The organism is Flavobacterium sp. WC2421, assembly GCF_040822115.1.
In the GTDB taxonomy this organism is placed as follows: domain Bacteria; phylum Bacteroidota; class Bacteroidia; order Flavobacteriales; family Flavobacteriaceae; genus Flavobacterium.
On the sequence record NZ_CP162004.1, the window covers coordinates 1,787,815 to 1,845,485 of the forward strand.

Consider the following 57,671-nt stretch of genomic DNA (forward strand, 5'->3'; position numbering starts at 1 on the left):
AGATAGGATAAAATCTCCAAATGAACTTCCTATTTTATTTGCTCCCGACTTTATTTGATTACCGTATTTGTCATAATCAACATTTTTAATTTTGTCAGAAACGTTTTCAAATTCTTCACGAACTTTTTTTTCGATATTCGAAATGTTAACTGGTTCTCCAGTCATTTCTAGTTTTTCGGATGTTGTTATTGCTTCTGGCGTTACAATCCAAAGAATGATGTAGGCTAATACACCTGTTCCAAATCCCCAAACTGATATTATTAATAAAATTCGAATCCATACAGTATCAATTCCAAAATAATGACTAAGTCCAGCAGCTACACCGCCTATCATTCCTTTTTCTTTATCTCTATATAGTTTTTTTACTCTTCTATTAGAAGTTTCTGTAAAGGTTTGATTTGTTTTATTGTCTTCTTCAATGATATAGTCTTCAGGTTGTCCCATGACCGTAATCACTTCGTCAACATCTTTTAAACCCACAACATGTTTGTCGCTTTTTTGTTTCTCGTTCAGTAATTCCGAAACGCGCATTTCAATGTCTTTGATGATTTCTTCTTGACCAGATGAATTGGATAGAGAACGCTTTATAGCATCAAAATAACGAGTTAGTTTTTGGTATGCATCTTCATCTATATGAAAGAACATTCCGCCTAAGTTTATATTTACAGTTTTGTTCATGACTCTTATTTTTGGTTTGTGATTAGATTTACGGCATCAGACAATTCTGTCCAAGTACCATTTAATTCGTTTAAAAAGGTTTGTCCTATTTCAGTAAGACCATAATATTTTCTTGGTGGTCCTGATGTTGATTCTTCCCAACGGTAGCTTAATAATCCGTCGTTTTTTAGTCGTGTCAGTAGTGGGTAAATAGTACCCTCCACTACGAGTAATTTTGCGTTTTTTAAAGTGTCTAGTATTTCCGATGTGTATGCATCTTTTTCTTTCAATACGGATAGGATGCAAAATTCGAGAACACCTTTACGCATCTGTGCTTTTGTGTTTTCAATGTTCATAATTTCATTTTTGTTTTTGGATTAAACTGTTCATTTTTTGATTGATGATTGATGATTATTTTTAGAAGCTATTTCCTGCTGTCCGTTGTATTCCCGATAAATAAAATCGGGAGATGTCACTTCCATCAGGGATAGGCTCGTTATTTTATAAATGGAATTGTGATTGGATATTTAAAACGTTCTCCGTTTGATGTTTTTATTGCTGCATAGATAATTAAAAAGAACTCTGCTATTTTCAAACAGCCAAAAATAATAACTGCCATAATTCCAATTGTTAATAGACCAATACTGTTGTCAAAATTAAAATTATTGATAACAAAATTATCATCATGAATGATAGCATCAAAAGGAACATTGTTAAAAATAGTGATTAAGAAAATAGGTACTGCAATAGCAATAAGGACTAACGAATACAATAGTAAACTCAATTGAAAATTAAGTACTTGTTTTCCATTATAATCTACAAATTCGGACTGATCTTTTTTTGTCGACCAAATTAATATTGGAAAAATATAATTCCCAAAAGGAATAAAGTATTGTGTTAACGTACTTATGTGTGTAAAAGTAGCGGCATTTTTTTCGGTAATTGTTTCCATTTTTTTTGATTTTTGATTGATGATTGAAAGTACAGAACTAATTTCGATTAGCTTACCTAGTAATTTCTTATGCAAATATATGTCCAAAAGACAGTATCTTGTATCGCATAGTAGTAAATATTAACATATTTTTAACAAATTATTTTTATATGTACGCATAGTATTTTTTTGTATATTAGCAAAAAAACAAGTAATAATGAACCTTACAGCCTCTAAACTTAATAAATTTCTATTTTTCAAATTGCCTTCTGCTTTTCTTTGCGGAGTAAGGGTAAAAGAAATAGATGAGAATAAATGTGTGGTCTCTGTAAAACACCGCTGGATCAATCAAAATCCATTCAATTCGATGTATTTTGCAGTTCAGGCTATGGCTGCTGAGCTTTCAACAGGAGCATTAGTAATCTATCAAATTAAAAAAAGCGGAAAAAAAATATCCATGTTAGTGGCTAATAATAAAGGAAATTTTACAAAAAAAGCAACTGGAAGAATAACATTTGTATGTAAGGATGGGCACTTGATAGCGCAAGCAATCAAAGAAACAATTGCTACAGGAGAGGGACAAACTTTCTGGATGAAATCCATAGGGACGAATGAAGAGGGAGTTCAAGTGTCAGAAATGGATTTTGAATGGAGTGTTAGAATAAAATAAAAATAAGTTGTTTACTAGTTTGTAAAAAAAGAAGGCTCTAAATTAGTTAGAGCCTTCTTTTGTAAAAATTATTTTATACTTTTTTAAATTAGCATTTTTTACCTTCTTTTTTACTTGTTTTGGCACTGCATTTTTTTCCGTCGGCCTTGCATTTTACTTGACATTTTGCAACATCTTCTGCACTCATAGTCTTTGCGTCAGATTCTTTTGCCATGCAACAAGATTCTTTTTTTGTTTTTTCTTTTTTAGCCGGTTTTGCATCTTGAGCACTTGCGTTTATAGTAAATAAAGCTATTGCTAAAAGGGTGATTATTTTTTTCATACTCTATATTGTTTTTATATTCGAATTTTCGATTCAAATATAAAAACAATTCTCAGTTCAACTTTACAAAATTTAGTTAATATTTCGTCGATTAATGGACAATAATATTCTTACTAAAATTGCCTTTCGAAGTTTGAATTTTCACAATATACACTCCGGTTCTAACATTTTTAATTGGTAGTTTAATAGAAGCTTGCACACCATCATCAATAGTCCAATTTTCTATTTTTTGACCTAAAATATTGAAAAGGTATACTTTTTCTATTGTATTATCTACAAAATTATTTTTAATGTTTAGTATTTTATTGTCATTGGTAAAATATACTAGTATTCCATCATTCAATTTAGCTTTGTCAACACTAAGGGTTTTATTTGCAAAATGCAAAGAAAAGCGATTTGTATACGCTCCTGGTGTAAGTGATAGAGTTAGATCATTGTTTTTTATATCGTTATAAATCCCAGTTACATTGTCAAATAAATAAATTTCCAGTGAATTAGGAATATTTTCCATTGCATCTATTTTAATTGTTATTTCACCTTCATTAGCCACATTAATACCTACTGGTATAATTTGATCGTCATTAAAATTAGGAACTCCTTGTATAATGAATTGGGTATCATTCATTTCCCAATACATATCATCATCGCTTAAATCATACATGGGAGCATCATAACCAATATCAAATTGATTTGTAGTATTGGGATCAATACCTACAAGTAATTGTCGGTGTGCACCGATTGCAGAGTCAAAACCTAATCGTATTTTTGACCTATCATCTATTTCGGGACTGTTTATTTTAGTAGTGCTATTTGTTTTCATAAATAGGGAGCTTCCGGAACTCTCTCTAACAAATTGTCGCTGACTGTTTTTGAAAAGTAATGTACCTCCTTCAACAGATATTGGGATTTCTGAACCAGAAATGTCAGTATCTAAAAAGGCATCTACAAAAAATCCTTGTGCTACGGGTATGTATTGTTTTGGAATTTTTGATCCAGTTGAACCATCATTGACCGTTAACGAACTATCATTGATTCCAGCTACACCTCCCATTAGGGTATAGGTAGCATAACCTCCTTCATATTCAGCTAAATAATGGTTATTTGATAATCCAAAATGATCCCAATAATAGAGAGCTCCATTAAATACGTTTTTACTATTTGTACAACCAGTGCAATCTCTTAAATTATCTCTTATAAATTGTTTAGCGTCAAGGGCAGATGGATAGGGGTTACCTACCAAATAGGATTGCTCTGGATCTATTTTTAATTGAATTGTTCCAGTATTTGGAATACCAACAAATACATAGTTTTGTAAAGAAGAAATAGGAACAACTCCTCCATTTCCTTTCATCGTAAATCCTTCTCCAATGTTTATTGTCCCTGTACTACCAACATATTTCCATTGATAATAATTTAATAAAGGATCTGATAATGCAGGTGAATTAAAAGCCCATAACCAACGGTTGCTTACAGTTATTGGATTCGTTTGTGGCAAGTCGGCACTAAAGGCACCATCAAGGAACGTTATTACAGTTGGGTTAAATGGATTAGTGGTGACATCAGTCCCGTCTCTTAATACACTTGATATAGAATAATTTATGTTATTAAGGCTTACTGGTGAAGACCAATAATTGTAATTGAAACTATTTTTTTGACCTTGTTGATCTATTAACAGTACACCTTGTCCACCGGTTGGATTTGATGTAGCAATAGTTTGTACCAGTTGCGCTTCACCTGTTAAACGGACATCTCCTTTTAATAAGTTGAGTTGATTTTGTACAGTTAATTCAAATTGATTTACAACACTTAAGCCTTTAGCTGTTCCTGTTGTATTGGTTTTTAGGTTATAAAAAGTTTCGTTTGTTTTTATTCCTAGATTTATAGTTTGAATTTGATTAGCAGTTCCACCATTAAAAGTAACTGTTCCTGTCCCGGGGATAAAAGCACCACTATTTCTCCAATTACGGCTTATTTGTAATTCAGAATTATTAGTGTTAACCATAGTGACAGAAGCTCCAGGATTAACAATTAAATCTCTAGCAGTTGCAATACCACTATATAAAGGGGCAAATGGAGAAGTGTTGTCAATAACTGGCATGCCAAATCCACCAGATGGAGTAGTAGGTATTTGAGCATCAATTGTATAAGAAGGAAGGCCTTGTTCCCAGTTTTTACAATCAAACCAGTCTGTACTTACTAAACCAGTCCAGATACCCGCTGTTCCCGTTAGAACTGTTACTGCTGCTGATCCAGTTAAATCGGATGGTTTTGCAGGGTTACAATTTGCATCGCTTAACGCCGTAACGATATAGGTTGTATTCACAATAATATTTGGGACGGTAAATACATAGGGGTTGGCGCTTGTAGTTACTGTAGTAGGCGTTGTGCCATTTGTATACGTAAAAGTCCAAGGCGCTTTACCTGTTAAGGCAATACTAAAAGTACCAGTACCCCCATAACAAATCGTTTGGTTTGGTCCTATGTTTGCGGTTGGTCGTGGATTTACAGTTACGGTAATATTCTTTGCCGTACCTAAACATCCTTTGGATGTTGGGGTAATCGTATAGACGGCTGTTCCTGATGTAGCACCAGTTGTTGTCAATTTTTGTGCAATTGTATTCCCACTTCCCACAGTTGCTCCTGTCACTCCAGTTTGTACTACAGTCCAAGTAAATGTTGTTGATGTTTCGGTACCTACAACAGCACTTGACAACGGAATGTTTGATATGTCGTCAGAACAGATTGTTGCTGGAGAAGCAGTAACAAGTGGTCTTTTATTTACGGTAACCGTTACATATGTTGTCCCATCAATTCCATAGCTGGTACATCCATTAAGGAATGAGGTTACTGCATAAGTTGTAGTTATTGCAGGAGTTACAGTTACATTTGTAGCATTACTCACACTAATGATTGCCCCTGTACCTAAATTTTGCCACTGGGATGTTAAGGTAGGAACTGGTGCTTGGGGAATTTGGACATTATCAATTGCCCATGAACTACCTCCAAAAGCATTAACACTATTCACCGTTCCATGAAAATTAAATTTTATTCTCAAATTAGAATATCCTAAATAAGCATCCAAATTAATACTCATTGCACTAGTAAATTTATTGTACGGCGTTTTATTTCCAGTATAGGTAATTAAGGTTACTGGATATGTAGCTCCTCCATCAAAAGAAAGTTCTACTTTTCCAGTTGCTCCCGATGCTAATTGATAGGCATAGTCAAAAGTCAAATTAGCAGTTGTTAGTCCGACCAAATCAAAAATTGGCGTTTCTAACCTTGAGTCGATTGCACCTCTTACAATAGCAAACTTATCATTAGATGCTGTGTCGTACTCAGTCCCCGCATTTCCATTAGTTTCCAGCCAGGTATGGTTGTTTCCGTTGTCGCCGGAAGCATTGAAATTCCCTCCATCTACATACCAACCAACAGGTTGAGCAGTATTGAAAAGTCCACCATTTTGTAAATTTTGACTGGTAGAGTAACTAGCACTTGAGGTTAATGTTGTTGAATCACCTTCGCATATTGTGGAAGGTAATGCACTCACAGGGGATGGTTTGATATTTGGAATAATAAATAAAATCGCAACATCTGATTTAACTATTGTACAAGAGGCGTTTTGTATGGCCACTCTAAACATAGTATTTGTTGTTATAGTAGAATAGTTATAGGTTGTATTACCACCATTAGCAATATTGGTCCATGTGTTTCCGGCGTCTATTGAAGTTTCCCAATATAGAATTGTACCAGTATGTCCAGATAAAGTAAGTTGTCCAGATGCGGAGTGACAGTCGGTTTTCGTTTTTGTCCCATCCGAATAGCTAACTATACCACCCGTTGAGGAGGCATCAATTTTGATAGTGTATGTTTTTGGGGTTCCTGTACATCCATTAACAGTTGGAGTAACAGTTATTGTTGCGTTTATAGCTGATGTTCCTGAGTTTGTAGCATTAAATGAAGGTATGTTTCCAGCTCCAGAAGCTGCTAATCCTATGCTTGGATTACTATTAGTCCAAGTGAAAGTACCTCCAGCTGGCGATGAAGTGAAATTGGTTGCAGGAACCACCCCATTATTACAAACGGTTAGGTTTGAAGGTACAGTTACAGTAGGGGTAGGGTTGACTGTTATAGTAAATGTTTTAGATGGCCCCGTACAATTTATGCTACTGTTATTAAATGATGGAGTAACAGTAATAGTTGCGATTACGGGAGTCGTGCCATTATTTATTGCACTAAAAGAGAGGATGCTACCACTTCCAGATGTTATACCTATTGAAGGGGTGTTGTTTGTCCAATTATAGGTTGTGGTTCCACCAGTATTTGTAGTTCCAAAAGTAATAGCAGAAGTTGCATTTCCATTACAAAAAGTCAAATTACTTGGTTGATTAACCTCTGCTGTAGGGTTAATAGTAATTACAAATGTTTCAGCTTGACCATTACATTTAATTCCTCCGTTGTCAAATGTAGGAGTTACATTTATGGTAGCTGTAATTGGAGAACTACCATTGTTTATTGCTGTAAATGAAGGGATATCCCCAGTTCCAGAAGCTCCTAAACCAATTGAAGGATTATTATTTGTCCAAGCATACGTTTTAGTTCCTCCTGAATTTGAAGATCCAAATGTAATTGCTGCGACCGTATTCCCATTACAAACATCAATTGGTGATGGCTTGTTTACATTTGCTTTAGGATTGACAGTAATGGTAAAAGTTTTTGTAGCACCAATACAGCTGGCTCCACCATTTGTAAATGTTGGTGTAACTATTATTGTCGCAATCACAGGAGAATTTCCATTATTTATGGCAGAAAATGAAGTTATGTTTCCAGATCCGGATGCTGCTAAACCTATTGAAGTGGTATTGTTTGTCCAGCTGTAGGTAGTTGTTCCTCCGGTATTTGTAGTTCCAAAATTAACTGCAGTAATGAAACTGCTGTTACATAGTATTTGATCTAGTGGTTGATTAACTTGAGCAGTTGGATTTACCACTACGGTTGAAGTTATGGCAATACCAATGCAAGTTGCAGTTGATGGAATAATAGTAAAGGTTACTGTAACTGGGGCTGAAGTTGTATTAACTAAATTCCCACTGATATTCCCACTACCACTAGCCGCGATTCCTGTCACGGTTCCTGTATTATCTCTTGTCCAATTAAAAATAGTTGATGGAACATTTCCAGAAACGACCATAGGTGTAATTAATGTGCTGGAACAAATAGTTTGCGAGCCATTGGTTACGACTGCATTTGGAGTTGGATTAACAGTTACCGTTGCTGTAATTTTACATCCATTTGAATTAGTGTACGTAATGGTAGTTGAACCTGCGAGAATACCTGTTACTAATCCAGTGTTACTTACGGTCGCGACAGCAGTATTTGATGACAACCAAGGAGAACTCACATTTGGGGATGCAGAACCGCTCAATTGGGTATTAGCGCCTTCACAAACTGAAAGTGTGCCACTGATTGTAGGTATTGGATAAATACTTACTGTGGCAGTAGTTGATTGAACAGAGGAGCAGGTATAACCCGATGGCCCTGAAATCAAAACATCATAGGTAGCTGTTATAGTATTATTATTTAAAATTAATGAAGAGTTCGTTGTTGATGTCGTTGGCGCTCCAATGTTTATACCGTTTTTTCTCCATTGAAAGGAGAGCATATCACCATTTGCATCAGCACTAACTGTTAAAGTAATATTAGATCCACTACATATCGACTGTGTAATAGGTTGGGTAGATACAATTATCGCTTGGTCTACATTTAGTGTTCTTTGCGCTGAGATTACCGGAGAACAAGCTGAAGCACCGCTAACAATTACGTAGTAAATACCATCATCTGATAAACTAGCTTGGTTAAAGTGAAGGTTTGATGATTGTGCCCCAGAAATATTTCCCGAATTGGAAACTGCTACTCCTGGAAAAGCTCCTTTATACCATTGATAGGTTAATTCATCTCCAATTGCGACAACGTTTAAATCTGCAGGGAAACTGGCACAAATACTCGTGTTGGACGGCTGAGTGGTAATTATTACTTCTTTTTTTACTGTGAAAGTTTTTGTTGCACTTGCGGTAGTACATGAGGTTGCTGAATTTGTGGTTAGTTTAAGGATAACGGTTCCACTAAAATTTGAGGCAGGTGTATAAGTTACTGTTTGTGGTGATGCATTTTGAGCTGTATTGCTTAACGTTCCACCTCCAGACGTGATTGACCAAGCACCTGTTGTTGCTCCACCACCAATAGAAGCACCAGTTAAAATAATTGCTGAGGGAGTTGCAGATTGACAAATGGTTTGATCTAATCCTGCATCAACAGTTGATGCCGTATTTACCGTAATTGTTCTTGTGTCAGAAATAGGGGAACAGGAAGTTAAGGCATTTGTAGTTAATGTCAAAATTACATTTCCGCTATAGTTTATAGCCGGAGTATAAGTAACGGTCGCTGGAGTTGCGGTCTGCGCAGTACTACTTAATGTTCCTCCTCCAGACGTAATTGACCAAGCTCCAGTTGTTGCTCCGCCACCTATTGAAGCTCCCGCTAAGGTTATTGATGATGGTGATAAAGATTGGCATGCAATGTTGGGGCCACCAGCATTTACTGTAGGTGCAGTATTAACTGTGATTGTTCTTGTCGCATTGGTAGCAGTACATGAGGTCAAGGCACTTGTAGTTAAAGTCAAAATTACATTTCCGCTATAATTTGTTGCTGGAGTATAAGTAACAAGATCAGGAGTTGTAGTTTGTGCAGTATTACTTAATGATCCTCCTCCTGAAGTAATGGACCAAGCCGCAGTTGTAGCGCCTCCACCAAATGATGCTCCAGTTAATTGAATAGGGGATGGGGATGGGGATTGACAAATCGTTTGATTCAAACCAGGATTTACAGTAGAAGCAACATTAATAGTTATTGTTCTTGTGGCAGTTGTTGGATTACATGATGTAGCTGAATTTGTAGTTAAAGTCAAAATTACGTTTCCGCTATAGTTTATTGCTGGAGTATAGGTGACGCTAGACGGAGTTGCAGTTTGTGCGGTGCTACTTAATGTTCCTCCTCCAGAGGTGATTGACCAAGCTCCAGTTGTGGCTCCACCACCTATTGAAGCTCCTGTTAAGGTAATTGCTGAAGGGGATGAAGATTGACAAATGGTTTGATCCAAACCAGGATTCACAGTTGATAGCGCGTTAACCGTAATTGTTTTTGTAGCACTTACGGTTGAACAAGTGCTTAAAGCATTTGTAGTTAAGGTTAAAATTACGGCTCCACTATAATTTGCCGCTGGAGTGTATGTCACGGTTGCTGGTGATGCGGTTTGTGCAGTATTGCTTAATGTTCCTCCTCCAGAAGTAATTGACCAAGCTCCTGTAGTCGCTCCGCCACCAACTGATGCTCCAGCTAATGTAATGGGCGATTGAGTCGCAGATTGACAAATGGTTTGATTAGTTCCAGCATTTACAGAAGATGCGGCATTTATGGTAATAGTTCTTGTAGCACTTATTGGTGAACAAGAACTTAAAGCATTTGTAGTTAAAGTCAAAGTAATTACCCCACTAGAGTTTGCCGCTGGAGTATAGGTCACAGTTGCTGGTGATGCGGTTTGTGCAGTGCTACTTAATGTTCCTCCACCTGAAGTAATTGACCAAGCAGCAGTAGTTGCTCCACCACCAATAGTCGCCCCTGATAAAGTTAGGGCAGATGGTGTTGCAGATTGGCATACAATATCTGGTCCTCCAGCATTTACAGTAGGTGACGCATTAATAGTAATCGTTCTTGTTGCACTAGTTGGAGAGCAGGCTGTTGGTGCATCTGAAGTCAAAGTTAAAATTACATTTCCGCTATAATTTGCTACGGGGGTGTAAGTCACAGATGCTGGATTTGACGTAGGTGCTGATGATGATAATGATCCTCCTCCAGAAGTGATCGACCAAGCTGCTGTTGTTGCTCCCCCTGAACGAGTTGCTCCAGATAGTGTAATGGCTGATGGGGTATTAGATTGACAAACGGTATCAGGACCACCTGCAGTAACAATAGGAGTTTGGCTTACAGTTATAATTGCATTCCCTGTTGCGGATAAACTACAAGTTGGTGTAGCTGTATAAGCTACACTTGTTAAAGAATAAGTTTTACTAGCAGAAAGTGTAGGTGTTGTTAATACAGCTGTTCCACTTGCGCCAATATTTATTGTCGAACTTCCAGCAATTCCAGTAACTGTGTAAGTAACAGTAGTGTTTGGCGTCGCGTTGAATGTGATGTTAGTAGTTGAACCAGAGCAAATTGTTGTAGTACCACCTATAGATGCCGTAACTGGAGGTAAAACGGTAATTACCATTTGATCAGTTGAAACGGGGCAACTACCTTCTGCCCTTACAGTTGCGGTAAGGGTTACTGATCCGCCACTGGTTGCTATGGCATTATTTATGGTGTAGGTCGCATTGGCTTTACCAGTATTCGAAAAACTTCCAGAGGGTGCGGACCATGTTAAATCATTATTAATATTAGTAGATCCACCACCAGTAGCTAACAGTGAAACTGTACTTGTTCCTGCACAAACTATTTGATCAACACCAGCATCTACATATCCAAAAGTCCCTACAGTTGCACTATAATTAGGGCTTGTACTTGATCCACAAGCATTTGTAGCAGTCACAGAAATGTTTTTAGTTCCAGTTGATTGTACACCTGCATCAACAACTATAGCCGTTGTTCCTTGACCAGAAGTAATGGTCCATCCAGCAGGTACATTCCAGGTGTAACTGGTCGCATTTGCAACAGCTGAAATAGAGTACATTAAACCATAGGCAATTGGACATAGAGAACTAGATTGACCAACTGGAACAATTGGTATTCCAGGAGTGGCAGGAATACCTGAAAATACATTTATAGGTTGTGAGGCAGACACATTGCCACCGCAACCTCCTGTTATGGTATAGGTTATGTTGCAAGTTCCAGCTCCTGTAGCGGTAACAAGCCCTGTAGCATTAACAGTTGCAACCGAGTTGTTGCTACTGCTCCAAGTACCTGTACCACCACCTAAAATTACGGAATTGGCAGTAAAGCTTGTTGAGGTTGAAATACATAAATTACTGATTCCAGTAACGGAAGCAATACTTGCATTTGGATTTATAGTTATCGATTGTTGAGCTGTTTTAGTTCCTGAACATCCTCCTGAAATGGTGTAAATTATGTTTGAAGTTCCTGCGGAAACTCCAGTAACAACTCCAGTTGATGAATTAACTGTCGCTACAGCTGTATTGCTACTTGTCCAAGTTCCAGAACCACCACCTAGGACAACTGAGTTTGCCGCATAAGTTGTTGTTCCAGAAATACATATCGGACTGGCGCCACTAACGGAACTAATACTTGCATTTGGGGTTATGGTTATTGATTGTTGTGCAGTTTTAATTCCTGAACAACCTCCTGAAATAGTGTAAATTATGTTTGAAGTTCCTGCTGAAACTCCTGTGACAACTCCAGTTGATGAATTAATTGTCGCTACAGCTGTATTTGAACTGCTCCAAGCGCCAGTTCCACCACCTAAAACAACTGAGTTTGCGGCGTAGGTTGTTGTACCAGAAATGCAAATTGGACTTGTACCAGTAACGGAGCCAATACTTGTATTTGGTGTAATTGTTAGTGTTTGCTGGGCAGATTTAGTTCCTGAACAACCTCCAGTTATGCTATAAATGATGTTGGTTGTCCCAGCAGCAATTCCAGTAACTATACCTGTTGAAGAATCAACAGTAGCTACAGCGGTGTTACTACTACTCCAAGCCCCCGTTCCTCCACCGAGTACAATGGAATTTGCAGAATAAGTGGTTGTTCCTGCAATACATATCGGACTTGTACCAGTTACGGAACTAATACTTGCATTTGGGGTTATGGTTATTGATTGTTGGGCAGTTTTAGTTCCTGAACAACCGCCACTGATAGTATAAACGATATTGCAATTCCCTGCTCCAATTCCAGTTACAAGACCTGATGAATTTACGGTAGCAATTGCTGCATTACTGCTACTCCAAGTTCCTGTTCCACCCCCGAGTGTAACTGAATTTGCAGTAAAAGTTGTTGTTCCGGAAATACATATTGGACTTGTCCCAGTAACTGAGGCAATATTGGCATCGGGATTTATCGTTATTGATTGTTGGGCCGTTTTAGTACCTGAGCAACCACCAGTTATCGTGTAGATTATGTTTGAATTTCCTGCTGCTATTCCAGTTACTAGGCCTGTAGTTGAATCTACTGTTGCTACAGCGGTATTAGAACTACTCCAAGCGCCAGTTCCACCGCCTAATATAACAGAGTTTGCTGAGTATGTTGTAGTACTACCAATGCATATTGCATTTGTTCCAGAAACTGAAGCAATACTTGCATTAGGTATAATAGTTACAGCCAGATTGCTTGCCGAACTTGTTCCACAGCTATTGCCCGCTGTAACACTTATATTACCATTTTGACCACTATTTCCAGTTGTTATGTTTATTGAAGTAGTTCCTTGTCCTCCAGTTATTGTCCATCCAGAAGGCACAGTCCAATTGTAAATAGTAGCATTTGTTACCGCTGCAATTGTATACGCCTGATTATTTAGTGTTGGACATTGCGTACTAATTCCCGATACAGCTAAAGGGGTAGTTGGTATTGCGGGATTAACTGTTATTGGGATGCTATTACTTGTAATTTTTGTTGGAGAAACGCAAATTGCGTTTGAAGTTAATTCTACAGTAACAACATCTCCATCAATTAAGGTGGTAGAGGAAAAATTAGGACTATTAATTCCAACGTTACTGTTGTTTATTTTCCATTGATAGAAAGGTGTACTTCCTCCGTTTATTGCTACTGCAGAAAAGTTGATATTGTTTCCTGGGCAGATTGTTGTTGATGAAGAAGAAATACTTATAGAAGGAGTTAATAGATCATTAACAGTCATTGTAATTTGATTGCTAGTAGCGTTTACCGGAGCAGCACAGGTAGCATTAGAGGTTAAGACAACTGTTACTTTATCTGTATTAACTAATGACGATGAGGTGAAAGTTGCTGTCGAACTATTGGAACCGATGTTAGTTCCATTAATTTTCCATTGATATAAAGGAGATGTTCCTCCATTTGTAGGATTAGCTGTAAAAGTCACAGATGTTCCAGCACATATATTACTACCTGGACTTACACCAATTGATACAGTTGGAACTGGAACTGAATTAACGATTACCGCTGTAGAAGCGCAGCTAGTAACGTTGCAAGACCCATTATAACGGACGTAATAAGTGGTATTACTTATAGGAGAAACTGTAATACTATTTCCAGTTCCTACGGCAATGCCATTACAAGAACCCGAAAACCATTCAGCCATAGCTCCCGTACCTAGCGTACCTCCACTAACTGTTAGTGTAGTAGATTGCCCGTTGCAAATAGTAGTTATTCCAGAGATAGTTGTAGGAGCAACTGAAAGATTATTTACAGTTACGGTAGAAACATCTGCATATGTTATGTCGCAAACTGAAGCAGTATTTGAAGTAGCAAAAACGGAATAAATTGTAGTTATTGATGGCGATACTGTAAATGTGATATCTGAACCAGTTCCGGTTATAGGGCTTCCAATGTCAGAAGCTCCTATTCTTAATTGATAAGTCATAGTGATTTCACTATTTGACAAAATAATCGAAGCATTTTGACCAATACATATTACGTCATCTGAGAGGCTTCTTTCTAAACAATCTTGTCCGAAACTGTGAAATGAAATGAAATAGAATATTATTATAAATAAGTATTTTTTTTTCATGATATCAACATTTTGAATTAAACAATTTAGCAGTTTAATAAAATGTACATATAGTAGAGATATGGCTATTTTAGTAATTAAATAATTATAATGTAGTGGTGTTTTCCTTAAGAAATAAATCAATTATTTGCTATTTTTAACATTGATTTGTGTTTGTTTTGCTCTACTAGAATTGTGTTTTAAAATGCTAAAAAAAATGTATTTTAGGTGTTATATCTCTTAAAATTAAGCAATTATAAACTTGTATTTGCCATAAAAAGCATATTTTCGATTAAAGTATTTTATCTCCCGATGAACTGCTTATTTTATACTATTTATATTGCTTTTTCCTGCAGATTAAGATTTTATGAAGCAAAAAAAAACTGTCATAATAGACAGTTTTTTAATTTATTTTCAGGAATTATGGCACTATAATTTTTTTATTTATTTCTCCATCTGAAGTTTTAATTTTTACAATGTAAATACCGGAGCTTATTTTTTTAACTGGAAGTTGAATGTTTTGCCTATTTTGATTTTCTATATCCCAATTAATAATTGATTGACCAGATACATTGTATAAAGTTACTTTTTTAATAATTGTATGATCCGAATTGTTATAAATTTCGATACTATTCCTTTTTGGAAAATGAATGATATTAATACTATCTACTTCTAGGTCTATATTGTTGTTACTATTATTAGTACTCAAAGTTTTATCAGTGAATCTTAATGAAAATCTATCGTTATACTCTCCGATTGGGATCATCACTTCAAAGTTTTTATTTTTTATATCATGGTAGGTGTTATTAGAATTGTCATAGATAAATATATTTTGATTTTTTTCAAAATTCTCTAAGCTATCAATCATGAATACCACTTTTCCTTCAGTATCTGCTTTAACACCAATGGGGTAGGAACTATTTTTATCAAATGAACTTACACCTTGAATCACTAATTGATTTTCACCACACATAAAATACATATCATTTGGATACTCGTCAAAATTAAGTCCATCATAACCATAGTCCATTTCAATCGTTGCTTTTTCATCCATAAAGCCCAATAGTGTTTGGCGATGTGCAGTATTATTAGAATCAAATCCTAAACGAATTTTTTTATAATTCTTTTTTTCTGCTTTATCACTCTCATTATTGTTCCAATATTTGTCTTTGACAGGTTTTGTTTTGAACATTAAATTGGAAGTGCTTTCGTTTTCTTTAATAAAACCTCTTTGGCTGTTCTTGTAGGTTACAGTTGTTGCCGTTGATCCAATTTTTCCATTTACAAAAAAACTTTGTCCAACAGGGATATAACGATTTGGGATACTTCTAGTTGTAGTACCTAATCCACTTATGTAGTCCACACCAACAGACGTAGGAGGAACACCCCCCGTTAAATTCCTTTCTGCGTATCCTCCTTCATAGTCTCTAAGAATATGAGTATTGTTTGTTGTGTAGTGTTCCCAAAAATATAATGTTCCATCAATAGAAGCTGAATTATCATTTATAAAAGCATCTGCATCTAAGGCTGAAGGATAGGGATTTCCAGTTAGTAATAGTTGATCTGAACTAACAGTATTTGTCGCAATAGTTCCATTATTTGGTTTTCCTATAAAAGTATAGTTTTGAGTTGTTCCAGCAGCCCCACTTCCTTTGAGAGTAAAACCTTGTCCTACACGTAACGAACCTGTTTCGCCTATTTGAACCCAATTTGCGTAAGCATTTGCATAGTTATCAAATTTATATACCCAATAACGAGCTAAACTGATTGGAGAAGTTGGGGATCCATCATATCCACCTACCCAATTAATTGCTGTTGGTGTAGCTGCATTTGTCCCATCTTTTAAAACACCTCCAACAGTATAATCGGTATTGTTAGCGGTTGTATTTATAGGGCTCACAGGCGAACTCCAGTAATTATAATTGTATTTATTTGATTGTCCTTGTTGGTCTCTTTCAAGTGATCCACTACTGGCAACATCCAAAATACTTCCTTCGGTTTGTATTAATTGTGATTTTCCAACTAGGTCTATTTTTCCATTTAATTTCAAATATTTCGAAACCTGTATTTTTGAATCATTTTCTGCACTTATGGTATTGCTATTCACTAGTAATCCTAAAACAGTTTTGTTACCTTTAGAAGTAATATAATGTGATGTTTTAACAATATTCCAGTCTATTCTTGTAGTTCCATCTATTGCTAAACTATTTGGGACATCCCAAACATCATAATAAGTCCAAGTATCATCTTGTGACCAATCTTGATTGCTTATTCTTGAGGTATAAGGTAACGGAGCAGTATCTGGTTGTTGCGTACCAATATTTCTTAATTTCCCATTAATAGCTGATGTAGATTTACCTACTACAAATCCGTTAACTACATCATTTACAGGATTCATTGGATAATAGCCATCTAAATTAGTCCAAGTTAAACCAGGAATATCTAGTGGTACAATTGCGCCTTTTACATTTCCTCCATTATTTTGGATCTCTTGATTCATCATTTGCCGAATTTGATCAACGGTCAATTCCACTTTCCAAATACGAAGTTCATCCATCCATCCATTAAAATAGTTAAATGGAATACCACTACTTTGATCCATGGCTCCTAGAATACAATTAGCACTATTGTTTATTATAGGGTTAACACCTGCAACGGCTGTTTGCACAGGTATTCCGTCTATATATAATTTGTAATTTGAACCATTAAAAGTGACAGCAACATGATACCACCTATCTGTATTAATAGTAAAGTTTGAAGCTATTGTATTTCCATTATTCCAGTTAAAAGAGATAATGTTATTTACTAATTTTAAATCATAACCATCAGCTGTACTTGTACCAAGTCGTTTAGAAAAAATGGTTTGTTTATTTCCATTTGTTGCATTTGATTTGACCCAAGTCTCAATACTAAATGAACCTGTATTTAAGCCATAATTATTTTTAAAAGTTACATTATCGTCAATTCCATCGAAATTCAAAATGTCGCAAGCAACAAATGTTACTAAAACGTCGTCTTTTGTATTAGCACAACCAGTGGTCCATCTTAGCAAATAAGCTCCTACATTAGGACTATAAAAGGTTGAGCTGGTGCTAGTATTATTAGAAAAGATCTCACCGCCACCAGCAGGACCACTAACGATGGACCAAGAACCAGTTGTTCCTGAAGTAGCGTTCAAGTTTACTTGTTCTCCACCACAAGAAACAATTTGGTCAGGACCTGCTAATGCTGTAAAACAAGGGCTTCCTGAATTATCCAAAGTTACAGTGGTAGGAGCCGTAATAGGAACCTGGCACCCTGAGGTGTTATCAAATCCTTTAAAAATGGCTTTATTAACGGCTACACCGGATACTGCTCCGGTTCCATTTATTGTACCACTAACTGAAATTACTGAGTTACAACTATTATTAACTATTATAGCACAATCTTCTGTGGCTTTTACTTTAAAAGTGATTGTTGCCAATAAAGTATTTTGGTCTGCTGGAAGTGGTAACGTACCCATGTCCCAAATTATAGAATGGCTAGTAGTATCATAATAAGGAAGATTTGGAGTTGTTACACTCGCGTCTTTTGTACTAATAATACTTCCTACAATGAAATTGATTGTGTTTGAAATTGGAATTGTAACTAAATTATTGTTTATAGCTTCAGTACCCTTGTTTTTAATATTCAAAGTATAAGATATTTCTTGTCCTGGTAAAACAGAATAGGGTTGTGGCGGAGTGGTAACAGCGTTAATTGAATTGATTGCCATAAATCCTTCTGGTTCTGGAATGTAGGTGTCTACGGACATGGCGAATCCAAATATGGTATACACTTCATACGTGGAACCAAATCTAAAGGTGGTAGAAGTTTGATTGTTTCCAATAACTGTGTTTCCAGCATTAGGAACGGTAAACATACTGAAATCTACTCCCGTATTATTTTGTAAAATGGGGTTGCTTTTGCCTGCAGCAGGGACTGGAAAAATCGACGAATTAAAAAAGTTATTAGTGGTATTACCGGCATGATTTAAGGTCAAATAATTTGTCGCGTTGTAAACATTAGGGTCCGCATTAAGTTTTAGTACAGCTAAATAATCACTTCCAGAATTTGTAGCAACATCACCTTCAGCTGCCATTACACCAAGTTTCATATTAACTGGACCAGCACCTACAGTTGTAAATCCTGAAATAGGAATTGTTCCATATTCACCACCTCCAGAGCGTTGACCATTAACATATGCATAACCATCAAAAAGTGTGACTGCTCTACTTTTCATTGCCGAATTCTCGTAAATAACAATCATTACCCAACCACCTGAGTAACCAGGATTGTTGTTTGTCCCTTCTATTAAAGCAATATCGGCTACAGTATATGCACCTGGTCCGTATGTTTTTACATAGTCTGTTATTTCTTGATAACCTATAAAAATACCACTCTCTGCCGATCCTGGGAAACGAATATCATAATCTGGAGCTTTAGGTTTTGCTGTAATAGCGGTATATGCAGCTGCACCTGGTCCTTTTATAGAAATAACTTTTTTATCATAGTTTTTTGTTACTGAGCCTTTTGTTACTGAAAATGTTTCATTATTATCGTTAGATTTTCCTGTCCAGTAGAGTCCCGCGTAAACAATTTTTGAGCAATTTTGGCTAGAGCTATTTTCTCCTGAATTCGAGAGTTCGAGGGTAGCCATAGAAGAATTTAAAGTATTGGAATCACCATCAATATCGACGTATTTCATCGAATTCCCTTCATTATTTGTTGTATTGTTATAATTTGTAAGGGTCAAATTTGTGTTGCCCAACATGGTGAAATCACCTTTTAGATTATATACAGTAGTACCAGGCGTTGCGGATGAAGTTCTTTGTGTAAAATTGACTTGAGGTGATGTCAATGATTGTGCCTTCATATCAATAGATACCGTCAATAGTAATGAAATTATTACTATTGGTAAATTTAAAATTATGTTTTTAAAGTAAAGTTTTCTCATAGTAGTTTGGGTCTTAAACACAATGAATATTTATCTTAACTTCCTAAAAAAAAAAACTGAAAAAAGTAGGTAGTATTAAATAGTTTTATAGCAAGGTTAATTTAAAAAAATCTGAATCAAATATAATTTATTTGTTTTTGTTTTTACGTTTTTACGCACATTTTACCGACTAAATACATGAAAATTAATAATTAGTAAGTATTTTCTTTAAAATAAATATATACTATACCTGTGGTTTTACATAAAAAATAATTCTAAATGAATAGAATAAAGTATGTTTTAAGGAATCTATTTAGGGAATTATGATTTTTACTTTAAGTCTACTGAATTATGAATTTTCGAAATATATAATCTGTTACTTATTTTTTTTATTGGTACCTGTATTATTTTTCGCATTGATTTTTAATATTTCAATTAGTGATTAATTGACCTGTTGCGCGAAAAAAAATTACTTTTTTAAAACTAGAATCTGCTTTTACTCTAATTGGGTAAATTAAATTTGGATTATAAAAGAGTTCGAATTGAATTATTAATTAATTTTCTCCATTCATAAAGCCTAGTAAGCCTTTAAGGTGGATCGTATTATTAGAGTCAAATCCTAAACGTATTTACTAATACTTAAGTTTTTTAATTTTGTCATCTGTATTATTGTACCAAAAAAAAGTCATTTGCTGTCTTATTTTTGTACATAATATTGGAGGCAACATTACCTTCTTTAATAAAATAGCTTTGAGAGTTCTTAGATGTTATTGTTTCACCAGAAGCACTGTCATTTACAAAAAAAAACCGTGGCCAACTGGAATAAATTAATTTAGAATGTTTCTTGTAGTTGTACCTAAGCCAGTAAAATAATCAATACCAATTGAGGTAAGAGGGACTCCTCCTTTTAAATTTATTTCAGCGTATCCACCTTCATAATCTCTTAAAAGAGGAGTGCCGTTTGATGGGGAATATTACCAAAACATATAATGTTACGTCTATTGAAGTTGAGTTAACGTTTATAAATGCTTTAGTTTTCTATTTAATATTATTAAATATTTAATTATTCTTTTTTTTTAATGTTATTTTTTTAAGGAGTGTTGTTTTTATGTGTTATTTTTATATATTTAACAATATTTGTAAATTATATATTATGAAAATTTCAAGAGTAGTTTTATTTATGATGTTTTTTTTTATTGGGATTGGGTATTCCCAAAATAAACTTTCGGGCAGTGTAGTAAACAGTAATAATAAACCTGTTGCTAATGCTAAAATTTATTTAGATTCTATTTATTCGAACGTTGAAACGGATCGAAAAGGAAATTTTGAATTATCCTTTCCCCAGAATGTAGCTACAATAAATGTTTATTCTAATGAGTATGGTTTATTGTCTAATAAATTCAGTAATGAAAAAGTTATGAATTTCATGTTTCTTAATTCCCCACTACCTTCAGGAGAAAGAATTCAAAAAGGAGGAGTATTGAAAATGGTGTATTCTAAGCAAACTAATGAATATAAAGTGAATAATAATAAAGGATCTGGTCTTGAAACAGATAGGAATTCAGGTGTATATAATACGATTTATGATCTTATAAGGGGGCGTTTGCCAGGAGTATCAGTTTCGAGAGATAATAAAATAACTATTAGGGGGGTCAGTTCTCTTAGAAATATTTCGGATCCATTATTTGTTGTCGATGGTGTAATCGTATCTAGTATTGATTTTATTTCGCCAAACAATGTAAAAAAAGTTAGTGTTTTAAAAGGAGCCGAAGCTTCTATTTATGGTTCTCAAGGCTCAAGTGGCGTTATTGTAATTAAAACAAAATAAGGAAAGTTATTTCTTTTTTTAATATATAATTCCTTCTAAACTAATTGATTTAGAAGGAATTATTGTAATTGCTTAAGACTGCCAGAAACGCTTATACTTTCACCAGTAATCCAAGAAGAATCATCTGAAGCTAAGAATACAGCCACTTTAGCAATTTCAGTTGGTTGACCAACACGACCAATAGGGGTGTTTGCAACTGCTTGTTTTTCAAAGTCTGATCCAATGAATCCCATGGTATGAGTTTATTCGGTTTCTATGATTTCTGGACAAATTGAATTAACACGAATCTTTTTTGGTCCTAGTTCTTTTTGGAGCGATTGAGTCTAATGTGCTTTTAGTAGTTAAATATATGAAACCCATTAGAAAAGGATTTTTACTCGCTACTGTACTCATAGTTTACAATACTTCCTCCATATCTCCAAATAATTTAACGGCTTCTTGAGTAGCTAAAAAAGGACGTAGTAAATTGATGGTGAAATTCCTCTTCGGTAATACTTTCAATTGGAGTAAATTGATAGACACCCAGATTATTTATAAAAAAACCCATGAACCGTATACTTTTTTAGTTGCTTCAAATAGATTCTTTACAACTGCTGAATTAGACAAATTAGCTTGAATGGCTACCGCTGTTCTGCCATTTTTTGCAATTTCAGCAGCAACTGCATTAGCTCCTTCTTTGCTCTTTCGGCTCCCGTTTATTTTGCAATTTCAGTTCCAATTCCGTTGGAAGCTCCTGTTATTATAATTACTTTATTAATTAGTTAAATCATTTTAAAGTATTTTAAATTATTAATTTTACTTTTGTACCGAAAAGATACTATCAATAGTATATTTAAGATACTATCTAGTTAAATTGTATTTACCCTAAGGGGAGCTGCATAAAAAAAACAAAAGTGAGAGATGAAAGATTTTGTAGTTCTCATTGTCCTCTAACTAGGGCAATTAGTAAGATTGGGAACAAATGGAAACCAATTATTATAAATGTTATTCAAGAAAGAACGGTTCGTTTTGGGCAGTTGGATACTATTATTCCTTTAATAACTAGGAAGGTACTAACGGAGCAATTAAAAGAATTAGAAGAAGATGGTATTTTGACACGAACTGCCTATAAAGAAATCCCACCAAGGGTAGAATACTCTTTAACAAAGCAAGGGTTAGAATTAGTGCCAATTTTAAAGACAATCACTGATTGGAATATAAAATATGAAAGTAATGGAACTGGTGAGTTAAAAATACCCATTGAAAAATAATTTAGCGAAGTGAATCAGTTTATTAACATGATTATATGAAATTATTAAATAAATACGTACTAATTTTGCTTTTCCTTTTTTAGATTATATACAATGAAAATATTATATACTTATATTAAAGCGCATAAACAATTATTGTTTTTGGCTTTATTTTTAGCAGCTATCAATCAATGTTTTTCACTTTATGACTCCATAATAATTGGTAAACTGCTTAATGAATGTGGAGTAGGGGTTACTAATTTTAATCATAATTATTCTGCTTTTGTCAAAGTAGTTTTGGGTTGGTTAGGACTTTCGTTAGGTGCTGCAATGCTCTCGCGAATAGCCAAAAATTTTCAAGATTATTTCACCAACATCATTATTCAACGTACAGGTGCGCATATGTATACCGACGGTATCCAAAAGGCTCTACAGCTTCCTTTTCAAGAATTTGAAGATCAAAGTAGTGGAGAAACTTTAGGCAAACTCCAAAAAGTAAAAATAGACTGTGAAAAGTTTATTACTTTATCTATTTCGATGGTTTTTCAAAGTCTTATCGGAATTACATTTGTTGTAATATATGCAATAAATATTCATTGGCTTTTAGGACCAATTTTTCTTGCCACTGTACCAGTTATTGCAGTAGTAAGTTCTTTTTTAGGTAAAAGAATAAAAAAAATTTCTAAGGAAATACTGGGAGAAACTACTGCATTAGCAGGAGCAACAACAGAGTCTTTAAGAAATATAGAATTGGTTAAAAGTTTAGGACTGACAGAACAGGAAGTTGATCGATTAAACAGTACAACTAATAAGATTTTAGGTTTAGAATTAAAGAAAGTACGCTTTATTCGTTCACTGAGTTTTATTCAAGGTACAACCGTTCATTTTATGCGAACAGGTTTAGTTTTTGCGCTATATATGTTTATTTTTCAAGGAATTATCAAGCCAGGTGATTTAATTACGTTAATGTTTTTTTCTTTCTTTTTATTTAATCCTTTGCAAGAGTTAGGTAATGTGATTGCTACTTATAATGAAACTAAAGCTTCTATGGATAATTTTGGAGATTTGATGCGTTCAAAAAGTGAAAAGACACCACAGCATCCCCAAACTATTGGCGCTATCAATAACTTAAAGTTTTCGAATATTTCATTCAAACATATTTCAACAAGTACTTATGCTGTAAAAGATATTTCTTTTGAAGCTAAGGCAGGAGAAACGATTGCTTTTGTTGGACCATCAGGGAGTGGTAAAACTACTTTAGTAAAAATGTTGGTTGGATTGTATTCTCCCGCTGAAGGATCTATTTTTTATAATGAAAGAAATGCTAAAGATATTGATTTGACTGAATTAAGACAGCAATTAGGTTTCGTTACTCAGGATGCACAATTATTCTCAGGAACAATTAAAGATAATTTACTATTTGTTAAGCCAACTGCTACAGATGAAGAGATCTATGATGTTTTACAAAAAGCAGCTTGTCAAAACTTATTGGAGAGAGCCGAGAACGGTTTGTATACGACAATTGGTGAAGGTGGGATTAAAGTTTCAGGAGGAGAAAAACAACGATTGTCAATTGCTAGAGCATTATTGAGAAATCCAAGATTATTAATATTTGATGAAGCAACATCTGCACTAGATTCAATTACTGAAGAGGAAATTACTAAAACAATAAGAAGCATATCATCCAAACAAGATCAAATTACCGTTTTGATAGCACACCGTTTATCAACTATAATGCATGCCGATAAAATATTTGTATTAGAACAAGGGCAAATTATAGAACAAGGAAAGCATCAAGATTTATTAGATGAAAAGGGATTGTATTACGCTATGTGGAGACAACAAATTGGTGAAAGAAAGTAAGATTTTTCTATAATTAATAATTTATCACGAAATAATTTTAATTTTAACTTGCTGAAATAGTGGTAGTTATTTATATTTTAATAATAATTTAAAAATATATAAATATTCTGAAACGTGTGTTCCAGAATATTTATATATTTGCATCATATTTAATGTCTTATGGCTCGCAATGTTGAATTTAACGAAATGGAAAGCATAGAGAAAGCTATGAATGTCTTTTGGGAAAAAGGATATCATGGTACTACTATGCAGGATTTAGTTGATGCAATGCAAATCAATAGGAGTAGTTTATATAATACCATTGGAGATAAACATTGTTTATTTATAAAGTGTGTTACTAGCTATACCGAAAATGCGATTCAAGAATCGAAAATTAAAGTTGCTCAGGAAAAATCTCCATTGCAAGCGCTTAAAAATATTATTTATGATAAAGCTGCTTGGGTTGTAGATTGTGAAAAAGGGTGTTTAGGAGTAAAGACTATTTTTGAAATTGCTCCTGAAGATGCAGAAGTAAGAAAAATATTGAGTAGGAATAATGATATTTATATTGACTTTTTAACAGAAGTTATCCAAAAAGCAATAGATGAGGGAGAATTAGAAACCACTGAAGATGCTTCATTAATTGCAGAATACATTTTGACCACTTTTACAGGCTGGAAACAAGCATACATTTTACATCGAGATCCTATAAAGATCAAAAAGATGTCAGAATACCTTATTAAACACATTACAAATTAGCATTTTTTTTGCTTATATTCTGGAACGTTTGTTCCAATAAGTACTATCTGAAATAATTACTATTTCATTTAAAATCAGAATAATATCTGGAACGATTGTTCCAGAATTGTATAATTAATTACTAACCTTAAATCCTCTAAAAACACGTCTAATTCTGGAACGAACGTTTCAGAATAAGTAATGAAAATCAATTATAATTTAATGAAAATCAAATCCAATCCAAACATGAAAACAATTATTACTCTAAGCATAGTGGCTTTAATATTAACAGGTTGTGGTAATAAAAATGAAAGTGCACCAGTAAATGTACTAGCAACATTGCCCGTTTTAAACATTGCCTATGAATCGGCAACAACTGACACAGAATTCCCAGTAGCCATTCAAGGGAAAACTGATGTTGAAATCAGATCTCAAGTTAACGGAACTTTAGATAAAATCTATGTTGATGAAGGGGCCTATGTTTCTCAAGGACAGCCTTTGTTTAAAATCAATGACAACTCATACCGTCAGCAATTTAATAGTGCATCGGCAAGTTTAAATGCTGCTAAAGCTACTGTTATCAATGCACAAATTGAAGTAGAAAAATTGAAACCGCTTGTGTTAAATAAGGTGGTTTCGGACTATCAATTAAAAATTGCGAAAGCAAATTTAGAAATTGCTAAAGCGACTGTTGCTCAAACACAAGCTGTTGTGGCCAATGCACAAATTAATCTAGGGTACACTATAATTAAAGCGCCTGTGAGCGGCTACATTGCTAGGATACCAAGAAAACAAGGAAGTCTAATTAGTACGGCTGATCCTGAAGCTTTGACGAAATTATCGGATACTAGAGATATTTACGCATACTTTTCTCTAGGTGAAAATGATTTTATCAATTTTAAAACTCAATATGAAGGTAAAACCATAAATGACAAATTAAAGAATTTGCCACCGGTATCTTTAATTTTATCAGATAATTCCATTTATTCTCAAACTGGAAAAATCGATATGGTCGATGGTCAATTTGACAAAACTACAGGTGCAATTACACTAAGAGCAAAGTTTTCTAATCCAAACGGATTGTTGCGTTCTGGAAATACTGGGAAAATAAAAATTAGTATGCAGCACGAGAACTCGATCGTAATTCCGCAAGCAGCTACAATAGAAATTCAAGATAAATTATTTGTTTTTCTTGTTGATAAAAAGAATAGTGTTGCGAGACAGCCTATACTTATTTCAGGAAAAAGCGGTACTAATTATTTAATAAAAGAAGGGCTTAAAACGGGTGATCGAATTGTATTAAAAGGCTTTGAAAGTTTGCCTGATGGTGCTACAATTATCCCTGAGAATTCCCAAAAAGTAGTAGCTAAAAATTAATTCAACTATTTAATAAATATAAAATATGTTACAAAAATTTATTGACAGGCCAGTACTGTCAACGGTAATAGCTATTCTTATAGTTATCCTAGGAGTTATAGGATTAAGGGCGCTCCCTTTACAACAATTTCCAGATATTGCTCCTCCAGCTGTTCAAGTTGTGGCACTTTATCCTGGGGCCAATGCGGAAACAGTTTTACGTTCCGTTGCGCCATCTCTTGAAGAAGCTATCAATGGTGTAGAAAACATGAGTTACATGAGTTCTACTGCGAGTAATGACGGTTCATTAGTAATTACTGTTAATTTTGAGTTAGGAACTAATCCTGATCAAGCAGCGGTAAATGTTCAAAATCGAGTTTCTCAAGCTACGAGTCAATTGCCTCCAGAAGTAGTTCAAGCTGGAATATCAACAACCAAAAAGCAAAATAGTCTTTTGATGGTGGTTGATTTATACACCGAAAATGAAGCGCAATACGACCAAACTTTTTTAGCTAATTATTCTCAAATAAATATAATTCCTGATTTAAAAAGGATTCCTGGAGTAGGGCAGGCAGTGATTTTTGGAGGAAGTAAAGATTACTCTATGCGCGTATGGTTAAGCCCATCAAAAATGGCTAGTTATAATCTAACTCCACAAGAAGTTATGGGAGCTATTCAAGACAAAAACCTTGAGGCTGCACCAGGTAGATTTGGGGAAAGTAGCAAGGAATCTTTTGAATATGTAATTAAATACAAAGGAAAATTAAATAAACCGGAACAATATGAAAATATTGTAATTCATTCGAATGCAGATGGCTCTGTATTGCGTTTAAAAGATGTTGCCCGAATTGAGTTTGGTTCCTACACTTATGGAAGTAGTACGCGTATTGATGGAAAATCAGGACTTAATATTGCAATTTATCAATTGCCAGGTTCGAACTCCAGTGATGTTCAAATTGCGATTAAAGCAATGATGGAAAAAGCATCCAAAGATTTTCCAAAAGATGTAAAACACTTAATTCTGTATAATACTAAAGACTCATTAGATTTATCAATAGAACAAGTAAAACACACTTTAATAGAAGCTTTTATTTTGGTTTTCATAGTAGTGTTTTTATTCCTTCAGGATTTTAGAGCTACTTTAATTCCAGCAATTGCGGTTCCAGTTTCTATCTTGGGTACCTTCTTTTTTATGCAGGTATTTGGATTCTCTGTCAATTTGTTAACGCTATTTGCGCTAGTTCTTGCTATTGGTATTGTTGTAGATGATGCCATTGTAGTTGTTGAGGCGGTTCATGAGAAAATGCACAGTAAAAAATTATCTGCAAAAGCTGCTACAACTTCTGCAATGAGTGAAATTACGGGAGCGATTATTTCGATAACCTTAGTAATGTCGGCGGTATTTCTTCCTGTAGGTTTTATGGAAGGTTCAACAGGTGTTTTTTACAGACAATTTGCTTTTACATTAGCTATTGCCATTGTGATTTCGGCAGTGAATGCTTTAACACTTAGCCCAGCTTTGGCAGCTTTATTTTTGAAAGACATTCAACACGATGTAGATGGAGAAGAGGTGAAACCTAAAAATTTCAAGGAAAAATTCTTCATTGGGTTTAACCAAGGATTTGATAAACTGACAAATAAATATGTAAAGAGTCTTCGCTTTTTAATTAAGTTTAAATGGGTGAGCCTTGGTGGATTGGCAGTTGTAATTTTGGCGACTGTTTACATGGTGAAAACAACATCGACAGGTTTCATTCCATCAGAAGATCAGGGTTTTATAGCTATATCAATGTCGATGCCAGCGGGAACATCTTTAGAGAGAACCAAAACGGTTATGCTAGATGTAGAAAAAACACTGGGAGATATGCAGTCTAAAAAGACATTAAACATTCTTTCAGGGTTTAACTTACTTACACAATCAAGCAGTCCATCAGCAGGAGTAATATTCATTTTATTGAAACCAGCAGCAGAGCGTGGTGATATTACGGATATTAATGCTATCATGGGCGATGTTAGACAAAAGCTAGCTGGAATAAAGGGAGCAGGTTTCTTTGTGTTTACTTTCCCGACAGTTCCAGGCTTTAGTAATGTTGATGCTTTAGATATTGTTTTAAAAGACAAAACAGGACAAAGCATAAGTAAATTTAGTGGTGTCAGTACTACTTTTATTGGTGAATTAATGCAACGTCCAGAAATTGCATTTGCTTTTACAAGTTTTAAAGCAGATTATCCTCAACTTGAAATGGAAGTAGATGATGTAAAAGCAGAACAACTAGGGGTGAATGTTAGAGATATTCTGCAAACCATGCAAGCCTACTTTGGTAGTGCACAAGCTTCTGATTTTAATAGATTTGGGAAATATTATAGAGTTGTAGTTCAAGCTGATGTGGATTCAAGAAACAATGTAGAATCTATGAATGGAATATTTGTAAAAAATAGACAAGGTGAGATGGTTCCAGTTTCTACTTTGGTAAAATTGAAACCCGTTAATGGACCAGAAACAGCTTCTCGTTATAACCTTTTTAATTCCATAAGTGTTAATGCCATTGCTGCTCCAGGATTTAGTACAGGTGCAGCCATAAAAGCTGTACAAGAAGTAGCCGAAACAAAATTACCTAAAGGATACAGCATTGAATTTTCAGGGCTTACCAAAGAGGAAATTACATCTTCAGGACAATCGGCTGTTATATTTGGATTAAGCCTGTTATTTGTGTTCTTTTTACTAGCAGCACAGTACGAAAGTTATATTCTTCCTGCAGCCGTTATTTTATCAATACCAACAGGAATTTTTGGAGTATTCCTTGCCATTGGTTTAACTGGAATTGAAAACAACATTTATGTTCAAGTTGCCTTAATCATGCTTATCGGATTATTGGCTAAAAATGCCATTCTTATTGTTGAATATGCGATTCAAAGGAGACGGGCTGGGAAATCGCTTTTGGCCTCTGCATTAGAAGCAGCCAAATTGCGTTTACGCCCAATTATCATGACTTCATTTGCTTTTGTAGTTGGACTTATTCCAATGATGCGCGCAACAGGACCATCAGCATTAGGAAACCATTCGATTAGTATTGGTGCAGCTGGAGGAATGATATCTGGAGTTCTTTTGGGAATATTTATTATTCCGGTATTGTTTATTGTTTTCCAGCATTTGCAAGAGAAAGTTACTGGTAAACCCTTGGCAGTTATAAACAACGAAAGCCATTCAAAAAAATAATCTGTATCAATAGCAATCTTTAAAAATCATCTTATGATAAAAAATATAAAAAGGAGTGTTGTAATAGGATCTCTTTTTACAGCCTTCACATCATTTTCTCAGGAAACTCCAAAAATTGGAGTTCCTGAAAATTTCAGAAATTCCACTTCGATAGATACCACAAATACGGCTGATATTAAATGGAAAGATTTTTTTGCAGAATCCGATTTAGTAAAGTTAATTGATGATGCATTATTGAAAAACAATGACTTGCAAATTGCAGATAAAAATATGGCTATTGCCAATTTACAATTCAAGCAAACTAAATGGGGAAATATTCCTGAGCTCAATGCTTTTGCAACAGCTTCTTCGAACAGATTATCAGATAATAGCTTAAATGGAATAAGTACAAATCAATTTCTGGGTAAAAAACATTTAGAAGACTATTCGGCAGGACTAAGTTTGTCATGGGAAGCAGATATTTGGGGTAAAATAAAAAACCAGAAAAAAAGTGCATTAGCTGCTTATATGCAAACAACAGAAGCCAAAAAAGCATTGCAAACAGCAATAGTTGCAAGTGTGTCAAAAGGGTTTTATGATTTGTTGATGCTAGATGCACAATTAGAAATTGCTAAGAAAACACTTGTATTGAATGACAGTACTCTTTTTATTGTAAATCTTCAATATGAAGCCGGACAGGTAAATTTATTTGCAAAACAACAAACAGAAGCACAACAACTTGTTGCAGCCCAATTGATTCCACAATTAGAGCAAAATATTCAAATTCAAGAGAATGCATTAAGTGTATTATCAGGGACTTTTCCAGAGGCTAAAGATAGACAGAGCAAGCTGGAAACTATAGTGATAAAAGACAATCTTTCTGCTGGAATTCCATCTCAGTTATTGAGTAAACGACCAGATGTAAAAAGTGCTGAAATGGGGGTAAAAATGGCCAATGCAAGAGTTGGTGTAACGAAGGCCAGTTTGTATCCTTCTTTGAATATTACGGCTAGAACTGGTGTAAATTCATTCGAAATAAACAATTGGTTTAATATTCCAGCTTCATTATTTGGTTCTATTGCGGGCGGATTGACAGCACCACTACTAAACAGCAAAAAATTAAGAACACAATATGAAATAGCTAAAGTAGAAAGAGAGCAATCAATATTACAGTTCAAACAAACTGTTTTAGTAGCTGTAGGTGAAGTTTCAAATGCATTGACTAAAATTGAAAAACAAGCAGCGCAATTTGAGATTGCAAAACTAAGAACAACAACACTTCAAAAAGCAATTATAAATGCAAACATGCTTTTTAAAAATGGTATGGTAACTTACCTGGAAGTAGTTATTGCGCAAGGCAATCTTTTGCAAGCAGAGCTAGAATTGGCTTCGATAAAAAAAGAGCAATTATCATCTAATGTTGAGTTATACCGTGCTTTAGGTGGCGGTTGGCGATAACAGTTAATTTGTATTTATACAGAAAAACTCGGAAGTGATTCCGAGTTTTTTTTATATAAATAATTAAGACATTATATTTTCTTGCAGTGTAAATCCGATTAGTTTTAAAAAATAAGGGACAACGTTACGTTCATAAACATCTAACCTATAATACACTCTGTTTTAAAATAGTAGTATTAAACAGACTTAACATCTCTCTTTTCGCTTTGGGCGTTCCATTCTGAATCTGATAAATTTAGGTATAAAACATACTAGAAGATGCTCACGTTTCCAACGGTAACATTTTAAGAAAAAGAACATGGCTACAAACAGAAATATACCTGACCCAACGGCAACCTGAAAGGGATAAGACAGTACATTTTTTTGTGGAATAATCATTGGAACAAGAGCAATGGCACAAGCTGGCGCAAATGGTTTACCGACAATTTCAAAAAGAAGAAACAGGCATAAAAATAGCAATAAAACCGTATATATTTGTGGGAATCCCAATATTGTATGCAAATAGTGCTGAAAGAGTGTTCCTAGTATAGCAGAAATTATGATTACTAAATAAACCTGTAGCGGGCGATTGCGAAAGCCTGATGATGATGAACTGAATTCTATAAACATGACCATCAATGGTGGAACTATAAAATATATTTTCCCAAAATATACCGGAATTACAGCTATGAGTACTACCCAAAACAGTAATCTCATCCAATGCTTCGGACTGTGTTTGTAATGATCTTTTTTTCTATCGAAAGTAATAACCTCGCGCAATACATTTTTCTCCATAAGCCATTGTCCGGAAACGACCAAAAGACTCATGATGAAAACAGAAACAGGATAAACTAACGAGTTAGTTCCTAATAAAACTGGCAACATTGCAGATGACGTTATTGGAATTAAGGTGGTGCGCGTCAAAATAAGGCAAAGGGATGTAAATGTAAATGAAATTGCAATATTTATTAAAAGAGGGAATGGGGAATAAAGGACAAGCAGAATTCCGAAAAAGGCGCAGACTGTCATCAATGCTACCAGTATCGGTCTACTAACCGTCCATATTTTTTTATCAATAACCCATAAACCAAGCACCAATGCGGCCATTTCAGGAAACAGAATTTCTTTTTGGTCGAGCCATTCTGAAGCGCCAACCATAACAGCAATCATGATAAGGGCAAAAAAATATCGGATTAATTTGAGTTTATTCACTTTTTCAACCATTATATTTTTAAACTTTACAAGAATGACTTTCTTTGATATTTATTTTTAAGAATACTTTAATTAATCCTTCAAAAGTTTTTTAGCACAATCAGAAGCTACAATTAAACCTCCTGCCATCATAATAATGTCTTTTATAACCAATCGGCCCGCAGCTGAAAGATAAGGAAAGCCATATTGAGGTGTTGGCATATCGCCACCTAAGTTAGGCACCCAGGTTTCTGGAGTAGTAATTAAGAAAGAAAGCGTAACTAATGCCATACCGGCAGTGAGTAATCCACCAATAAGCCCTAAGTGATTATTGAAAATACCAAATAAAGTTAGCGAACCAATAATAACAATTATGCCGCCCAACATATATGAAAAGCTATAGGTTCCATTTTGAGTGTTCCATTTAATATTCTTTTCAACAATTTCTCCCTCTTTATTTTTGTGGTCTTTATATTCATTTGGATTACCGTAAAAGAAACTCATCAAAGGGCTATTGGCAACAAAAGGCACAATTCCATCTGCTTCATATTGAAAAGCTTTAAGTCCTCCAATCCATACCATTACTATAAAAATAGCTATTCTCATTAAATTAAAAAATTGACTTTGTAATTTTGCTAAGGTTATTAACATGTTCATATATTTACTATTTATTAGGCAAAGTTAATAAGATTTTGTTGTGGTCACAATGGACAGATGTGGATATTACCTAGACAAATCTGCCACGATGGATATCCCAACATTCTCTCGAAATGCAGTAGGGGTAATTCCAGTATGTTTTTTAAAATAACGACTAAAGTAATTTTCATCGTCAAAGTTTAATTCAGCAGCAATTTCTTTCATGCTTTTGTAACTAAGGTGAATCCATTTTTTAGATTCAAGTATAACCCTTTGGTGAATTAATGTAGAGGGTGTTTTCAAGAAATGCTGTTTACAGATTTTTGAAAATGTATTAGGCGAAATGCCCATTTGATAAGCATAAAAAGAAGGTTGCCTTTCTTTATGAAAATTATTTTCAAGTAGCACTTTAAAATGCATTAAAGGATGAAAAGTGTTTTTTTCTTCAGAAATGACTACTTTTTTCGATTTAATTTTACTAGATAAAGCTAGAATCAATTGTAAATAAGCTCGTACTACCGCAATAGAATAACTGTTAATGATTTCTAGTTCAATAATTAGTTTTTCTAGAATATAATCCATCTCAATATAATCTTCTAATTCAAGATTTATATAGGCTTGTTGATATATGTTGTTAAATAAAAGACCGTTACAAGCCACTTCTTTTTTGTGATATTCTATGCAATAAAAATCACCATGAAATTGGAGTCTTCTGGTTTTAATTGGATGTTCCGTATTAAAAAGAATAATTTGATATGGAGTTGTAAACAATACAATTTTACCTTCAAAAGAATATTCTACTAAATCGACACTTATTTTGCCTGTACCTTCAAAAAGATAAATAGAATACAAAGGAGAACCCCCACACTGATTGATATAATCTGTATTGCATTCTTGGACTGTACAGCCTTTTTGATTGATTTGTGTATCTTTTAACTCCATCTTTTATTTTGAGAACAATGCTCAAAGTTAAAATATTATTATTTGTTTATGGCTCATGCAGTAAGGTTGTTTTTCTGAATAAGTACGTAACAAAGCACTGGATATGTAAATATACACATTCAGTTAAGCTGCATTCTCATAATTAATTTGGATTGTTAAATTCTTTAATGTTTTTTTTGCAATTCAAAGCAGAATGTCTTCTTTTCTGTTTTAACAAATTTCAAAAATATAAGCCAAATAAAAGTGGCACAGGATGAAATACTAAAATCAAAGCAATCAATTGAAGAGCTGGATTTGCCATTAGTAAATTGGTCTAATTTGTTTTGATATAAACGAATTCTAGCATTATAATCTAAAAACGACAAGTTATTTCAGGGCAAGACAGAATAAAAAACATACTATTCTTTTGTGATTTGGAAAGTTTACACCTTGTCTTTATATCGATATTTCTAGCTTATGTATTTGGTAATGATTAGATTGATTTTATAGGTAAATCGTGCACGTTCTGTAAAAGTACTAAAAGTTTAGGCATAAAAAAACGGATTAGTTGGCACTAATCCGTGATTTACATGACTTTAAGTTTGTAGCGAGGACGAGATTTGAACTCGTGACCTCAGGGTTATGAATCCTGCGCTCTAACCGACTGAGCTACCTCGCCAAAGTTTCAAGAATAACAATTCCTGAACGCGGGTGCAAATATAGAAATAATATTAATGCGTGCAAGCATATTTTAAAGAAAAAAAAATATTTTTAAAAACGTTTTTTTTTCGGGCTTATATTCTATATATTCGAAAAAAATTAAAAGTAGCTCATGGATCAAAAAGTACGTTACGAAATAGAGTTCCCAATCAATTCTTCGCCGCAATTGTTATATCAATATATCTCAACTCCATCTGGATTGTCAGAATGGTTTGCAGATAATGTAAATTCTCGTGGTGAATTTTTTACTTTCATTTGGAATGATTCAGAAGAGAAAGCGAGGCTTGCCTCTAAAAAATCCGGAGAAAAAGTAAAATTTAAATGGGTTGATGGTAATAATAAAGATACCGAGTATTTTTTTGAACTGCACATCCTTGTAGATGAGTTAACTAAAGATGTTTCTTTAATGGTAGTTGATTTTGCTGATAAAGACGAGGTTGATGAAGCGTCATTATTATGGGAAAATCAAATTTCAGATCTTAAACATCTAATTGGATCGGTATAGTAAAATTGTATTTTATAACTTACATTTGCCCTGAACAAAAATCAGGGTTTTTTTATGATTAATTTTAATGGAATTATTGTGTCCCAAGATACAAATGTGTTGATACAGAATCGTGCTTTTTTATTTGGCGATGCCGTTTTTGAAACAGTTAAAATAGTAAATTCTAAAATTCTATTTCTAGAAGATCATTATTTTAGGCTTATGGCTTCTATGCGGGTGGTAAGAATGGAGATTCCTATGAATTTCACTATGGAGTATTTTGAAGAACAAATACTTTCTTTAGCAAGTACTAATTCAGTATTAAATTCATCACGTGCAAGAATTACCGTTTATAGAAATGATGGTGGTTTTTATCTGCCACAAACCAATGAAATTTCATTTTTGATTCATACTACTTCCATTGAAAGCGCTTTGTATTCATTCGAAAAGACGAATTATGAAGTCGATTTATACAAAGATTTTTATGTGACTAAGCAATTGTTATCTTCTATAAAAACCACAAATCGCATGCTAAATACAACTGCAAGTATTTATGCTCACGAAAACGGGTTGGACAATTGCTTGTTATTAAACGATACGAAGAATGTTGTTGAAGCAATTCAGGGTAATCTTTTTATGGTTGTAGGGGACAAACTAATCACACCTCCAGTGTCAGAAGGTTGTTTGAATGGTGTTATGAGAAAGCAAATCTTAGAATTAGCTAAAAAAATTACAGGTTTAGTAGTTGTTGAAGAAGTTATTTCTCCATTTGAACTGCAAAAAGCCGATGAATTGTTTATTACTAATGTTATCAAGGGAATACAACCAATAACTAAATACCGAAAGAAAGACTTTGTTGTAAACCATTCAAAGGTATTACTGCAAAAGTTAAATGAGATTGTAAGTAGTACTTAGTTTAGGTATGGATTTTCTGGCGCATTTGACCAAATAAGGTATTCGCCTCCTAATTCCATTATTTGTTCTTTCCAAAAATGAGTTGGTGATTTACCAATAATTTTATTTTTATAGCTATTAGGTGCAATAATCCAAGAGTTTGAATTCATTTCGGATTCTAATTGATTTTCATCCCAACCTGTATATCCTAAAAAGAATCGAATATTTCCTTTATTTATTCTGCCACTATTAATAAGGTCTTTTGTTGATTCAAAATCGCCTCCCCAATATATTCCGTTAGATATTTCAATGCTATTTGGAATTAAGTCAGGAATGTTGTGAATGAAGTAAAGATTGTCTTGTTCAACTGGACCTCCATTGTAAATTTTGAATTTGGCACTAATTTCTGGAATTAAGTCGTTGATTGTGTATTTCAGCGGTTTATTGATGATAAATCCTACTGAACCTTCCTTATTATGATCAGCCAATAAAATCACAGATCTATTAAATGATAAATCTCCAATTATAGAAGGCTCAGCAATAAGAAGTTGCCCTTTTATTAATTTTTCTGAAATCATAATTTCTGTAATTTTTTTATTAAATTTAAGAAAAAAAACTAAAAAAAACCAAATTTAATCGTTTAAATACAAAAAAAAACCCTCCATCAGGAGGGTTTTTGATTATATTAGGGTGAAAACTTTAAATTAGTTTACTGCACCTTCTAATTCAGCACCAGCTTTGAATTTTACAACATTCTTAGCAGCGATTTGAATCGTTTTTCCTGTTTGAGGATTTCTACCGTCTCTTGCAGCTCTTGCTGAAACTGACCATGATCCAAAACCTACTAGAGATACTCTACCACCTTTTTTCAAAGTACCACCTACGTTTCCTAAAAATGACTCTAAAGCTAATTTTGCAGCTGCTTTTGTAATTCCTGCATCTGCAGCGATAGCATCGATTAATTCTGATTTGTTCATAATAATAGTTTTATTAATTGTTGGTTAAAAAAATTGTTAATACACAAATTTAGCAGGAAATACGTACCTCGCAAGCGTTTTCGTTGATTTTAGCACGATTTGTTAATAACTTATTTTTTTTGTTCATAAAACAGTGCTTTTTGGTGATGATTTGTAATAAAGCCCCGATTTTAGTAGCCTTAATAGGCTTTTGCTTGTTCTGAAAATGTAATTCCATTCAATAATTCTGATGTTTTCATTCTCTTTTTACCTGGAAACTGCAGATTCATAACTTGGATAAACCCTTTCTGAACTGCAATTTTCATTTCTTTCTTGGTACATATTAGACTTCCAATTTCATAAGAGTGGTCTTCAGTAGTTATTTTAGCTTCGTAAATTTTGACATTCCATTCTTCATTTTTATCCGAAAAGAAGCTCCAAGCAGCTGGATAAGGACTTAAACCTCTTATTAAATTATTGATTTCTGATGCTGATTTTGTCCAATCAATTTTACAATTTTCTTTATTTAGCTTGTAAGCGGTTTTTATATCAGATGATTCTTGTTGAATGGTGGTGGTTACCTTCCTGTTTTCAATTAAATCTAAAGTTTTAATGACCGTATCACTTCCTAAATGCATTAATCGATCGTGCAGTTGCCCAGCATTCTCCTCTGGATCAATAGCTGTCTCAGAGCTCATAATCATTGCTCCAGTGTCTATTTTGTCATCAATGAAAAAAGTAGTGACACCTGTTTTCTCCTCTCCGTTTATAATAGCCCAATTAATTGGAGCTGCGCCACGATAATTTGGTAGGAGTGAAGCGTGTAAGTTAAAAGTGCCTAGTATAGGCATTTCCCAAACAACTTTGGGTAGCATTCTAAAGGCAACGACGATTTGTAAATTTGCATTTAGATTTTTTAACTCTTGTAAAAATCCTTCATCTTTTAGATTTGTAGGTTGTAATAAAGGAAGGTTATGTTCTAAAGCGTATTCTTTTACAGCTGAATATTTTATTTTTTGTCCGCGACCTGCAGGTTTGTCCGCTGCGGTTATTACTCCTACAACAGTATAGCTATTTTTGATTATGGTGTCAAGTATTCCAACGGCAAATTCCGGAGTTCCCATAAATACAATTCGTAATTTTTCCATTATAGTTTTAAGATATATTTGTTATTAGGTTTTAATATTATTTTTTCGTTTTCCAATAGTTGCTGAATTGCAAAGATAACATCGTCTGATTTATTATTGATCCTATTTTGGATTTCTCTAGAATTTAATTCCTCATTAGTTATTATCAAAAGAATCTCTTTAGAAAGAGGTATTGTATTCGTTTTTTTATTTTTTTTGGTAATACAGTAGGAACAGATACCGCAATCCTCTGTGGTTTTTTCTCCAAAATAATTTAAAATCAATTTGCTCTTGCAAACTTTGTCTTCTTTTATGTATTTTAAAACCGATTTAAATTGCTCTTTTTTTAAGGTATTTTGATTTTCTAAATATTTAGCAACTCTATTTATAGTTCTTTCGTCTTCCCGAATTTCATTAAAAATTAAAGTGGAATCATTGTTTCTGGAATGGTAATCAATAATTCCTTTTTCTTTTAATTTTTGTAAAACAGCATAAATTTGTGTTTCAGGATGATTCGATTTTTTTGCAATTAATGGCAAGTTAAATGCCGTTTGCATCTCATAAATACCAGGATAGGTTCTTAATATTGCTAAAAGAATTTCTTCGTCATGTGGATTTAAACTGGTATAGCGAATTACTTCTTTTGAAGGAATAATGAACTGTAATGTGATTTTTTCTGAGAATTCTTGTGATAAAGTGATAACACCTTGTCTGTCTAAAAACTGCATTGCATTATATGTTTTTAGGACAGGGAACTTATATTTTAGACAAAAAGCATTTAAATTAAAAGAGAACTGCTCGTTTATTCCTTCTCCATAAGCGATTTGAAAGTAGTTGCAAAGTTTGATGTAAATGGAATTTAAAAAAGCTTTGTCGGGTAATATGTTTATAAATTGGTTTTCGGTTTGAGCTATATCAGATGGATTTGTGAGTAGTACGGCAAACGCTTTATCGCCATTTCTTCCTGAGCGACCAGCTTCCTGATAATAATTTTCTAAATTTTCGGGTAGTTGAATGTGAATTACTGTTTTTACATTGGATTTGTCAATACCCATCCCGAAGGCATTTGTTGCTACAATGACCTGAACTTCATCCTGCATCCACAGCTGCATGTTTTTATCTTTTTCTTTGGATGAAAGTCCACCATGGTAGAATGTGGCTTTAAATCCTAGATAACGCAATTGTGTTGAAATTTCTAAACAAGATTTTCTATTTCGAACATAAATGATAGAGGACTGTGGATTTTTTTTTAATATTTGTTCAATCCGAAAGAGCTTATCATCGGTTTCAAAAACCATATATGCGATATTTTTTCGAGCAAAAGATTTTTGAAATAATTTAGGATTATGCAGTCCTAATTCGGTTATGATATCCTCTTTTGCTTTGGGAGTGGCCGTAGCGGTTAGGGCTAGAAAAGGAACATTTGGGAAATGGTCTTTTAATCCGGATATTTTTAAATATGCAGGTCGAAAGTCATGTCCCCATTGTGAAACACAATGTGCTTCGTCAATAGCTATTAAATTTATGGGAAGATTTTTTATTCTGTCTAAGATCCAATCAGACTGTAAACGTTCAGGTGACAAGTAGAGGAATTTATAATTTCCAAATTGGCAATTGTCCAATAAGTCAATCATTTCATTAGATTTTATGCCGCCAGTGAGAGCTATTGCTTTAATATCTCTTTTTTGCAAGTTGGCAACTTGATCTTTCATTAATGCAATTAATGGAGAAATAACAAGGCAAATTCCTTTATTGACCATTGCGGGAATTTGAAAACAAATTGATTTACCTCCTCCAGTGGGCATTAATGCAAAGGTGTCTTGTCCACTTAAAACAGAATCTATTATTTCTTGTTGTAGTGGTCTAAAGCGATCATGCTTCCAATATTTTTGAAGAATTTGTAATGCTTCAGACATCAATTTTTGAATTTTGAATATTATGTTAACAATCCATAATTCAGAAATTAAATTACGAATTAATTAGAAATTTTGTCTAATATAAAAAGAATTCTTTTATCTACCGTTTCCTTTGGTACTTCAATAAGATTGTAACCATACCCTTGGTATGTTTCAATAAGATGATCCTGAATTAATTTTGCTTGTTCGTAGTTTTCATAACGTGCTTCGTCACTTATGTAAATCTCCTCCCAAGGCGGAAGAATGAAAATTTTTGAATAGACATGTTCTCTACAGATTGCATCAAAAGATGCGGGGTAACTGTCTCCAATATAGTGCATATAAGCCAATACATCAGGAATACCACGGTCAATGAAAACAATGTCATGTGGTTCGTTTTGTGCGTTTGTGAACTGCTTTTTTCTTCCTTCAAGAAGGAGTTCACTAAATAATAATGGTTTTTCAAGAAATAATTGTTCAATTCCTTGCTTTTTGGCCTCCAAAGTAACCTCCCTTGAAATTTCCGGATAGCAACAAAAGCCTTTTGCTTTCAATCCTTCAATTAGCGTACTTTTCCCAGTTCCTGGACCACCTATAATTACTATGATTTCTTTTTGCACTTTTTAGAAATAAGGCGCAAACTTACTTAAACTTATTGGAATTTGAAAAAATCATTATCATTAAAATTATAGTTTTTAAGAAAAATTAATAATCCATAATTCATAAATTACATTTGAAACCGTATATTTGCTTTAATTTTAATTAAAAAATGGATAAGAAGACCGAAGAATTTTATGATAGATTAAAAGTAGAGTTGGACATGAGTAATACTTGGCCCGCTTTGTACTTATTTAAATTTATTGTTCCAACTGAAAATGACAATGTTGAACGTGTAGAATTTGCTTTTGATTGCATGGGAGCGGTTATTAAAACGACAAAATCAAAAACAGGTAAATTTACCAGTATATCAGTTGATGTTCAGGTTAAAGATTCTCAAGAAATTATTGATAAATACCTAGAAGTCTCTACTATTAAAGGTATCGTTTCATTATAAATATCAAATAACAATGTGTATTGTAAACAGTTTTGTTTGCACATCTATTGTTGTATTGAAAAGCCTCAAAATAATTCACATATGAATTCAAAGTATCAAAAAGAAAATGCTAATGATGTTGTGCATCATTTAGAATATAATGCTGAAAGATCGCATTTGATTATTCCTGAATATGGACGTCATTTACAGAAACTAATTGATCAAGCTACAGCAATTGTTGATGTGGAAGAGCGCAATAAAGCAGCAAAGTATATTATTCAAGTAATGGGTAGTTTAAATCCTCATTTGCGTGATGTATTGGATTTTCAGCACAAATTATGGGATCAACTTTTTATTATGTCTGATTTTAGATTAGATGTTGAATCTCCTTACCCAATACCTTCGCGTGAAGTTTTGCAATTAAAACCGGATGTTTTAAAATACCCTCAAAATTTTCCAAAATACAGGTATTACGGTAACAATATTAAATATATGATTGATGTTGCCAATAAATGGGAAGATGGGGATATGAAAAATGCATTGGTAAAAGTCATTGCCAATCACATGAAAAAATCATATTTAAGTTGGAACAAAGATACCGTGAAAGACGATGTTATTTTTGAACATTTGTATGAGTTATCCGACGGTAAATTGAATATGCTTCAAAGTACGGAGGAACTTTTAAATACGACTGATTTATTAAGGACTAATAAGCGAATATCTAATAAAATTACTCCTGCTGGTCAACCAAAAATTCAAAGCAATAAAAATGCGAAAACAGGTAAATCAAAACCGTACATAAAAAATAATAATAACAATCAGAAATAAGATATCAAGTAGCTAAATTTGGTTTGATAATATTCATCAGCTAGATGGCAGTAGTATCTTAAATTATTTATAAAACTAATAATAATATCATATGGGAATTTTCAAAATAGAAGGAGGCATACGTTTAAAAGGAGAAATTACTCCACAAGGAGCAAAAAATGAAGCATTACAAATTTTGTGTGCTGTACTTTTGACGCCTGAAGAAGTAACTATAAACAACATTCCAGATATTATTGATATTAATAAACTTATTACGCTATTAGGTAATCTAGGAGTTAAAATTCAAAAAAACGGGGCAGGTTCTTATACTTTTCAAGCAGATGATGTGAATATTGGTTATCTGGAAACCGAAGCATTTAAGAAAGAGGGCGGTTCATTACGTGGTTCTATCATGATTGTAGGTCCACTTTTGGCTCGTTTTGGAAAAGGATATATCCCTAAACCAGGTGGAGATAAAATAGGACGTAGAAGATTAGATACTCATTTTGAAGGTTTTATTAATTTAGGAGCAAAATTTCGTTACAATCGTGAAGATCATTTTTATGGTGTTGAAGCTAAAAATGGTTTAATTGGTACAGATATGTTACTTGATGAAGCTTCAGTAACTGGAACTGCAAATATTGTAATGGCAGCAGTTTTAGCCAAAGGAAAAACAACGGTATATAATGCTGCTTGTGAACCTTATTTGCAACAACTTTGTAAGATGTTAAACTCCATGGGAGCAAAAATAACTGGAGTTGGATCTAATTTATTGTCTATTGAAGGTGTGGAAGCACTTGGTGGTTGTGAGCATAGAATTTTGCCTGATATGATTGAGATAGGAAGCTGGATTGGACTAGCTGCTATGACTAGAAGTGAAATTACAATTAAAAATGTGAGTTGGGACAATCTAGGTGTTATTCCAAATACTTTTAGAAAACTAGGAATTACATTGGAGCGTAAAGGGGATGATATTTATATTCCTGCTCATGAAGATGGATACGAAATTAAAACAGATATTGATGGTTCTATTCTTACCATTGCAGATGCGCCTTGGCCGGGATTTACTCCTGATTTATTGAGTATCGTTTTAGTAGTGGCTACTCAAGCCAAAGGAGATGTGTTAATTCATCAAAAAATGTTTGAAAGCCGTTTGTTCTTCGTGGATAAACTAATTGACATGGGAGCAAAAATCATGTTATGTGATCCGCACAGAGCAGTTGTTATGGGGCATGATTTTAAATCTCAATTGAAAGCTACAACAATGTCTTCACCAGATATTCGTGCTGGAATTTCTTTATTAATTGCAGCTCTTTCTGGTAAAGGAACTAGTACTATTCAAAATATTGAGCAAATCGATCGTGGATATGAAAGAATCGACGAACGATTGAGAGCAATCGGAGCTAATATAGTTCGTGTAGAATAAATATAACAAGTCCTATTTTAATCGTTTAAATAAATCTTTTTGCATTCATTAAAGAGATTTTATTTAAGCGATTTTTTAATTAAAAAATTAAAATGTCACACGAAGAGAAAGCATTAAAAGCTACTTATTTCAGTATTATTGGAAATACTTGTTTAGCAATAATTAAGGGCTTTGCAGGTTTTTTTGGAAATTCATATGCTTTGATTGCAGATGCAATTGAATCGACAACGGATATATTTGCTTCATTTTTAGTACTATTTGGAATTAAATATTCAAATAAGCCAGCAGATAAAAATCACCCTTATGGTCATGGTCGTGCTGAGCCTCTTGTCACTTTTTTAGTAGTTGGTTTCTTGATTACATCGGCTACTATTATTGCCTATGAAAGTATCATAAATATTCAAATAGCACATGATTTGCCTAAGTCTTGGACTTTATTTGTTTTGGGTGCCATAATTATTTGGAAAGAATATTCTTTTCGGTTGGTAATGAAAAGAAGTATTGAAACAAATAGCTCTTCATTGAAAGCAGATGCTTGGCATCATCGGTCCGATGCAATAACCTCTATAGCTGCTTTTATAGGTATATCTATTGCTTTAATTTTAGGAAAAGGATATGAATCTGCTGATGATTGGGCTGCACTTTTTGCCTCAGGTTTTATTTTATATAATAGCTATCTTATCTTTAGACCTGCCCTTGGTGAAATAATGGACGAGCATTTGAATGATGACTTAATTGAAGAAATAAGAAAAGTTTCTTCACAGGTAGAAGGTATTATTGATACAGAAAAGTGTTTTATTCGTAAGGCAGGAATGAAATACCACGTCGATCTTCATGCTATAGTTGATGGAACTATCTCAGTTAGAGAAGGACATGATTTGGCTCATAAATTAAAAGATACTTTACGAACAGAAATTCCTGAATTGGGGCATGTTTTAATTCATGTAGAGCCCCATTATCAGGTTTAGACTAATTATAGAAAAGATTGGATAGCTAGTTCGTAACTTTTTAAGCCAAAACCTAATATAACTCCTTTTGCATTTCCTGAAATATAAGATTGGTGTCTAAAACTCTCGCGTGAAAAAGTATTTGAAATATGTACCTCTACCACGGGTGTTGTTATTGCTTTAATAGCATCTCCAATTCCTATAGAGGTGTGAGTATAAGCACCTGCATTAAGTATTATTCCGTCGTAAGTAAAGCCAAATTCTTGGATTTTATCAATCAGTTCTCCTTCTATATTGCTTTGGAAATAACTGAACTCTATTGTTGGAAATTTAATTTGTAGACTAGTAAAGTATTCTTCAAAAGTTAGACTTCCATACACTTCTGGTTCACGTTTTCCTAATAAATTAAGATTCGGACCGTTGACAATACTAATTTTCATAATTTATGTTTTTGTAAAAATAAATAAACCGTTCCAATTATGAAACGGTTTTGATAAAATTAGTTTTGATTCACTTTCTAGAAAAGAAAACCAACTGATACTTGAACTACTGAGTTTTTTGTTTGAGCTTCTTTTGAGACTTCTGTAAGACCTAAAACATAACGTCCTTGTAAGAAGATGCTTTTTGTTAGATTAACTCCTAAACCACCTACTGCTGCAAATTCAAATGTTTCAGCATTACTTACATCAAAATTATTCCTTTCACTTAATAAAAAAGAAGCTTGTGGTCCAAGATCAAGACTGACAAATTTATTTAAATGAATTTTAGCCAAAACGGGAATGGATAAGTAACCTAATTCATTTTTGAACTCAGTTCCAGCATTTTTATATGTTGCTCCTTGAGTAGAATAAAGTAATTCGGGTTGTATTGAGAAACTATCCACAAGTTTAATTTCTGCTACAAGACCAGCGTGGTAACTAGTTATCGCGTCAGTTTGTATGTCTGACCCTTCGAAATTTGCATAATTAACCCCTGCTTTAATTCCGAATTTTACTAATTGTGCCTCTACGTTATTAGATAAGGCGAAGAAAAATAGCCCAATCAAAATTGATTTTTTCATAAGTTATTGTTTTAATATTAATGTCTGTTTATATCGAGCAATTTAGAACTCTTTTATGTAATAGTTATTGTAATATTATTTGTTTTTATGTCAAAATTATAAGCTTATTTTTTAAATGTGTGGCTGTTTTTTCTATATGGGCTTTCGATCTAGTATGAAAATAATGTAAGTATAAAAGTATTAAAAGTCTTATTTTGTCGTTTTTAGTCGTAACTTTTTGATTGTCAACGAGTTTAATTACTGTTGTTAACTTTTTGGTTATTAGTTATTTAACTTTGATATTCTAATTTTAAATATTAAAATCATGAAGAAAATTATTTTTACAATTCAGTGTTATTTATAATAACTAGCAATAATGCACAGGATAAAAAAGAAATGTCTTTTGGTATTAAGGCAGGTCTGAATATTGCAACAGTTACCCACGTTGATAATTCAAAAGCGTTAGTTGGATTTGAAGGAGGTGTTTTTGGTGAATTTATGATTGGCGATAAGTTTGCTATTCAGCCAGAAGTTTTATATTCTGGTCAAGGAGTAAAATCGGAAGGTATGGAGTTAAAACTGGATTATATAAACATTCCAATTTTGGCAAAATACTATGTTGCCGATTCTTTTAGCATTGAATTGGGGCCACAAGTCGGTTTTTTAATTTCTGCAAAATCGGAGGGAGTGGATGTTAAAGAATTCTTTAAAACAACGGATATTAGTGTGGATTTTGGTGCTAATTATGATATTACTAAAAATTTCATATTTGGTGTTCGTTATGATTTAGGCTTATTAAGGTTGCAAGAAAGTATAGGCCCAGGGGAAAAAGAGTCGAAAAACTCAGTGATTCAAATAGCTGTAGGGTATAAATTTTAAAATTTTAAATATTATTGAAAACCTTCCAATTTTGGAAGGTTTTTGTATTAAATAAAAGGCTTACTTTGTATTTATGAGTTGGAATAATTATATAAAAAACTTTCAATCGTATTTGAAAATTGAACGAGGACTGTCAAGTAATACGATACAGAATTATTCTTTCGATATTGAAAGACTGTGTTTGTATCTTGAAACAAACGGAATTGAAGTTTCTCCTATAAAAATTAGCGAAGAAACAATTCAGCACTTTATTTATACTATTTCTAGCGAAGTCAATGCACGTTCACAAGCGCGAATAATTTCGGGTCTTAAAAGTTTTTTTGGTTATTTAATATTTGAAGATTATCGTCTTGACAATCCTTTGGAACTTATAGAAACACCTAAAACAGGAAGGAAATTACCTGATACGTTGTCTGTAGTCGAAATTGACTCTCTAATTGGAGCTATAGATTTAGTTTCAAATGAAGGAGAGCGTAATAGAGCGATGCTAGAATTGCTTTATGGTTGTGGTCTTCGGGTGTCTGAATTGGTTGCGTTGAAAATTTCTGATTTATTTTTCGAAGAAGGATTTATCAAAATAACGGGTAAAGGCAATAAACAGCGTTTTGTTCCAATTGGTGATTTATCAAAAAAATACATTGAACTTTATAAAAACACAATTCGAATTCATATCAATATAAAAAAAGGTTTTGGAGACACTTTATTTTTGAATAGGCGAGGAAGTCAGCTCACACGGGCGATGATTTTTACAATTATTAAAGATTTGGCTTTAAAGGTAGAATTAAATAAAAAGATAAGTCCACATACCTTTCGGCATTCTTTTGCAACTCATCTATTAGAAAATGGTGCTGATTTGCGTTCTATTCAATTGATGTTAGGTCATGAATCGATTACTACAACGGAAATATATTTGCATTTAGATCGTAAATTTTTGTCGGAAGTCATTAATAATTTCCATCCCAGAAAATAGGAGTCTGAATTTCACTATTTGCTGTGTATAGACAATCTAAAAAAATTGCGGTATGATTCATATAAGTGAATCATACCGCAATTGTAATAAAAGCGTATTTTATATATTATTTAGCGATATTTACCGCTCTTGTTTCTCTAATTACAGTAACTTTTACTTGACCAGGATAAGTCATCTCTGTTTGTATTTTTTGTGAAATTTCAAAAGATAAAGTAGCTGCATTGTCATCAGAAACTTTTTCACTCTCTACTATCACACGTAATTCTCTACCCGCTTGAATGGCATAAGCATTTTTTACTCCAGTAAATCCGTAAGCTACTTCTTCTAGATCTTTTAAACGTTGAATGTAAGAGTCTAAAACTTGTCTTCTTGCTCCAGGTCTTGCTCCAGATATAGCATCACAAACTTGAATAATTGGAGATAAAAGAGATTTCATTTCTATTTCATCGTGGTGCGCACCAATTGCATTACAAACTTCTTCTTTTTCACCATATTTCTCAGCCCATTGCATTCCTAATAAGGCGTGAGGTAAGTCACTTTCTGCATCTGGTACTTTTCCAATATCATGCAATAAACCTGCTCTCTTAGCTAACTTTACGTTAAGTCCTAATTCAGCTGCCATGATTCCACAAAGCTTAGAAACTTCACGGGAGTGTTGTAGTAAGTTTTGACCATAAGAAGAACGGTATTTCATACGTCCTACTACCTTAATTAATTCAGGGTGTAAACCGTGAATTCCTAGGTCAATAACTGTACGTTTACCAACTTCAATAATTTCATCATCAATTTGTTTAGCAGTTTTAGCAACAACTTCTTCAATTCGTGCTGGGTGGATACGACCGTCTGTTACTAATTTATGCAAAGCCAAACGGGCAATCTCTCTACGTACTGGGTCAAAACAAGAAAGGATGATCGCTTCTGGTGTGTCATCTACAATGATTTCAACTCCAGTTGCAGCCTCAAGTGCTCTAATATTTCTACCTTCACGACCAATGATTCTACCTTTAACGTCATCTGACTCAATGTTAAATACAGAAACACAGTTTTCAACTGCTTCTTCAGTACCAACTCTTTGAATGGTGTTGATGATTATTTTTTTGGCTTCTTGTTGTGCAGTTAATTTTGCCTCTTCAATAGTATCTTGAATGTGTCCCATTGCTTGGCTTTTTGCTTCTGCTTTTAGACCTTCAACTAATTGACTTTTCGCTTCCTCTGCAGATAAACCAGAAATTACTTCCAGTTGTTGCAGTTGGCTTTTGTGCATTTTCTCAACTTCGGATTGCTTTTTATCTAAAACTTCAATTTTAGATGAAAATTCAGCCGATTTTGATTCGAAATCATCATTTACTTTTTTTGCTTTTGATAACTCATTAGAAATTTGAGATTCTTTGTCACGAATTCTTTTTTCTACTTCGGCTACTTTTTTATCACGAGATAAAATGACTTGTTCGTGTTCTGATTTTAATTCGATAAATTTCTCTTTGGCTTGCAGAATTTTATCTTTTTTTATGTTTTCAGCTTCTAGATTAGCGTCTTTTAAAATTGATGATGCTTCTTTTTTAGCATTTTTAATTAAATTTGAAATATTGCTCTTTTCTATGATTTTGGCTATCCCAAAACCTCCCGCAATACCTATTATTCCTGAAATAACGATCGTTAATATGTCCATGTTTGTTTAAAATTTATATATAAAAAAGCCTACATTAGGCTGATTGAATAAACTCGAAAAGACAAGTTTTGAGCTAACTCGTTGTTCAAGCTTCCAAACTGAATTGGCTTGCTATAGTAACGATGATTTGCTCATTCTAAATTGTTAGTGTTGAGTTTACCAAATGTGAACTAATGTAGGCAGTATCTTAGTTTCTGTAAAGAACGTTTAATTATCGAGATATTGATCTAAAAGCGCATTGATTTTTTTAATTCTTTCAATGGTTTCTTCGCCATTAATAGCGTTGTCAATTTGTTTTTGTTCTACTTGAGAAGCAAATTGTAAAGCGCACATGGCTAATACATCTTGCTTGTCTCGAACGGCATAATTTTCTTCAAACTGCTTCATCATTACATCAATTTTTTTAGAAGCACTCCTAAGTCCTTCCTCCTGAGATAGTTCCACAGTTAAGGGGTATACTCTGTCTGCAATTGATATTTTAATTTTAAGCTTTTCGTCCATATTTTTTACTAATCTGATAGTTGTGCTATACAGTAATCAATTTCACGAATTAATGAATTTATTTTAAGCTTTGTATCTCTTTTATTATCGTCACTGCCCAGTAATGAGTTGGCAATTTTAAGTGTCTCATATTGCGCTTTTAACGCTTCAATCTCAGTTGACTGAGTTTGTATGATTTGTGCAGATTTTGTTAAATCGACCTGTAATTCTTGAGTTTTTTTTTCTAAATTTTGTATTTTTAGAACTAGTTTTACAACTTTATTTTCAAGAGTATCAATTATTTCTGCAATTACACTCATTATATATCCTATTCATTACTTAATATTACAAATTTAGTATTACTTTTTATTATTACAATATTTTATTTGTTTTTTTATTAGAAAATAATCAAATTGTTGTAATGTAATTGGTTACGATTTGTGTTTTTTTATAAAGCGAAAGCAATTAGTTTTTTTACCTTAGCAAAAATGTAAGCCATGAGATTTTTTATTTTTGTTCTATTATTTTCGGGTTCTGTTTTTGGACAAAATGAGTATCCAAAAGATTATTTTAGTCTGCCTATTGATATTCCAGTACAGTTATCTGGTAATTTTGGGGAGCTGAGACCCAATCATTTTCATGCTGGTTTTGATTTTAAAACCTTGCAACGAGAAGGTTTAGAGGTTCATGCTGTTGCAGATGGGTATGTTTCTAGAATAAAAATTTCCACTTTTGGGAATGGAAAAGCAATTTATATTACGCATCCGAATGGTTTTACTTCGGTATATTGTCACTTGCAAAAAGCAACAGATGAAATTGAAAGTTATATAAAAAAAGGACATTACAAGGAACAAGCTTTTGAGATTGAATTATTCTTAAAGCCAAATGAACTAACGGTGAAAAAAGGGCAAACAATTGCTCTTTCTGGTAATACAGGTTCTTCGGAAGGGCCCCATTTGCATTTTGAATTTCGCGACAGCAAAACCGAAAAAATTATAAACCCTTTACTGTTTGGTTTTGATAAATACTTAAAGGATACTAAAAAACCACTATTATCAGCTATTTACGTTTATCCAGTGGATAATAGAACGGTTGTGAATCAATCGAAGCGACCTTTGCTTCTTAATTTATCTCTACAAAAAGACGGTACCTATTTAGCAAATAAAGTGGTTGCAAATGGTAAAATTGGTTTTGGTGTCACCGCGGATGATTATGATAATGTTTCATTTAATAAAAATGGAATTTATAAAGTGCAAACCTATCTTAATGGGAAGCCTACTTTTGGCTATCAATTTGATACTTACTCTTTTGATGAAATGCGTTACGTAAATGCATTGATTGATTATCCTAGATATAAAAAAACATCGCAAAGAGTTCAGAAATTATTTATGATCAATCCTTATAAGTTGAGTATTATAAAGACAGATGAGAATAATGGGATCATAAATGTTGCGCCAAACTTGGCCTCTATTTATCGCATTGAAGTTTCTGATTTTTTTGGAAATAAAAATGTAGTCAACATACCTATTAGTTATGATGTATCGGCAACTATAGTAGATAGGGAACCAGTCGTTTCTAATTATTTTGTAAAAGTGAATAAAGACAATATTTTTTCAAAAAATAATATGTCGGTTTTCTTTCCAGCTGGAACTTTTTTTGAGGATTTTAATATGAACTTTGATGTAAAGGGGGATACTCTGTATCTTCACGACGACTCTGTTCCTGTTTTTTCTAGTTTTACTATTACTATTGAAGACAGTTCTTTTTCTGAGGAGCAAAAAGGAAAAGTTTTTATTGCCGATATTGATAATGGGAGAGTAGGTTATAATGCAACTCAAAGAAAAGATAATGTATTCACTGCCAAAGTGAGATCATTAGGCAAATACGCTTTGAAAATGGATACCGTACCACCAACAATTTCTATTGCGAATCCTATTGAAGGGAAATGGATAAGTGCTCAAAATACGATTCAGCTTTCGATAAATGATTATGGTTCAGGTATAAAATCGTATAATGGATACTTAAACGGAAATTGGATTTTATTTGAATACGACAACAAAACAAAAAAAATCACTCATAATTTTAGTGATGGTGTCGTAGCTGAAGGTGCTAATGATTTAAAAGTGGTGGTGGTAGATAATGTAGGAAATTCAACTACCTTTGAGACTCATTTTTTTAGAAGTCAAAAATAATAATATATCGACAGCTTGAATATCAAAAAAATATTTTTTGTTTGGATTTTATTTTGGACAGGATGGTCTTCTTTTGCTCAAACTTCGCGAGTAAAAGGGGTTATTCTCGATAAGAATAATAAGCCCGTAGATGATGTTAATGTGTTCTGTTCAGGCCGCAGTACTCAGTCTAATGCTCAAGGTTTTTATCTAATTATTATTCCTGCCAATCAAAAAGTAACATTAGTATTTAGCCATGTTTCATTAAAAAAAGCAACACTTTTGCTAATTTTAAAAGAAAATGAAGAACAAGTGTTCAACTTGGTTATGAGTGACCAGCAAGAACAAATGGGGGAGATTATTGTGACTAATAACAATAAGAAGCAGGTTCAAGGAATAACTGTAATTGAACCGGAAATAATTAAGAACATACCAGGAGCTAATGCTGGAATTGAATCAATATTAAAGACACTGCCAGGCGTAAATTCGAATAATGAATTGAGTACTCAGTATGCCGTTCGTGGTGGAAATTATGATGAGAATTTAGTTTATGTCAATGAAATTGAAATTTATCGTCCATTTCTTATTCGTTCAGGTCAACAAGAAGGATTGAGTTTTACTAATACGGATTTAGTTCAAAATGTAGAATTTTCAGCTGGAGGTTTTCAAGCTAAATTTGGTGATAAATTATCATCCGTTTTAGATATTACCTATCGCAAGCCTACAAAGTTTGGCGCTACACTTGAAGCTAGTTTTCTTGGCGGAAGCTTATCTGTTGACGCAGTTTCTAAGAATAAAAAGTGGTCGGCAATTACAGGGGTTCGTTATCGAAACAATAGTCTTTTGGTTAAAAGCCAAGATACACAAACCAATTATACTCCAACATTTGCTGATATTCAAACGAATATTAATTATCAGGCTTCGGCCAAATGGCAGTGGAGTTTTCTAGGGAACTTGTCTCAAAATAAATACAGCTACCAGCCATTAGCGCGCCAAACTAAATTTGGAACAATAGACAAGCCTATGGCACTGACTGTCTATTATGAAGGGCAAGAAAAAGATCGATATGATACTTATTTTGGTGCTTTTAAATCAACATTTAAAGCTACAGATAAATTAACCCTGAAATTTATTGGGTCTATTTTTCACACTTTGGAACAAGAATATTTTGACATTTTTGCGCAATATCGATTAGGAGCTGTAGACTCGACTATTGGTTCAGATTCGTATGGAGATGTCTCTTATACGGAAGGAATCGGTTCCCAACTCAATCATGCTAGAAATGATTTGGACGCTTTGATTGTTAATGCAGAAGTGAAAGGATTTTATGATTGGAAAAAAAATCAATTGGAATGGGGAGCAAAATACACTCGTGAATCAATTAGGGACCGAGTGGTAGAATGGGAAGTCATTGATTCTGCTGGTTTTTCGATTAATCCGCCAATTATTGACCTGCCTAAGAATGACCAGCCCTATTCTTCATATACTGGACCACTAGTTCCTTATCAAAATGTAAGAGCAACTAATTTTAATACAATAAATCGTTTTTCGGGCTATGGGCAATGGAGTCGAAAAGAGAATTTTGGGAAGAGTGAAGTTTGGTTAAATGCAGGTGTTCGTATGCATAGTTGGGACGTTCAAGGTGCATTGGAAAAAGGAAATAACCAGTTTACTGTTAGCCCAAGAGCGCAAATTGCCATTAAACCGTACTGGAAAAAAGATATGGTTTTTAGGGTTTCTGGAGGTGTATATCAGCAACCTCCTTTTTATAGAGAACTTAGGGATGCTGACGGAATAGTACATCCTAAAGTTAAGGCGCAACAATCGATTCATTTTGTAGTAGGAAATGATTTTAGTTTTAAAATGTGGGAACGTCCTTTTAAATTAGTTTCTGAAATGTATTATAAATCACTGACAGATGTAAATACCTATACAATAGACAATGTAAGAATACGTTATGCTGCTTCTAATGTGGCTAAAGGATATGCGCAAGGTTTAGATCTTCGATTGAATGGAGAATTTGTTCCTGGTACTGAGTCGTGGTTGAGTTTTGGTTATTTAAAAACCGAAGAGAATAGTGAAAATAAAGGGTATATTGCGAGACCAACTGATCAAAGGCTAAAATTTGGAATGCTATTTCAGGATTATATGCCCAATATTCCTAGTGTGAAATTGTATTTGAATTTAGTTTACAATACGGGATTACCAGGAGGTTCTCCTTCGTATGCTGATCCTTATTTGTATCAAAATAGATTGAATGATTATCGCAGAGTAGACATAGGTTTTTCTAAAGTTTTTATTGATAACAATGCTGGAAATCAGTATAAAAATTGGTTTGGGAATTTCAAGGAACTCGCAATAGGATTAGAAATATTTAATTTGTTTAATAATCAAAATGCGATAACGAATACTTGGGTTCGAGATGTGTATTCGAAAAATGAATATGCGATTCCAAATTATATGACCACTAGGGTGTTTAATGTAAAGTTAAGTGCTAAATTATAATAACGAACGGTTGATGCCTTATAGTTATTCTATCAATTTATGACATAAATTGGATTTAATTATAAAAAGCATTTTTAAAATTGATTACATTTGGTTTTATTTTAATAGTACATGATTATGAAAAGATTACATATAGCATTAATAGGCATTTCGGTTTTACTTTTAACAAGTTGTAAAGATGAGGTAGAGAAGCCGAAGGTAATTTATGATTCTGCCAATAAAGGGAAAGAAATGACTAAAGTAGATTCTACTCAAGTCGCGCTTTCTGATTTACCTATTCAAATGGATGGAACGGATTATTTAATTCATCCTGTGGGAGATTTGCGAGTGTATGAAAGAGGAACGAAAGCACGTTATGGCTCTTCGAGTGTGATCGATTTAAGTTTTACCATTTCTAATTATGGAGAGAATGAAATTACCGGTTATTTGCAAAACTTAAAATTTCAAAAAACAGATTCTGATTCGATTCATGCTTTAACTGATAAGCCTGCTTTGATTTTAACTGCTACTTACCTAAAAGCAGTTTCTGATAGAGCTAAAAAGCAAATTATGGTGTATACCATGTATGACATAGATACCAATAGAGATGGAAAATTAGATACTAGCGATATCAAATCCTTATACCTTAGTGAGATTAGCGGCGCTCGTTTTACTAAAATATCTCCTGATTTTCAGGAATTAATAGACTGGAGTTTAATCGAATCAAAAAACCGTTTGTACTTTAGAACAGTAGAGGATACTAATAAGAATGGACAATTCGATAAAAATGATGTAGTACATTACAATTATGTAGATTTGTCAAACAACGAATGGAAAGTGTCAAGTTATCAGCCAATATAATTAAAAGCTAAATTAAAATATCACTTTCAAGATCTGATTTTTCGATTGTAAAGTTAAAATCAAGTTGCTTTACCAGTTGAATCACTAGATTTTTATACCAATTTTCCGATTTTGGATGTATATAGATTTTTTCAATCAATTGATTGATGTCAACGCTTATTTTTAGCCCATCATTTAAGATGATTTTACTGTCGGCAACATCAGTTATGATGCGCACCTCACGTTCGTACTGAAAGCTTTTTCTTTTAAATAAAAATGGGAAAAACATGTCATCAAAAGGAATGTATTCTTTTTTGTAGTCAATATAATTTACTTCACCAATATACTGTTTGTAATTATTTTCGGACCCAAGTGCATTTTGTAGTCTCCCTATAGTAGATTGAATGGCTAGTCCTTCACTGTTTTGTGTGAAAATTTGCCACATAGCAAATGATTCATATTCGTTAATATGCCAACTACTAATAGCTACTTTTTCACGATGCGTTTTGTAATATTTTAGAAAATCAGGGTTGTCTATCGATAATCTTTTTATTTCTTCGTATGTAGGTTCACTGAAGGTACCTTCATACTGATCTTCAAATTTATCTGACCGTGACATGAATAGCTTTTTAGACATCAATAAGTCTAAAAACTTGGATAAATCTAAATATTTCCAGACAATAGTGTCAAGGTCTTCGGTAAGATTGATATTTGGGTTACTGTGGTACATTTTTTAATTTAAAGATTTTTAATTTTAATATACTGTAAATCCTTAAATCAAATTTAGTGATTTAAGTGCATCATTCAAAAGATTGCATAGTTACCAATTTGTTATACATACCATTTAAAGCAATAAGTTCTTCATGTTTACCTTGTTCAACAATTTTTCCCTTTTGCATTACCACAATTAGATCTGCTTTTTGAATGGTTGAAAGACGGTGTGCAATAACTATCGAAGTTCGGTTTTGCATCATGTTTTCTAGCGCGACTTGTACGAATTTTTCGCTTTCAGTATCCAATGCTGATGTCGCTTCATCCAAAATCATGATTGGAGGGTTTTTCAATACCGCTCTCGCAATCGATAAACGTTGTTTTTGACCACCAGAAAGTTTGTTTCCGCTGTCTCCTATATTCGTATGTATTCCTTTTGGTAAATCTTGTACAAATTCATACGCATTGGCAATTTTCAGCGCTTCAATGATTTCATCATCTGTAGCGTCTAATTTTCCTAGTGAAATGTTTGCTTTTATAGTGTCATTAAACAAAATGCTATCTTGAGTAACTAATCCCATTAAACCTCGCAAAGACTGAAGATTCATGTCTTTTATATCTGTTCCGTCAATATCAATTGTTCCTTCATTTACATCGTAAAAACGAGTCAGCAAATTGGCAATGGTACTTTTCCCACTTCCAGATTGCCCAACAAGTGCAACAGTTTGACCTTTTTTGACCTGAAGTGAAAAGTCTTTCAATACAATTTCATCTTCGTATTTGAAATTGATGTTTTTGATAGAAATATTTGATTCAAAAGTATTTTTTTCTACTGCGTCTTTTTTACTTTTAATAGCATTTTCTTGTTCTAAGATTTCCAAAATTCTATCGGCTGCGGCATTCCCTTTTTTGATGCTATAAGATGCTTTTGAGATTGATTTTGCTGGAGTTAAAATGTTATATGCTAATCCCATATAAGCAATAAAAGAAGCGCCGTTTAAGGTTTTTTCGATCAAAACCATATTTCCTCCATACCATAATAAAATAGCAATAACCATAATTCCCATAAATTCACTCATTGGTGAAGCTAGGTTTTGTCGGTTGCCAATGCTGTTTGATAATTTAAAAAAGCGTTGTGTAGATGCTGTGAATATTTGATTAAAGTACTTTTCAGAATTGTATCCTTTTACTACTTTCAATCCGCCCAGTGTTTCTTCGATAGTCGATAAAAATACTCCTTGTTCTTCTTGTGCTTTAGTAGATTGTTTTTTTAACTGTTTTCCAATAAGGGAAATGACATAACCAGATACGGGAATAAAAATAAATACAAACAAGGTCAATTTAGTACTTATGGTAAGCATTGCAATTATCGTAAATACAATCGTTAATGGCTCTTTTACTGCAAGTTCTAAAATAGATAAGAAAGAAGTTTGTACCTCATTGACATCAGCTGATATTCTTGAAATAACATCTCCTTTTCTTTTCTCAGAGAAAAAAGCCAAAGGCAAATCGATCGTTTTTTTGTACATCGCATTACGCATGTCTTTCAAGATTCCATTTCTTAAAAAGGTAATAAAAAACAAGGCTAGATAATCACTCAAGTTTTTTAGTAAAAAGATCGAGATAATCACGGCAACCATAATGGATAGGGTGTGACCTACACCAAGAGTATCTGTTGTATTGGTAATATAATAACTTAAATAATCCTCAGCAAATTGTTTGAATTCACCAATTCCAGTATAAGTGGGTTCGACAGTATTTCTTTTTGTTTGGTCAAATAAGACCTGCATCATGGGGATCAATGACATAAAAGAAAGCGTGCTGAAAAGTGCATATAAAACATTAAAAAAAATGTTGAGATAGGCGTACTTTTTATAAGGAATTACAAAAGAAAATATTTTTTTAAAATTATTCATTTAAGTTTTTTTTACCATTAAGACCCGACAAATTTTAAAGCCTGTCGGGTCTGTGAGAAAAATGGAGTTGTATACAATTAGTTCAATTGCATAGCAGTAATAATATTTTTTATTTTTTCGTTTAATGAAGCTTCTACTTTATCGAAGTTTTCAACAGCATCTAGTTCAGTATTTACACTGATGTAGAATTTTATTTTAGGTTCGGTTCCACTTGGTCTAGCACAAATTTTAGATCCATCTTCAGTGTAATAAATTAATACATCTGCTTTTGGCATATCCATGATATCTTCCTCGCCTGTAAGTAAGTTTTTGGCAACAGATGATTTGTAATCTTCTAACATGATTACTCTTTGTCCATTAATTTCTTTAACTGGATTCTCGCGCATAGAAACCATCATTTGATTGATTTCGGCTAAACCTTCCATCCCTTTTTTAGTGATAGAAATCAAATGCTCTTTGTAAAAACCGTGTTCTACATAAAGTTGTAGTAATTCTTTATAAACAGTGCTTCCTTTTTCTTTTGCTTGCGCTGCCACTTCACATATTAATAAAGTCGCCGCTACAGC

42 protein-coding genes, 1 tRNA gene and 1 other RNA gene (2 of these 44 only partly in view) are annotated in these 57,671 nt (G+C 33.5%); 19 read left to right on the forward strand and 25 right to left on the reverse strand.

From position 1 onward, the window contains the following. The 3 genes from AB3G33_RS07645 to AB3G33_RS07655 form a co-directional block, all read right to left on the reverse strand. Window positions 1–678, reverse strand: partial view of a PspC domain-containing protein gene (locus tag AB3G33_RS07645; protein WP_367773868.1) — the 5' portion only. The gene continues 1,053 nt to the left of window position 1, outside the view; 678 of the gene's 1,731 nt are visible here — the first part of the coding sequence; it begins with the start codon at window positions 676–678; the stop codon falls past the left edge of the window. 5 nt (window positions 679–683) lie between these two features. Continuing rightward, a complete protein-coding gene (locus AB3G33_RS07650) occupies window positions 684–1,013 on the reverse strand; it encodes a PadR family transcriptional regulator (RefSeq protein ID WP_007136354.1) in 330 nt (109 codons plus the stop codon). 140 nt (window positions 1,014–1,153) lie between these two features. Further along, window positions 1,154–1,609: a DUF4870 domain-containing protein gene (locus tag AB3G33_RS07655; protein WP_367773870.1), complete on the reverse strand. Its 456-nt coding sequence runs from the start codon at window positions 1,607–1,609 to the stop codon at window positions 1,154–1,156. A 196-nt stretch (window positions 1,610–1,805) separates the two neighbouring features. Here AB3G33_RS07655 and AB3G33_RS07660 point away from each other — a divergent pair, with 196 nt between their 5' ends. Further along, window positions 1,806–2,258, forward strand: coding sequence for a DUF4442 domain-containing protein (locus tag AB3G33_RS07660; RefSeq protein WP_367757568.1), 453 nt, complete (start codon window positions 1,806–1,808; stop codon window positions 2,256–2,258). An 88-nt stretch (window positions 2,259–2,346) separates the two neighbouring features. On the opposite strand, the gene AB3G33_RS07665 is transcribed toward AB3G33_RS07660, so the two are convergent. The 3 genes from AB3G33_RS07665 to AB3G33_RS07675 form a co-directional block, all read right to left on the reverse strand. Then, window positions 2,347–2,580 (reverse strand): hypothetical protein, encoded by a 234-nt coding sequence (locus tag AB3G33_RS07665; protein WP_367773871.1) that lies wholly within the window; start codon window positions 2,578–2,580, stop codon window positions 2,347–2,349. 91 nt (window positions 2,581–2,671) lie between these two features. Further along, the gene (locus AB3G33_RS07670) at window positions 2,672–14,350 is read right to left on the reverse strand and encodes an Ig-like domain-containing protein (protein WP_367773873.1); all 11,679 of its coding nucleotides are present in this window, start codon (window positions 14,348–14,350) and stop codon (window positions 2,672–2,674) included. A gap of 400 nt (window positions 14,351–14,750) precedes the next feature. Next, window positions 14,751–19,304, reverse strand: coding sequence for a LamG-like jellyroll fold domain-containing protein (locus AB3G33_RS07675; RefSeq protein ID WP_367773876.1), 4,554 nt, complete (start codon window positions 19,302–19,304; stop codon window positions 14,751–14,753). Between the two features lie 1,132 nt (window positions 19,305–20,436). Between AB3G33_RS07675 and AB3G33_RS07680 the strand changes: the two genes are divergently transcribed. After that, complete coding sequence (locus AB3G33_RS07680) at window positions 20,437–21,111, forward strand: TonB-dependent receptor plug domain-containing protein (RefSeq protein WP_367773878.1); 675 nt, start codon at window positions 20,437–20,439, stop codon at window positions 21,109–21,111. A gap of 59 nt (window positions 21,112–21,170) precedes the next feature. Here the strand turns inward: AB3G33_RS07680 and AB3G33_RS07685 are convergent, their stop codons facing one another. Further along, on the reverse strand, window positions 21,171–21,344 hold the full coding sequence (locus AB3G33_RS07685; protein WP_367773881.1) for an SDR family oxidoreductase: 174 nt from the start codon (window positions 21,342–21,344) through the stop codon (window positions 21,171–21,173). Window positions 21,345–22,004: 660 nt separating this feature from the next. Between AB3G33_RS07685 and AB3G33_RS07690 the strand changes: the two genes are divergently transcribed. From AB3G33_RS07690 to AB3G33_RS07715, 6 genes are all read left to right on the forward strand, one after another. Continuing rightward, a complete protein-coding gene (locus AB3G33_RS07690; protein ID WP_367773883.1) occupies window positions 22,005–22,361 on the forward strand; it encodes a winged helix-turn-helix transcriptional regulator in 357 nt (118 codons plus the stop codon). A 93-nt stretch (window positions 22,362–22,454) separates the two neighbouring features. Continuing rightward, window positions 22,455–24,203, forward strand: coding sequence for an ABC transporter ATP-binding protein (locus AB3G33_RS07695; protein ID WP_367773885.1), 1,749 nt, complete (start codon window positions 22,455–22,457; stop codon window positions 24,201–24,203). A 159-nt stretch (window positions 24,204–24,362) separates the two neighbouring features. Then, window positions 24,363–24,941, forward strand: coding sequence for a TetR/AcrR family transcriptional regulator (locus tag AB3G33_RS07700; RefSeq protein WP_367757584.1), 579 nt, complete (start codon window positions 24,363–24,365; stop codon window positions 24,939–24,941). 201 nt (window positions 24,942–25,142) lie between these two features. Beyond that, window positions 25,143–26,297, forward strand: coding sequence for an efflux RND transporter periplasmic adaptor subunit (locus AB3G33_RS07705; RefSeq protein WP_367773886.1), 1,155 nt, complete (start codon window positions 25,143–25,145; stop codon window positions 26,295–26,297). A 25-nt stretch (window positions 26,298–26,322) separates the two neighbouring features. Next, window positions 26,323–29,493, forward strand: a complete 3,171-nt coding sequence (locus AB3G33_RS07710) for an efflux RND transporter permease subunit (protein WP_367773888.1) — start codon at window positions 26,323–26,325, stop codon at window positions 29,491–29,493. 33 nt (window positions 29,494–29,526) lie between these two features. Next, complete coding sequence (locus AB3G33_RS07715) at window positions 29,527–30,930, forward strand: TolC family protein (protein ID WP_367773889.1); 1,404 nt, start codon at window positions 29,527–29,529, stop codon at window positions 30,928–30,930. Window positions 30,931–31,116: 186 nt separating this feature from the next. Here the strand turns inward: AB3G33_RS07715 and AB3G33_RS07720 are convergent, their stop codons facing one another. The 4 genes from AB3G33_RS07720 to AB3G33_RS07735 form a co-directional block, all read right to left on the reverse strand. Beyond that, window positions 31,117–32,133 (reverse strand): hypothetical protein, encoded by a 1,017-nt coding sequence (locus tag AB3G33_RS07720; RefSeq protein ID WP_367773892.1) that lies wholly within the window; start codon window positions 32,131–32,133, stop codon window positions 31,117–31,119. Window positions 32,134–32,193: 60 nt separating this feature from the next. Continuing rightward, window positions 32,194–32,757 (reverse strand): DUF417 family protein, encoded by a 564-nt coding sequence (locus tag AB3G33_RS07725; RefSeq protein ID WP_367773894.1) that lies wholly within the window; start codon window positions 32,755–32,757, stop codon window positions 32,194–32,196. 66 nt (window positions 32,758–32,823) lie between these two features. Next, window positions 32,824–33,678: a helix-turn-helix domain-containing protein gene (locus tag AB3G33_RS07730; RefSeq protein ID WP_367773896.1), complete on the reverse strand. Its 855-nt coding sequence runs from the start codon at window positions 33,676–33,678 to the stop codon at window positions 32,824–32,826. A 584-nt stretch (window positions 33,679–34,262) separates the two neighbouring features. Further along, a tRNA-Met gene (locus tag AB3G33_RS07735) sits at window positions 34,263–34,336 on the reverse strand. A 153-nt stretch (window positions 34,337–34,489) separates the two neighbouring features. Here AB3G33_RS07735 and AB3G33_RS07740 point away from each other — a divergent pair. Both AB3G33_RS07740 and AB3G33_RS07745 read left to right on the forward strand, forming a co-directional pair. Beyond that, window positions 34,490–34,882: an START-like domain-containing protein gene (locus AB3G33_RS07740; protein ID WP_367757600.1), complete on the forward strand. Its 393-nt coding sequence runs from the start codon at window positions 34,490–34,492 to the stop codon at window positions 34,880–34,882. Between the two features lie 54 nt (window positions 34,883–34,936). Next, window positions 34,937–35,776 carry an aminotransferase class IV gene (locus AB3G33_RS07745; RefSeq protein WP_367773897.1) on the forward strand — a complete coding sequence of 280 codons (840 nt, stop codon included), beginning with the start codon at window positions 34,937–34,939 and terminating at the stop codon, window positions 35,774–35,776. Here AB3G33_RS07745 and AB3G33_RS07750 read toward each other — a convergent pair. The 5 genes from AB3G33_RS07750 to AB3G33_RS07770 all read right to left on the reverse strand — a co-directional run bounded on the left by AB3G33_RS07750 (window position 35,773) and on the right by AB3G33_RS07770 (window position 40,353). Continuing rightward, window positions 35,773–36,333 carry a YqgE/AlgH family protein gene (locus AB3G33_RS07750; protein WP_367757604.1) on the reverse strand — a complete coding sequence of 187 codons (561 nt, stop codon included), beginning with the start codon at window positions 36,331–36,333 and terminating at the stop codon, window positions 35,773–35,775. The genes AB3G33_RS07745 and AB3G33_RS07750 overlap by 4 nt on opposite strands. 126 nt (window positions 36,334–36,459) lie before the next feature. Next, complete coding sequence (locus AB3G33_RS07755) at window positions 36,460–36,732, reverse strand: HU family DNA-binding protein (protein WP_073017033.1); 273 nt, start codon at window positions 36,730–36,732, stop codon at window positions 36,460–36,462. 179 nt (window positions 36,733–36,911) lie between these two features. Beyond that, window positions 36,912–37,859: a methionyl-tRNA formyltransferase gene (gene fmt / locus AB3G33_RS07760; protein ID WP_367773900.1), complete on the reverse strand. Its 948-nt coding sequence runs from the start codon at window positions 37,857–37,859 to the stop codon at window positions 36,912–36,914. Then, the gene (locus tag AB3G33_RS07765; protein WP_367773902.1) at window positions 37,859–39,754 is read right to left on the reverse strand and encodes a RecQ family ATP-dependent DNA helicase; all 1,896 of its coding nucleotides are present in this window, start codon (window positions 39,752–39,754) and stop codon (window positions 37,859–37,861) included. Before AB3G33_RS07765 ends, fmt begins: the two co-directional genes overlap by 1 nt. A 59-nt stretch (window positions 39,755–39,813) precedes the next feature. Then, window positions 39,814–40,353 (reverse strand): AAA family ATPase, encoded by a 540-nt coding sequence (locus AB3G33_RS07770; RefSeq protein ID WP_367757611.1) that lies wholly within the window; start codon window positions 40,351–40,353, stop codon window positions 39,814–39,816. A gap of 149 nt (window positions 40,354–40,502) precedes the next feature. Between AB3G33_RS07770 and AB3G33_RS07775 the strand changes: the two genes are divergently transcribed. The 4 genes from AB3G33_RS07775 (at window position 40,503) to AB3G33_RS07790 (ending at window position 43,967) form a co-directional block, all read left to right on the forward strand. Beyond that, the gene (locus AB3G33_RS07775; protein WP_367757613.1) at window positions 40,503–40,787 is read left to right on the forward strand and encodes a DUF493 family protein; all 285 of its coding nucleotides are present in this window, start codon (window positions 40,503–40,505) and stop codon (window positions 40,785–40,787) included. An 81-nt stretch (window positions 40,788–40,868) separates the two neighbouring features. Further along, on the forward strand, window positions 40,869–41,594 hold the full coding sequence (locus AB3G33_RS07780; RefSeq protein WP_367757615.1) for a DUF4290 domain-containing protein: 726 nt from the start codon (window positions 40,869–40,871) through the stop codon (window positions 41,592–41,594). 91 nt (window positions 41,595–41,685) lie between these two features. Beyond that, window positions 41,686–42,999, forward strand: a complete 1,314-nt coding sequence (gene murA / locus AB3G33_RS07785) for a UDP-N-acetylglucosamine 1-carboxyvinyltransferase (protein WP_367757617.1) — start codon at window positions 41,686–41,688, stop codon at window positions 42,997–42,999. 92 nt (window positions 43,000–43,091) lie between these two features. Beyond that, window positions 43,092–43,967, forward strand: a complete 876-nt coding sequence (locus AB3G33_RS07790; protein WP_367773904.1) for a cation diffusion facilitator family transporter — start codon at window positions 43,092–43,094, stop codon at window positions 43,965–43,967. A 5-nt stretch (window positions 43,968–43,972) separates the two neighbouring features. Here the strand turns inward: AB3G33_RS07790 and aroQ are convergent, their stop codons facing one another. Both aroQ and AB3G33_RS07800 read right to left on the reverse strand, forming a co-directional pair. Beyond that, the gene (gene aroQ, locus AB3G33_RS07795) at window positions 43,973–44,386 is read right to left on the reverse strand and encodes a type II 3-dehydroquinate dehydratase (RefSeq protein ID WP_367757621.1); all 414 of its coding nucleotides are present in this window, start codon (window positions 44,384–44,386) and stop codon (window positions 43,973–43,975) included. Window positions 44,387–44,463: 77 nt separating this feature from the next. Beyond that, window positions 44,464–45,006, reverse strand: a complete 543-nt coding sequence (locus AB3G33_RS07800) for a porin family protein (protein ID WP_367757623.1) — start codon at window positions 45,004–45,006, stop codon at window positions 44,464–44,466. A gap of 330 nt (window positions 45,007–45,336) precedes the next feature. Here AB3G33_RS07800 and AB3G33_RS07805 point away from each other — a divergent pair, with 330 nt between their 5' ends. Then, window positions 45,337–45,864, forward strand: a complete 528-nt coding sequence (locus AB3G33_RS07805) for a porin family protein (protein ID WP_367773906.1) — start codon at window positions 45,337–45,339, stop codon at window positions 45,862–45,864. A 73-nt stretch (window positions 45,865–45,937) separates the two neighbouring features. Next, window positions 45,938–46,834 (forward strand): site-specific tyrosine recombinase/integron integrase, encoded by an 897-nt coding sequence (gene xerA / locus AB3G33_RS07810; protein ID WP_367773908.1) that lies wholly within the window; start codon window positions 45,938–45,940, stop codon window positions 46,832–46,834. Between the two features lie 106 nt (window positions 46,835–46,940). On the opposite strand, the gene rny is transcribed toward xerA, so the two are convergent. The 4 genes from rny to AB3G33_RS07830 form a co-directional block, all read right to left on the reverse strand. Further along, the gene (gene rny / locus AB3G33_RS07815; protein WP_367773911.1) at window positions 46,941–48,503 is read right to left on the reverse strand and encodes a ribonuclease Y; all 1,563 of its coding nucleotides are present in this window, start codon (window positions 48,501–48,503) and stop codon (window positions 46,941–46,943) included. 49 nt (window positions 48,504–48,552) lie between these two features. After that, window positions 48,553–48,659: non-coding RNA, 6S RNA (ssrS, locus tag AB3G33_RS07820), on the reverse strand. 51 nt (window positions 48,660–48,710) lie between these two features. After that, window positions 48,711–49,004: a cell division protein ZapA gene (locus tag AB3G33_RS07825; RefSeq protein ID WP_367757631.1), complete on the reverse strand. Its 294-nt coding sequence runs from the start codon at window positions 49,002–49,004 to the stop codon at window positions 48,711–48,713. A gap of 8 nt (window positions 49,005–49,012) precedes the next feature. Then, a complete protein-coding gene (locus AB3G33_RS07830; protein WP_367773913.1) occupies window positions 49,013–49,303 on the reverse strand; it encodes a hypothetical protein in 291 nt (96 codons plus the stop codon). A 177-nt stretch (window positions 49,304–49,480) separates the two neighbouring features. Between AB3G33_RS07830 and AB3G33_RS07835 the strand changes: the two genes are divergently transcribed. From AB3G33_RS07835 to AB3G33_RS07845, 3 genes are all read left to right on the forward strand, one after another. Beyond that, on the forward strand, window positions 49,481–51,175 hold the full coding sequence (locus tag AB3G33_RS07835) for a M23 family metallopeptidase (protein ID WP_367773915.1): 1,695 nt from the start codon (window positions 49,481–49,483) through the stop codon (window positions 51,173–51,175). A 15-nt stretch (window positions 51,176–51,190) separates the two neighbouring features. Continuing rightward, the gene (locus AB3G33_RS07840; protein ID WP_367773917.1) at window positions 51,191–53,659 is read left to right on the forward strand and encodes a carboxypeptidase-like regulatory domain-containing protein; all 2,469 of its coding nucleotides are present in this window, start codon (window positions 51,191–51,193) and stop codon (window positions 53,657–53,659) included. Window positions 53,660–53,776: 117 nt separating this feature from the next. Further along, window positions 53,777–54,499, forward strand: a complete 723-nt coding sequence (locus AB3G33_RS07845; RefSeq protein WP_367773919.1) for a hypothetical protein — start codon at window positions 53,777–53,779, stop codon at window positions 54,497–54,499. A 7-nt stretch (window positions 54,500–54,506) separates the two neighbouring features. Here the strand turns inward: AB3G33_RS07845 and AB3G33_RS07850 are convergent, their stop codons facing one another. The 3 genes from AB3G33_RS07850 to AB3G33_RS07860 all read right to left on the reverse strand — a co-directional run. After that, window positions 54,507–55,208 (reverse strand): hypothetical protein, encoded by a 702-nt coding sequence (locus AB3G33_RS07850; protein ID WP_367773921.1) that lies wholly within the window; start codon window positions 55,206–55,208, stop codon window positions 54,507–54,509. Between the two features lie 70 nt (window positions 55,209–55,278). After that, window positions 55,279–57,105, reverse strand: coding sequence for an ABC transporter ATP-binding protein (locus tag AB3G33_RS07855; protein ID WP_367773924.1), 1,827 nt, complete (start codon window positions 57,103–57,105; stop codon window positions 55,279–55,281). A gap of 77 nt (window positions 57,106–57,182) precedes the next feature. Further along, window positions 57,183–57,671, reverse strand: the end of a protein-coding gene (locus tag AB3G33_RS07860; protein ID WP_367773927.1) for a phospho-sugar mutase. It continues 1,239 nt past the right edge of the window; 489 of the gene's 1,728 nt are visible here — the last part of the coding sequence; the start codon falls outside the window, past its right edge; its stop codon occupies window positions 57,183–57,185.

What these genes read in the sequence shown, in the direction of transcription:
- AB3G33_RS07650 (WP_007136354.1), bottom strand. Translation starts at nt 1,013, where the DNA reads ATGAACATTGAAAACACAAAAGCACAGATGCGTAAAGGTGTTCTCGAA.
- AB3G33_RS07655 (WP_367773870.1), bottom strand. Translation starts at nt 1,609, where the DNA reads ATGGAAACAATTACCGAAAAAAATGCCGCTACTTTTACACACATAAGT.
- AB3G33_RS07660 (WP_367757568.1), top strand. Translation starts at nt 1,806, where the DNA reads ATGAACCTTACAGCCTCTAAACTTAATAAATTTCTATTTTTCAAATTG.
- AB3G33_RS07665 (WP_367773871.1), bottom strand. Translation starts at nt 2,580, where the DNA reads ATGAAAAAAATAATCACCCTTTTAGCAATAGCTTTATTTACTATAAAC.
- AB3G33_RS07670 (WP_367773873.1), bottom strand. Translation starts at nt 14,350, where the DNA reads ATGAAAAAAAAATACTTATTTATAATAATATTCTATTTCATTTCATTT.
- AB3G33_RS07675 (WP_367773876.1), bottom strand. Translation starts at nt 19,304, where the DNA reads ATGAGAAAACTTTACTTTAAAAACATAATTTTAAATTTACCAATAGTA.
- AB3G33_RS07680 (WP_367773878.1), top strand. Translation starts at nt 20,437, where the DNA reads ATGAAAATTTCAAGAGTAGTTTTATTTATGATGTTTTTTTTTATTGGG.
- AB3G33_RS07685 (WP_367773881.1), bottom strand. Translation starts at nt 21,344, where the DNA reads ATGGGATTCATTGGATCAGACTTTGAAAAACAAGCAGTTGCAAACACC.
- AB3G33_RS07695 (WP_367773885.1), top strand. Translation starts at nt 22,455, where the DNA reads ATGAAAATATTATATACTTATATTAAAGCGCATAAACAATTATTGTTT.
- AB3G33_RS07700 (WP_367757584.1), top strand. Translation starts at nt 24,363, where the DNA reads ATGGCTCGCAATGTTGAATTTAACGAAATGGAAAGCATAGAGAAAGCT.
- AB3G33_RS07705 (WP_367773886.1), top strand. Translation starts at nt 25,143, where the DNA reads ATGAAAATCAAATCCAATCCAAACATGAAAACAATTATTACTCTAAGC.
- AB3G33_RS07710 (WP_367773888.1), top strand. Translation starts at nt 26,323, where the DNA reads ATGTTACAAAAATTTATTGACAGGCCAGTACTGTCAACGGTAATAGCT.
- AB3G33_RS07715 (WP_367773889.1), top strand. Translation starts at nt 29,527, where the DNA reads ATGATAAAAAATATAAAAAGGAGTGTTGTAATAGGATCTCTTTTTACA.
- AB3G33_RS07720 (WP_367773892.1), bottom strand. Translation starts at nt 32,133, where the DNA reads ATGGTTGAAAAAGTGAATAAACTCAAATTAATCCGATATTTTTTTGCC.
- AB3G33_RS07725 (WP_367773894.1), bottom strand. Translation starts at nt 32,757, where the DNA reads ATGAACATGTTAATAACCTTAGCAAAATTACAAAGTCAATTTTTTAAT.
- AB3G33_RS07730 (WP_367773896.1), bottom strand. Translation starts at nt 33,678, where the DNA reads ATGGAGTTAAAAGATACACAAATCAATCAAAAAGGCTGTACAGTCCAA.
- AB3G33_RS07740 (WP_367757600.1), top strand. Translation starts at nt 34,490, where the DNA reads ATGGATCAAAAAGTACGTTACGAAATAGAGTTCCCAATCAATTCTTCG.
- AB3G33_RS07745 (WP_367773897.1), top strand. Translation starts at nt 34,937, where the DNA reads ATGATTAATTTTAATGGAATTATTGTGTCCCAAGATACAAATGTGTTG.
- AB3G33_RS07750 (WP_367757604.1), bottom strand. Translation starts at nt 36,333, where the DNA reads ATGATTTCAGAAAAATTAATAAAAGGGCAACTTCTTATTGCTGAGCCT.
- AB3G33_RS07755 (WP_073017033.1), bottom strand. Translation starts at nt 36,732, where the DNA reads ATGAACAAATCAGAATTAATCGATGCTATCGCTGCAGATGCAGGAATT.
- fmt (WP_367773900.1), bottom strand. Translation starts at nt 37,859, where the DNA reads ATGGAAAAATTACGAATTGTATTTATGGGAACTCCGGAATTTGCCGTT.
- AB3G33_RS07765 (WP_367773902.1), bottom strand. Translation starts at nt 39,754, where the DNA reads ATGTCTGAAGCATTACAAATTCTTCAAAAATATTGGAAGCATGATCGC.
- AB3G33_RS07775 (WP_367757613.1), top strand. Translation starts at nt 40,503, where the DNA reads ATGGATAAGAAGACCGAAGAATTTTATGATAGATTAAAAGTAGAGTTG.
- AB3G33_RS07780 (WP_367757615.1), top strand. Translation starts at nt 40,869, where the DNA reads ATGAATTCAAAGTATCAAAAAGAAAATGCTAATGATGTTGTGCATCAT.
- murA (WP_367757617.1), top strand. Translation starts at nt 41,686, where the DNA reads ATGGGAATTTTCAAAATAGAAGGAGGCATACGTTTAAAAGGAGAAATT.
- AB3G33_RS07790 (WP_367773904.1), top strand. Translation starts at nt 43,092, where the DNA reads ATGTCACACGAAGAGAAAGCATTAAAAGCTACTTATTTCAGTATTATT.
- aroQ (WP_367757621.1), bottom strand. Translation starts at nt 44,386, where the DNA reads ATGAAAATTAGTATTGTCAACGGTCCGAATCTTAATTTATTAGGAAAA.
- AB3G33_RS07800 (WP_367757623.1), bottom strand. Translation starts at nt 45,006, where the DNA reads ATGAAAAAATCAATTTTGATTGGGCTATTTTTCTTCGCCTTATCTAAT.
- xerA (WP_367773908.1), top strand. Translation starts at nt 45,938, where the DNA reads ATGAGTTGGAATAATTATATAAAAAACTTTCAATCGTATTTGAAAATT.
- rny (WP_367773911.1), bottom strand. Translation starts at nt 48,503, where the DNA reads ATGGACATATTAACGATCGTTATTTCAGGAATAATAGGTATTGCGGGA.
- AB3G33_RS07825 (WP_367757631.1), bottom strand. Translation starts at nt 49,004, where the DNA reads ATGGACGAAAAGCTTAAAATTAAAATATCAATTGCAGACAGAGTATAC.
- AB3G33_RS07830 (WP_367773913.1), bottom strand. Translation starts at nt 49,303, where the DNA reads ATGAGTGTAATTGCAGAAATAATTGATACTCTTGAAAATAAAGTTGTA.
- AB3G33_RS07835 (WP_367773915.1), top strand. Translation starts at nt 49,481, where the DNA reads ATGAGATTTTTTATTTTTGTTCTATTATTTTCGGGTTCTGTTTTTGGA.
- AB3G33_RS07845 (WP_367773919.1), top strand. Translation starts at nt 53,777, where the DNA reads ATGAAAAGATTACATATAGCATTAATAGGCATTTCGGTTTTACTTTTA.
- AB3G33_RS07850 (WP_367773921.1), bottom strand. Translation starts at nt 55,208, where the DNA reads ATGTACCACAGTAACCCAAATATCAATCTTACCGAAGACCTTGACACT.
- AB3G33_RS07855 (WP_367773924.1), bottom strand. Translation starts at nt 57,105, where the DNA reads ATGAATAATTTTAAAAAAATATTTTCTTTTGTAATTCCTTATAAAAAG.